Source organism: Stenotrophomonas sp. JC08, assembly GCF_052180205.1.
Taxonomy (GTDB): Bacteria; Pseudomonadota; Gammaproteobacteria; order Xanthomonadales; family Xanthomonadaceae; genus Stenotrophomonas.
Genome location: NZ_CP197473.1, coordinates 2376909 through 2434579 on the forward strand (window position 1 = coordinate 2376909; position 57671 = coordinate 2434579).

At 65.0% G+C, this 57671-nt stretch carries 51 protein-coding genes and 5 tRNA genes (2 of these 56 cut by a window edge); 17 read left to right on the forward strand and 39 right to left on the reverse strand.

All coding sequences use genetic code 11. The annotated features are described in order from the left end of the window. Positions 1–46, reverse strand: partial view of a hypothetical protein gene (locus ACSBPQ_RS10925; protein WP_442682177.1) — the 5' portion only. It extends 332 nt beyond the left edge of the window; the window shows 46 of its 378 coding nt (coding positions 1–46); it begins with the start codon at positions 44–46; its stop codon lies off the left edge, out of view. Positions 47–888: 842 nt separating this feature from the next. On the opposite strand from ACSBPQ_RS10925, the gene ACSBPQ_RS10930 reads away from it, so the two are divergent. From ACSBPQ_RS10930 to ACSBPQ_RS10940, 3 genes are all read left to right on the forward strand, one after another. After that, on the forward strand, positions 889–1296 hold the full coding sequence (locus ACSBPQ_RS10930) for a hypothetical protein (RefSeq protein ID WP_442682178.1): 408 nt from the start codon (positions 889–891) through the stop codon (positions 1294–1296). Beyond that, on the forward strand, positions 1293–1607 hold the full coding sequence (locus ACSBPQ_RS10935; protein WP_442682179.1) for a hypothetical protein: 315 nt from the start codon (positions 1293–1295) through the stop codon (positions 1605–1607). The genes ACSBPQ_RS10930 and ACSBPQ_RS10935 overlap by 4 nt, the downstream gene beginning before the upstream one ends. 75 nt (positions 1608–1682) lie before the next feature. Next, positions 1683–2918: an IS256-like element ISEc58 family transposase gene (locus tag ACSBPQ_RS10940; RefSeq protein WP_001137513.1), complete on the forward strand. Its 1236-nt coding sequence runs from the start codon at positions 1683–1685 to the stop codon at positions 2916–2918. Between the two features lie 24 nt (positions 2919–2942). Here the strand turns inward: ACSBPQ_RS10940 and ACSBPQ_RS10945 are convergent, their stop codons facing one another. The 4 genes from ACSBPQ_RS10945 to ACSBPQ_RS10960 all read right to left on the reverse strand — a co-directional run bounded on the left by ACSBPQ_RS10945 (position 2943) and on the right by ACSBPQ_RS10960 (position 8571). Next, a complete protein-coding gene (locus tag ACSBPQ_RS10945; protein WP_442682180.1) occupies positions 2943–4172 on the reverse strand; it encodes a UvrD-helicase domain-containing protein in 1230 nt (409 codons plus the stop codon). Positions 4173–4368: 196 nt separating this feature from the next. After that, positions 4369–6042: an ATP-dependent nuclease gene (locus ACSBPQ_RS10950; protein WP_442682181.1), complete on the reverse strand. Its 1674-nt coding sequence runs from the start codon at positions 6040–6042 to the stop codon at positions 4369–4371. Between the two features lie 224 nt (positions 6043–6266). After that, positions 6267–6749: a hypothetical protein gene (locus ACSBPQ_RS10955; RefSeq protein WP_442682182.1), complete on the reverse strand. Its 483-nt coding sequence runs from the start codon at positions 6747–6749 to the stop codon at positions 6267–6269. Then, positions 6655–8571, reverse strand: a complete 1917-nt coding sequence (locus ACSBPQ_RS10960; RefSeq protein ID WP_442682183.1) for an integrase family protein — start codon at positions 8569–8571, stop codon at positions 6655–6657. Before ACSBPQ_RS10960 ends, ACSBPQ_RS10955 begins: the two co-directional genes overlap by 95 nt. Positions 8572–8787: 216 nt before the next feature. Here ACSBPQ_RS10960 and mutS point away from each other — a divergent pair, with 216 nt between their 5' ends. The 3 genes from mutS to ACSBPQ_RS10975 all read left to right on the forward strand — a co-directional run bounded on the left by mutS (position 8788) and on the right by ACSBPQ_RS10975 (position 13991). Further along, positions 8788–11343, forward strand: a complete 2556-nt coding sequence (gene mutS / locus ACSBPQ_RS10965; protein ID WP_442682184.1) for a DNA mismatch repair protein MutS — start codon at positions 8788–8790, stop codon at positions 11341–11343. Between the two features lie 236 nt (positions 11344–11579). Then, positions 11580–13229 (forward strand): catalase, encoded by a 1650-nt coding sequence (locus ACSBPQ_RS10970; RefSeq protein WP_442682185.1) that lies wholly within the window; start codon positions 11580–11582, stop codon positions 13227–13229. 153 nt (positions 13230–13382) lie between these two features. Further along, on the forward strand, positions 13383–13991 hold the full coding sequence (locus tag ACSBPQ_RS10975; protein WP_442682186.1) for a DUF937 domain-containing protein: 609 nt from the start codon (positions 13383–13385) through the stop codon (positions 13989–13991). Between the two features lie 90 nt (positions 13992–14081). Here ACSBPQ_RS10975 and ACSBPQ_RS10980 read toward each other — a convergent pair whose 3' ends face one another. Continuing rightward, positions 14082–14468 (reverse strand): RNA-binding S4 domain-containing protein, encoded by a 387-nt coding sequence (locus ACSBPQ_RS10980; RefSeq protein ID WP_442682187.1) that lies wholly within the window; start codon positions 14466–14468, stop codon positions 14082–14084. Positions 14469–14596: 128 nt separating this feature from the next. On the opposite strand from ACSBPQ_RS10980, the gene ACSBPQ_RS10985 reads away from it, so the two are divergent. Next, on the forward strand, positions 14597–16075 hold the full coding sequence (locus ACSBPQ_RS10985; RefSeq protein ID WP_442682188.1) for an MATE family efflux transporter: 1479 nt from the start codon (positions 14597–14599) through the stop codon (positions 16073–16075). Positions 16076–16268: 193 nt separating this feature from the next. Here ACSBPQ_RS10985 and rplS read toward each other — a convergent pair whose 3' ends face one another. The 8 genes from rplS to ffh form a co-directional block, all read right to left on the reverse strand. After that, positions 16269–16676, reverse strand: a complete 408-nt coding sequence (rplS, locus tag ACSBPQ_RS10990; protein ID WP_442682189.1) for a 50S ribosomal protein L19 — start codon at positions 16674–16676, stop codon at positions 16269–16271. 140 nt (positions 16677–16816) lie between these two features. Then, positions 16817–17593 (reverse strand): tRNA (guanosine(37)-N1)-methyltransferase TrmD, encoded by a 777-nt coding sequence (trmD, locus tag ACSBPQ_RS10995; protein WP_442682190.1) that lies wholly within the window; start codon positions 17591–17593, stop codon positions 16817–16819. A gap of 4 nt (positions 17594–17597) precedes the next feature. Continuing rightward, positions 17598–18113 (reverse strand): ribosome maturation factor RimM, encoded by a 516-nt coding sequence (gene rimM, locus ACSBPQ_RS11000; protein ID WP_442682191.1) that lies wholly within the window; start codon positions 18111–18113, stop codon positions 17598–17600. A gap of 43 nt (positions 18114–18156) precedes the next feature. Then, positions 18157–18417 (reverse strand): 30S ribosomal protein S16, encoded by a 261-nt coding sequence (gene rpsP, locus ACSBPQ_RS11005; protein ID WP_442682192.1) that lies wholly within the window; start codon positions 18415–18417, stop codon positions 18157–18159. Between the two features lie 169 nt (positions 18418–18586). Further along, entirely contained in the window at positions 18587–19381 is a 795-nt protein-coding gene (locus tag ACSBPQ_RS11010) for an aminotransferase class IV (RefSeq protein WP_442682193.1), read from the reverse strand. After that, positions 19378–20448, reverse strand: coding sequence for an NAD(P)H-dependent flavin oxidoreductase (locus ACSBPQ_RS11015; protein ID WP_442682194.1), 1071 nt, complete (start codon positions 20446–20448; stop codon positions 19378–19380). The genes ACSBPQ_RS11010 and ACSBPQ_RS11015 overlap by 4 nt, the downstream gene beginning before the upstream one ends. Before the next feature lie 67 nt (positions 20449–20515). After that, entirely contained in the window at positions 20516–21796 is a 1281-nt protein-coding gene (locus tag ACSBPQ_RS11020) for a hypothetical protein (protein ID WP_442682195.1), read from the reverse strand. Positions 21797–21825: 29 nt separating this feature from the next. Continuing rightward, the gene (ffh, locus tag ACSBPQ_RS11025; RefSeq protein ID WP_442682196.1) at positions 21826–23205 is read right to left on the reverse strand and encodes a signal recognition particle protein; all 1380 of its coding nucleotides are present in this window, start codon (positions 23203–23205) and stop codon (positions 21826–21828) included. Between the two features lie 110 nt (positions 23206–23315). On the opposite strand from ffh, the gene ACSBPQ_RS11030 reads away from it, so the two are divergent. Continuing rightward, positions 23316–24107 (forward strand): cytochrome C assembly family protein, encoded by a 792-nt coding sequence (locus ACSBPQ_RS11030; protein ID WP_442682197.1) that lies wholly within the window; start codon positions 23316–23318, stop codon positions 24105–24107. Between the two features lie 66 nt (positions 24108–24173). Here the strand turns inward: ACSBPQ_RS11030 and radA are convergent, their stop codons facing one another. From radA to murJ, 11 genes are all read right to left on the reverse strand, one after another. After that, on the reverse strand, positions 24174–25568 hold the full coding sequence (gene radA / locus ACSBPQ_RS11035; protein WP_442682198.1) for a DNA repair protein RadA: 1395 nt from the start codon (positions 25566–25568) through the stop codon (positions 24174–24176). Positions 25569–25708: 140 nt separating this feature from the next. Next, positions 25709–26044: a cytochrome o ubiquinol oxidase subunit IV gene (gene cyoD, locus ACSBPQ_RS11040; RefSeq protein WP_442682199.1), complete on the reverse strand. Its 336-nt coding sequence runs from the start codon at positions 26042–26044 to the stop codon at positions 25709–25711. After that, a complete protein-coding gene (cyoC, locus tag ACSBPQ_RS11045; RefSeq protein ID WP_442682200.1) occupies positions 26044–26673 on the reverse strand; it encodes a cytochrome o ubiquinol oxidase subunit III in 630 nt (209 codons plus the stop codon). The genes cyoD and cyoC overlap by 1 nt, the downstream gene beginning before the upstream one ends. Beyond that, entirely contained in the window at positions 26670–28667 is a 1998-nt protein-coding gene (gene cyoB, locus ACSBPQ_RS11050) for a cytochrome o ubiquinol oxidase subunit I (protein WP_442682201.1), read from the reverse strand. The genes cyoC and cyoB overlap by 4 nt, the downstream gene beginning before the upstream one ends. Positions 28668–28669: 2 nt before the next feature. Next, on the reverse strand, positions 28670–29677 hold the full coding sequence (cyoA, locus tag ACSBPQ_RS11055; protein ID WP_442682202.1) for a ubiquinol oxidase subunit II: 1008 nt from the start codon (positions 29675–29677) through the stop codon (positions 28670–28672). 294 nt (positions 29678–29971) lie between these two features. Then, positions 29972–30047 (reverse strand) — tRNA-Thr (locus ACSBPQ_RS11060). Positions 30048–30082: 35 nt separating this feature from the next. Continuing rightward, entirely contained in the window at positions 30083–31033 is a 951-nt protein-coding gene (gene ispH, locus ACSBPQ_RS11065; RefSeq protein ID WP_442682203.1) for a 4-hydroxy-3-methylbut-2-enyl diphosphate reductase, read from the reverse strand. Positions 31034–31083: 50 nt separating this feature from the next. Continuing rightward, the gene (lspA, locus tag ACSBPQ_RS11070; protein ID WP_442682204.1) at positions 31084–31590 is read right to left on the reverse strand and encodes a signal peptidase II; all 507 of its coding nucleotides are present in this window, start codon (positions 31588–31590) and stop codon (positions 31084–31086) included. Positions 31591–31682: 92 nt separating this feature from the next. Beyond that, positions 31683–34514 (reverse strand): isoleucine--tRNA ligase, encoded by a 2832-nt coding sequence (gene ileS / locus ACSBPQ_RS11075; protein WP_442682205.1) that lies wholly within the window; start codon positions 34512–34514, stop codon positions 31683–31685. Beyond that, a complete protein-coding gene (locus tag ACSBPQ_RS11080; RefSeq protein WP_442682206.1) occupies positions 34511–35458 on the reverse strand; it encodes a bifunctional riboflavin kinase/FAD synthetase in 948 nt (315 codons plus the stop codon). Before ACSBPQ_RS11080 ends, ileS begins: the two co-directional genes overlap by 4 nt. Positions 35459–35536: 78 nt before the next feature. After that, positions 35537–37123 (reverse strand): murein biosynthesis integral membrane protein MurJ, encoded by a 1587-nt coding sequence (gene murJ, locus ACSBPQ_RS11085; protein WP_442682207.1) that lies wholly within the window; start codon positions 37121–37123, stop codon positions 35537–35539. A 143-nt stretch (positions 37124–37266) separates the two neighbouring features. Between murJ and rpsT the strand changes: the two genes are divergently transcribed. Continuing rightward, positions 37267–37536, forward strand: a complete 270-nt coding sequence (gene rpsT, locus ACSBPQ_RS11090) for a 30S ribosomal protein S20 (protein WP_442682208.1) — start codon at positions 37267–37269, stop codon at positions 37534–37536. Between the two features lie 206 nt (positions 37537–37742). Here rpsT and obgE read toward each other — a convergent pair whose 3' ends face one another. From obgE to rplU, 3 genes are all read right to left on the reverse strand, one after another. Then, positions 37743–38801, reverse strand: coding sequence for a GTPase ObgE (gene obgE, locus ACSBPQ_RS11095; RefSeq protein WP_442682209.1), 1059 nt, complete (start codon positions 38799–38801; stop codon positions 37743–37745). Positions 38802–38973: 172 nt separating this feature from the next. Next, positions 38974–39234 (reverse strand): 50S ribosomal protein L27, encoded by a 261-nt coding sequence (gene rpmA, locus ACSBPQ_RS11100; RefSeq protein ID WP_442682210.1) that lies wholly within the window; start codon positions 39232–39234, stop codon positions 38974–38976. Positions 39235–39253: 19 nt separating this feature from the next. Continuing rightward, entirely contained in the window at positions 39254–39562 is a 309-nt protein-coding gene (gene rplU / locus ACSBPQ_RS11105) for a 50S ribosomal protein L21 (RefSeq protein WP_442682211.1), read from the reverse strand. A gap of 281 nt (positions 39563–39843) precedes the next feature. Here rplU and uvrA point away from each other — a divergent pair, with 281 nt between their 5' ends. Continuing rightward, positions 39844–42801 (forward strand): excinuclease ABC subunit UvrA, encoded by a 2958-nt coding sequence (gene uvrA, locus ACSBPQ_RS11110; RefSeq protein WP_442682212.1) that lies wholly within the window; start codon positions 39844–39846, stop codon positions 42799–42801. Beyond that, entirely contained in the window at positions 42801–43208 is a 408-nt protein-coding gene (locus ACSBPQ_RS11115; RefSeq protein ID WP_442682213.1) for an acyl-CoA thioesterase, read from the forward strand. Before uvrA ends, ACSBPQ_RS11115 begins: the two co-directional genes overlap by 1 nt. Positions 43209–43512: 304 nt before the next feature. Here the strand turns inward: ACSBPQ_RS11115 and ACSBPQ_RS11120 are convergent, their stop codons facing one another. After that, complete coding sequence (locus tag ACSBPQ_RS11120; RefSeq protein ID WP_442682214.1) at positions 43513–43965, reverse strand: copper chaperone PCu(A)C; 453 nt, start codon at positions 43963–43965, stop codon at positions 43513–43515. 37 nt (positions 43966–44002) lie between these two features. Here ACSBPQ_RS11120 and ACSBPQ_RS11125 point away from each other — a divergent pair, with 37 nt between their 5' ends. The 4 genes from ACSBPQ_RS11125 (at position 44003) to ACSBPQ_RS11140 (ending at position 47548) form a co-directional block, all read left to right on the forward strand. Further along, positions 44003–44785: an enoyl-CoA hydratase/isomerase family protein gene (locus ACSBPQ_RS11125; protein ID WP_442682215.1), complete on the forward strand. Its 783-nt coding sequence runs from the start codon at positions 44003–44005 to the stop codon at positions 44783–44785. A 72-nt stretch (positions 44786–44857) separates the two neighbouring features. Further along, positions 44858–45754 (forward strand): acyl-CoA thioesterase II, encoded by an 897-nt coding sequence (gene tesB, locus ACSBPQ_RS11130; protein WP_442682216.1) that lies wholly within the window; start codon positions 44858–44860, stop codon positions 45752–45754. Positions 45755–45757: 3 nt separating this feature from the next. Further along, on the forward strand, positions 45758–46270 hold the full coding sequence (locus ACSBPQ_RS11135; protein WP_442682217.1) for a pathogenicity-like protein: 513 nt from the start codon (positions 45758–45760) through the stop codon (positions 46268–46270). A 63-nt stretch (positions 46271–46333) separates the two neighbouring features. Next, positions 46334–47548 (forward strand): RNA polymerase sigma factor, encoded by a 1215-nt coding sequence (locus ACSBPQ_RS11140; RefSeq protein ID WP_442682218.1) that lies wholly within the window; start codon positions 46334–46336, stop codon positions 47546–47548. A 67-nt stretch (positions 47549–47615) separates the two neighbouring features. Here ACSBPQ_RS11140 and ACSBPQ_RS11145 read toward each other — a convergent pair whose 3' ends face one another. Further along, complete coding sequence (locus tag ACSBPQ_RS11145; RefSeq protein ID WP_442682219.1) at positions 47616–48197, reverse strand: EF-hand domain-containing protein; 582 nt, start codon at positions 48195–48197, stop codon at positions 47616–47618. A 152-nt stretch (positions 48198–48349) separates the two neighbouring features. Between ACSBPQ_RS11145 and ACSBPQ_RS11150 the strand changes: the two genes are divergently transcribed. Beyond that, entirely contained in the window at positions 48350–49114 is a 765-nt protein-coding gene (locus ACSBPQ_RS11150) for an arginyltransferase (protein WP_442682220.1), read from the forward strand. Between the two features lie 514 nt (positions 49115–49628). Beyond that, positions 49629–50795 (forward strand): endonuclease/exonuclease/phosphatase family protein, encoded by a 1167-nt coding sequence (locus ACSBPQ_RS11155; RefSeq protein ID WP_442684571.1) that lies wholly within the window; start codon positions 49629–49631, stop codon positions 50793–50795. Between the two features lie 214 nt (positions 50796–51009). Here ACSBPQ_RS11155 and ACSBPQ_RS11160 read toward each other — a convergent pair. From ACSBPQ_RS11160 to tig, 9 genes are all read right to left on the reverse strand, one after another. After that, a tRNA-Asp gene (locus ACSBPQ_RS11160) sits at positions 51010–51086 on the reverse strand. 67 nt (positions 51087–51153) lie between these two features. Next, a tRNA-Asp gene (locus ACSBPQ_RS11165) sits at positions 51154–51230 on the reverse strand. Positions 51231–51308: 78 nt separating this feature from the next. Then, positions 51309–51385: transfer RNA gene (locus ACSBPQ_RS11170), tRNA-Asp, on the reverse strand. Between the two features lie 27 nt (positions 51386–51412). Next, positions 51413–51487: transfer RNA gene (locus tag ACSBPQ_RS11175), tRNA-Val, on the reverse strand. A 12-nt stretch (positions 51488–51499) separates the two neighbouring features. Continuing rightward, entirely contained in the window at positions 51500–51772 is a 273-nt protein-coding gene (locus ACSBPQ_RS11180) for an HU family DNA-binding protein (protein ID WP_054657149.1), read from the reverse strand. 208 nt (positions 51773–51980) lie between these two features. Next, on the reverse strand, positions 51981–54440 hold the full coding sequence (gene lon, locus ACSBPQ_RS11185) for an endopeptidase La (RefSeq protein ID WP_442682221.1): 2460 nt from the start codon (positions 54438–54440) through the stop codon (positions 51981–51983). A 176-nt stretch (positions 54441–54616) separates the two neighbouring features. After that, a complete protein-coding gene (gene clpX / locus ACSBPQ_RS11190; protein ID WP_442682222.1) occupies positions 54617–55909 on the reverse strand; it encodes an ATP-dependent Clp protease ATP-binding subunit ClpX in 1293 nt (430 codons plus the stop codon). A gap of 127 nt (positions 55910–56036) precedes the next feature. Next, positions 56037–56663 (reverse strand): ATP-dependent Clp endopeptidase proteolytic subunit ClpP, encoded by a 627-nt coding sequence (gene clpP / locus ACSBPQ_RS11195; protein WP_442682223.1) that lies wholly within the window; start codon positions 56661–56663, stop codon positions 56037–56039. A gap of 66 nt (positions 56664–56729) precedes the next feature. Further along, on the reverse strand, positions 56730–57671 hold the 3' portion of the coding sequence (gene tig / locus ACSBPQ_RS11200; protein WP_442682224.1) for a trigger factor. It continues 354 nt past the right edge of the window; the window shows 942 of its 1296 coding nt (coding positions 355–1296); its start codon lies beyond the right edge, outside the window — the gene reads right to left on this strand; it ends in the stop codon at positions 56730–56732.

Consider the following 57671-nt stretch of genomic DNA (forward strand, 5'->3'; position numbering starts at 1 on the left):
CTTTTTCGTCTTCGCCGCTGACGCGGAACTGGATCAGGGTGCTCATCTGGGGTGGGGGCGGGAGTGCTCCCATTCCAGTTTGCGGTGGGTTTTGAAAAGCGCAAGAGCGGGGGTGTTACGGGGGTAAGCCTTTGATTTTCAAGCCGGCGGCAGGCCACACGAAACACCGGAGGTGCATTCGTGTATTGCTGCTTGTCAGCAATGACCTAGTCATTGGCTTTTGCGGTTGACGGCTTCATCGTCAACCGTCGCGACGCCAGACAGCCCCATCGTCTGGCGTCGCCGCCAGCCTAGCTGCGCCTCCCCCTCCCCCCGCTGCGCCCGCCTTACCCAACTGGCCAGCGTTCCCTGCCAGGCCTACTCGCGATCAGCCAGTCGCCAACAGCTCAACAGGCGCCAGCCTAACGACTTGCCAAACACGCTCCCCGTCGCAGACTGGTTCCATCGACCCAGCACTCTGCGTCATGCCTCGCCACAAGCTCATCCCGCCAGCCGACGCTGCCAAGTTCGCCGCCGACATCGTCTCGCGCTTTCCGCAGGCCAAGCACATGACCGACGCAGACCGGCTTCGCTTGACCAACCATCTGTCGCGGTTCCTTTCCCGTTGCGCCGTCGTACATCCGCCAGCACAACCACAAGATCAGGACGGCCAGCCTGCACCCTGACAGGTAGCCGCCGATGCCGCCCTCGCTTTGCTCGGGCGGCATGTGCTGTCGCGACTGTCGTCGCGACGTTCGCCCCAGACCAAGCCGCCTGACGGCGGATGCTTTATCTGGCCGCTGCCGCGGCTGCACTCTGGCGCCTCGGCTTCCGCCGTCGGCGTTGCCCTTGCGCGATTGCGTGTTTCTTTCATGGTGTTGGTATCCCCATTGCTACCGGTGTAGCCACATGACAGAAGACAACTCGAACCAGCCCACGCTCGCTGCCGCCGCCAGTACTGCGATCGAAAGCCTAGACGGCACCGAGCAGCAGTTGAACCTGGAAAGGAAGACGACGAACAAGAAGAAGAAAGCAGCCCCCCGCCGACCGGCCCAGACCATCGACGACGCCATCATGGCGGGCGTTCCTCCCAGGAGACTGGATGAGCTGGTCAAGGCATGGTCCAGGTACAACACCCATCAGGCCCTAGTGAAGGCCAAGAGCGAAGAGAAAGCCTTGGTCGCCGCCGTGACTGAACGCCGTCGCAAGATCGCCGACGCGTTGCTGGCATGTGCCGACGAACATGGCATCACAATCACCGAAGCCAGGAAGATGCTCGAGGCGCTGGAGGCCGAACGTAGCGGGAGGTCCAAGTGAACGCGCAGGCTCCGACCGACCACGTCCTAGAGCAGATCCTGGACAAGGCCCGTGCCGCCCGTGACGGCCACTTCGATGTGCTGTCTACGGGCGAGAAGCTGACGGTGGCCTTGGTGCTCAATCAGCCCGAGCTACTGTCCAAGATGGGCTACACGATGGCCGAGGCCGTCGAGCGCGTCGGCCCCGAGTGGATGGCCAAGGTGCCAGAAGCGGCACGCGTACTGGAGCATGAGGTGGAGCTGGCCGCGGAAGCGGCGGCAATCGAACAAGCCCGGGAACGGAACCGCCGCGGGATGGATATCGGGTTATGACTAACGCGTCCGTCCCAGCGAGCGTGTCAGAAATTTTGTGTGAGAGGCATACCATGATGCTGCCAAGGAGCATGTATGCCACGCAAGAAGAAGACGCCGGTGGTCACGCCGGCCATTGATCTGCCGAAGGAATTTCTCGAGAAGCTGATCCCGGGTCCGATGGACGCGGCCGGGGTCGAAGCCGTGTTCCAGCAGCTGAAGAAGGCCGTGATCGAGCGGGCGCTGGGCGCGGAGCTCGGCCTGCACCTGGCCGACGCCGAGGGCGGGAGCGGCAACCACCGCAACGGCCGCAGCGGCAAGACGGTGCTGACCGACGAGGGTCCGCTGCGCATCGACGTGCCGCGCGACCGGACGGGTACGTTCGAGCCGCAGCTGATCCCCAAGCACGAGCGTCGCTTCGCCGGGTTCGACGATCGGATCGTCTCGATGTACGCCCGCGGCATGACGGTGCGTGAGATCCAGGGGCACCTGGCCGAGATGTACAGCGTCGAGGTGTCGCCGGAGTTCATCAGCAAGGTCACCGACGAGGTGATGGCCGAGGTCACCGCATGGCAGGCGCGGCCGCTGGAAGCGATGTATCCGGTGGTGTTCTTCGACGCGCTGCGGGTGAAGATCCGCGAGGACGGCGTGGTGCGCAACAAGGCGGTGTATCTGGCGCTGGGCGTGCTGGCCGACGGCACCCGCGACATCCTCGGGCTGTGGATCGAGAACACCGAGGGCGCGAAGTTCTGGATGAAGGTGTTCAACGACCTCAAGACGCGCGGCGTCAACGACATCCTGATCGGCGTGGCTGACGGCCTGAAGGGCTTCCCGGAGGCGCTGGAAGCGGTGTTCCCGGCGACCACGCTGCAGACCTGCATCGTGCACCTGATCCGCAACAGCCTGGACTATGCGGGCTGGAAGGACCGCAAGGCGCTGGCGGCGGCGATCAAGCCGATCTACACGGCCCCGACCGCCGAGGCCGCAGAGGCCGAGCTGGATGCGTTCGAGGCCGGCGACTGGGGCGAGCGCTTCCCGACGGTGGTCGCCGCCTGGCGCCGTGCCTGGACGCGCGTGGTGCCGTTCTTCGCGTTCCCGCCGGACGTGCGCCGGGTGATCTACACGACCAACGCAATCGAGAGCGTGCATGCGCGCCTGCGCAAGATCATCAAGACCCGCGGCCACTTCCCCAGCGACGAGGCCGCCACCAAGCTGATCTGGCTGGCGCTGCGGAACATCACCGCCGAGTGGAGCCGCGCGTCTCAGCACTGGAAAGCGGCGATGAACCAGTTCGCGATAATCTACGAAGACCGATTCACGCTGGCTCGCTGAAAGAGACTTCCGGACTAAACCGCCTCACACACAAAAAATCGGACACGCCCGTCCCAGCCAACGTTCGCGCGACAGAACTAGCATCCCTCGCGTCCCGCGCGTCAATGCGACATAGATGTGAGCGGGCTCTAGCTCTTCCATATCGAGTAGCACCGTGTAGTCAGCTTCAAGTCCCTTCAGAAGTAGCGTGCTACCGACAGCCCTCGCGTTGACCGGCCGGCCTTGGTGCCTTCGCCTTTCGCGTACCGAACCCATGGCCTGTGCAAGCGAGGGCTGTCGCCCTTCGGCAACGGAGGCAAAGCAGTCCACGAGCATGCGATGTACATCACGCCGGAAGACCCTTCGTCCCGGCTGAGTCGACCAGCTCCGCAGTGCCTGTCCAGCCTGACGCCAATCTGGCTGGGCCTCAAAGGCCAACGCAATTGTTTCATCTGACGTAGCCGGAGTACGTGCCCGGCCGCGTCGCAATGTTTCCAGACGCCGCTGGATCTCTCTGACAGAAATCCCCGTCATGACCGAGTGCGCTAACTCCAGCAGGTGGCCCAACCGCTCTGAGGGGGCAGCTCGATCAAGTTGGTTCACGCTCATGAACACAGCACGTAGATCAAGGTTCTCCACGACCTGAATACCTTCCCCATTCCGTGCCAGCTCAGCGTGCCGTTGGGGTTGTTGCGGATTGGCCATCACCAAGACACTGCCGTCGTTACGTTTCCAGTAGCTTGTTGCGTTCCGGATTATCTGACTGTCGTTGGCGTAGTTCCCGTTCAACTGTCGCCATTCGCAGCCAGCCGGGAGCTGTTGCAGATCTATACCGGTACCATCCCTCAGCTGCACCCTGGCCCGGGCTAGCCATTGACCTAGTTCGTTAGCACCAACCCGCTCCCACCTCCATGGATGGTCAAGCGTCTCAATCAAAGGGAAGGTCGGAACGACATCCTGGTCCCAGGAGATCACAGGGGCGTTCCTAAACCCGAAGACAGCCTGAAGAGGGTCTCCGAAAACGAACGTGGGAATCAGATCTGCCAGCTTGCACACAATCGCATGTTGAGTAGGCCCGCAGTCCTGATACTCATCCACGAACACGCGGCCATAGGTGGCCTGCAACACCCTGTTCAGGGCCCTGCTCTCAAGTAGACCCAAGCAAGCTGTGCGCACTGCCGGATAGAACACACCGGCATTAGAGGCGTCGGGCAGCTGCCCCGCCCGAAGTGGGAACTCCGAGACCCTGCGCACGCACCAGGCGTCGATCGACATCAGCGTGTAGCGGCTTGTCGGAACATTCGCCCCTTGGAGTCGCCGCCGCAGGGCTGCCACACCCGCCAAGGTGTGGGTAAGGATGAGAGTGCGTGGCCCCTGCCATTCTGCCGTCAGCCGTACGATTGCTTCTGTCTTCCCACAGCCAGCCGCAGCTTCAATCAGTCCCCGCGCCACACCCACCAGTTGTTCTGAATCAAGCGTCCTGGCCACTGCGCGTCCACCAATAGATCGCTTCTAAAGTTGCACGAAGCTCAGGTGTGGCCCGTTCGTAACCAGGCCCCACGACCTCCTGTCCGACTCGCTCTCCGAAGTCGATCCGCTTGAACCATCCTTGTGACTTCGAGGCTGCTGCAAGGGTAGCTCGAGCCACAGGGTTATCGCCTACTCGACATCCGGCAAGATTTAATACGCCGCCTGACGCATTACGCGTGCCCTGACTAAGGTGTCCTTCACCCCAAATCTCCTCTGCGATAGCCACCAGTGCGAGTACATCAGGCCATCCAAGTCCATTGAATAGTGCTTCTTCAGTCGCATGACCGGCACCCCAGGAGATAACCTTCACACCCTCCTGATCCACCGGCGCTCGCTCCTCGGCAGTAAGCGGCCGGTCGTCATCCATGAGCAGCGCCGTTCGATAGCCAAGCTTGGCGTACGCAGCGGCCCGGGGGGCTGCTTGAGGGATGCCATTTCCGTTGGAAATCGCAATACCGGCGAGCGCAAGCGGATCCTGCCCCTGACTGATCCAGTAGTAATCCAGCCCCCTTACAAGTCCGATCTCTGTTGGACCTTCGGCAACGATGATCGACGCGGCCAGGAAGGACTCGGCGTTCTGGCGGACAAGGGCCTGCGTGTCCATGCCCGTTTGGGTGTCGGCCACGTTGGTAATTTCATGCGTGCCCAAAATGGGATCGCAGTGTGCAATCGCAAGCTCGGTGGCGCGCAACTCACGCACCACGACTGGCGAATGCGTCGTCAAGAAGACCTGAGGCCCTCCATCGTCCCCCGCACCGAGCAGCCTGAGGAACCGGGCAATTCGGTGGGGTTCCAGACCGAACTCGGCTTCATCGACCAGCGCGATGCCTGCCGGAGCCATGCGGCTATGAAACAGCCCCGCCACCAGCAATCGCGAAGATCCTGTACCTAAGCGACGAAGGGGAACCCCTTGGTTGTCGTGCAACGCCAGCGAAGCATTCCAGCCGGGAATGCCAAATGCATCCAGCAGCACCTGCACGTCCTGGGCGGGCCGAATTCCGAGCTCCCTGGCTCGTTCATTCACCTGCGTGACGACCGCCTCGACCTCGGCATCAACCCCCTCCTCGTCGGCTGCCTGCTCCCTCAGTCCCCTGGCAGCTCGCGCCACCAACGACCGGACAGAGAACTGAGGCTCAGCCAAGCGCTGGAGGATGGACTGCCTAGCCCACCGCAGATGGGTGACAGGTGACTGGTCTAGAACGACCGGCGCAATCAGGGCTCGATGTGGCAGCGACAGGTCCCGAGGCTCTTGGCCAGCAGTCCGGTCGGAGAACAGTGACCAATACCCCTCCAAGTCCTCCCCTACTGCCAGCCGCAGGGTAAGCACATCCTCCAATAGCTCTCCTGGCTCGTCTTCCACCTCGCGCGTCAGCGGGTTCCAGCCTCGTAGATAGTCGCCATACCGATCAACATCCTTTAGTTCATCGGGCAGTTCACCCAACGTAACAAAGATCTCAAATCCTGCCGCCGGATCTAGACGAAAAAAGTCTGTGTCGTAGAAGACTTCGCGCCGAGTGGACGACATCGCCAAAGCGATGGCATCTAGAACGGTGCTCTTCCCAAAATCGCCTGAACCGAGAATGGCGTTCAGGCCCGGCCTCGGCATCCAGTCCATCCATTGGATACCGCGGAAACGTCGAATTGAAACTTTCCGTATCCGGCTCATGCGCGCCCCCTAGCCTAGCCTTCCCTTGCCTTCCCTAAACTTTCCCCGAGCGAGGCCAGCCCTCGCCTATGGACTCAATTACAGCCACCCCACAACGTTTCTGTAATCTACAGCCAGCACGCGTTGACGCGGAAACTTTCAGGAACCCCGCTTCCAGCCTGAAACTTCCTGAGCTACTCCTTGCTCGCCAACTGCCCCAACGCCTCCCGCCTACGCTGAGCCTCCAGCTGCCCTTCGGCCTCGTCAGCCAGCGCGCGCAAGGCATCCGCATACACCCGCGTCCACGCCTCCCGCTCATCCAAGTCGGCCCATGGCAGGGCGAACGCTTCGCCCAGCGTCAGCCCGTCCACCCGCTCGTCGGCGACCGCCGCCAGATAGACCACGTCCTCCACCGTGAGCAGATGACCTAGGATGTTGTCGTTCTCGTCCAGCGCCCAAGGCTGGGGTGCCAGCAGATCGGCCAGCGTGCCGAAGCGCAAGCCGGTTGCCCGGGCGAGCAGCCCTTCCAGCGCATCGGCGGCGGCCTGATGCCGGCGAAGATCGCCGGCATGGCGCAGGGCTTCAATGACCGCCTTGGCGCGCGCGTCGGCTTTCGCTCGCCGCTGAGCCAGCGTCTCCTTTGCGTCCTGCGGTGTGCGCTTTGCTGCGATGGCCAAGGGTTCGCCTCGACGGGAGGTTCAAGGGGGGATCTCGGATTTCGTCCAGCATGGGGCGGTCCGGGCCCTTGAGGATATTCCAGACGCGCGGGCTGGTGGCGATCATCGCCCCTTCAACCTTATCCATGGCTTCCTGTAGCGCCGGCCACTCCTGCTGGCTGTATCGCTCGGTGACCTTGGCCATTTTGCCGCCGTCGTCCTGGTCACTGTGGTGGTTGAGCAACTGGCTTACCACGTGGCCAGGGAGCAACTTGCCGGCGAACCGCCCCAGGGTACGACGCAAGTCATGCGGAGTCAGACCGATGTCGATGCCACGCTTGGGATCCAGTAGGCCAGCGTCCAGCCGGACGTTGTGCAAGATGGCCTTGCTATCGGTGTGGTGACCTTCCTTTGACTTCGGATTACGCGCGGGGAACACCCAGCGAGCCAGGTTGACCAGCTGCCACTCGATATGAGCCACCCGCTTCTTGTCGCCTTCGCGCTTGGCCTTGACCAGCTCCTTGGCCAGCGCGCGCTCTTTCATGTAGCTGTCGTCGAAACGCCACCGCAGGATCCGCTCGGCGAAGTACGCCACTGGCAGCAGCTGGATCTGCCCGTTCTTCGTGTCGTGGAAGAACACTTGGGAGCCGCGAAGGCCGGTAGTGGGGTTCTTGACGTTGGGCTTGGGCGCCAGCCACACCCAAGACACGATCTGCAGGCTCAACTCTTCGGGCGAGCAGCTCTCAAAGCGTCGCAGCTTGGCGCCCTCATTGCGTCGCGCACCCCACAGCAAGGTCAGCAGGACATAGTCCACGCCCACCGCATTGTGGCCGTTTTGCATGTCACGCCGCCCCACCAACGCCTTGAGAACCGTGGGCAGGGTCTGCTGGCCGGTCGCCGAGTCATCCGTACCCAACGGATTACGCACCCTGGCGTTTTCGTAGTGGGTCGCCAGCTCTCGGGAGGAACGGTAGCGCTCCTGCTCGCGCAGCACATCGAAGGGGTTGTAGCCCAAGGCGGGCGGGCGCCCCTGCTGGCTGGCCAGCTTGCGTTCGGCGGCAATGGCGCGTGTGACGGCACGTGCCGCATTGCCCATCGTCTGCTCGGTTGCTGAAAGCCCCGCCGCATACGCAAGCTCAATGTCCTTGCCGGTCAGACCCAGACGCACCCAGTCTTCCAGCCTGAGCGTCCACCACTTGCCCTGCTTGGCAATGAAGGTCTTGAGTTCAGGCTTCAACCGATTGGACTGCTGCATGCACGAGTGCCGCAGGGCATTCCAGGCGTTCAGGATGTCCTTGTCCGCCAACCCCGCAATGGCCTTTTTGGCGAGCCCGACCTCTTCGCGTTCAAGCCGCATGAGTGAGTCGCGCACGCCTTCCACGCCACCCTTTTTAGCCTTGCCACGGGCCAGCTTGTCCTCCAGGTGAGCCAGGTAGGCACGCAGCGCGTCGCCCACCGTTGTGCCTTTGGCCTGCTGTCGCTCTGTCTCGATACGGATCCGCTCGCGCGGATCCTCGCCGGTCTGCCGGATGTGATGACGCTGCGCGCCCGCCAGCTCATGCGCGCGGGCCAACGTCAGCTCTTGAACGGAACCCAAGGCCAGCCGCCGCCGGACGCCTTTGTGTTGCATCCGCAGTTCGTAGAACACGCCCGTGGGGCCGACATAGAAGCCGAAGCCCGCGGGCGCACCTGGGGTGTCGTCAACGAAGCGATAGGGCTCGCCCTTTTCGTTGGGCACAAAGACAACCTTGCCGCTCGCATCCAGTTCGGGACGCTCGGCCATGGTCAGGGAACGCAATTGAGCCTGAGTCAGGCGATACTTCTGTAAGGCGACTTTTGCCATGGTCCACACCTCTACGCGTGGCTAATGGATGGTCCAGGGGACCAAAGTCAGCGCCCCGCCCTTCGTTTGCGGTCCATTTATGGACCATCGGAGTCGCCTTGAAACGTATTTTAGCCCCTTTCTGAGCCAGTGATGCAAGATCCAAACAACCCACAACCCATTGATATCAAAGCATCCGGCAAGTTAGCCAAGGGCGCGCAGGAACATACCCCGCTCATGAAGCAGTTTTTTGCTGCCAAGTCCGATTACCCGGACCTGCTGCTGTTCTTCCGGATGGGCGATTTCTACGAGCTGTTCTATGACGATGCGCGCAAGGCCGCACGGCTGCTCGACATCACCCTGACCCAGCGCGGCAGCTCCGGCGGCGCGCCGATCCCGATGGCCGGGGTGCCGGTGCATTCCTTCGAGGGCTACCTGGCGCGGCTGGTGGCGCTGGGCGAATCGGTGGCGATCTGCGAGCAGATCGGCGATCCGGCGCTGGCCAAGGGGCTGGTCGAACGCAAGGTGGTGCGCGTGGTCACCCCCGGCACCGTTACCGACGAGGCGCTGCTGGACGAGCGCCGCGACACCCTGCTGATGGCCCTGTCGCGCGGCAAGGCCGGCTATGGGCTGGCCTGGGCCGATCTGGCCGGCGGCCGCTTCCTGGTCAACGAGGTCGACAGCGACGACGCGCTGGAAGCGGAACTGGCGCGGCTGGAGCCGGCCGAGCTGCTGGTCCCCGACGAGGAGAACTGGCCGGAGTTCCTGCGCCAGCGCAGCGGCGTGCGGCGTCGCGCGCCGTGGCTGTTCGATGCCGACAGCGGCCGTCGCCAGCTGCTGGCGTTCTTCAAGCTGCACGACCTTTCCGGCTTCGGCATCGACGACAAGCCGCGTGCCACCGCTGCCGCCGGCGCCCTGCTCGGCTATGTCGAGGAAACCCAGAAGCAACGCCTGCCGCACCTGACCTCGATCGCGATGGAAAACGCCGGCGAGGCGATCGCGATGAACGCCGCAACACGCCGCCATCTGGAGCTGGACACGCGCGTGGACGGCGACACCCGCAACACGCTGCTCGGCGTACTGGACAGCACCGTCTCGCCGATGGGCGGGCGCCTGCTGCGGCGCTGGCTGCACCGCCCGCTGCGCCTGCGCGAGGTGCTGCAGCAGCGTCACCATGCGGTGGCCACGCTGATCGATCGCGGCGCCGATGCCGACCTGCGTGAATCGTTCCGCGCCCTTGGCGATATCGAGCGCATCCTCACCCGCATGGCACTGCGCTCGGCGCGGCCGCGCGACTTCTCCACCCTGCGCGATGGCCTGGCGCTGCTGCCGGCCATCACCGCGCAGCTGCAGCCGCTGGATTCACCGCGCCTGCAGCAGCTGTATGCCGAGCTGGGTTCGCATGATGAAAGCGCGCAGCTGCTGGCCCGTGCGGTTGCCGAACAGCCACCGCTGAAGCTGTCCGATGGCGGCGTGATCGCCGAAGGCTTCGACGCCGAGCTGGACGAGCTGCGGCGCCTGTCGACCAATGCCGACCAGTTCCTGATCGACCTGGAAGCGCGTGAGCGTGAAGCCAGCGGCATTCCGACGCTGAAGGTCGGCTACAACCGTGTGCACGGCTACTACATCGAGATCAGCAAGGGCCAGGCCGACAAGGCGCCGGTGCATTACACGCGCCGGCAAACGCTTACCAATGCCGAGCGCTACATCACCGAGGAGCTGAAGAGCTTCGAGGACAAGGTGCTGTCGGCTCGCGAGCGCTCGCTGTCACGCGAGAAGCTGCTGTACGAAGGCCTGCTCGACAGCATCGCCACCCATCTGGAGCCGCTCAAGCGCTGTGCGGCCGCGCTCAGTGAGCTGGACGTGCTGGCCGGTTTCGCCGAACGTGCGCAGGCGCTGGACTGGGCCCGGCCGGAACTGCAGGAAGAACCCTGCCTGCGCATCGAACGTGGCCGTCATCCGGTGGTGGAGGCGGTGCGCGATACGCCGTTCGAACCGAATGATCTGGACCTGCATCCGGGCCGCCGCATGCTGGTCATCACCGGCCCGAACATGGGCGGCAAGTCCACCTACATGCGCCAGAACGCGTTGATCGTGCTGCTGGCGCATATCGGCAGCTTCGTGCCGGCCAGTCGTGCGCTGATCGGCCCGATCGACCGCATCCTGACCCGCATCGGCGCCGGCGACGATTTGGCCAAGGGCCAGTCCACATTCATGGTGGAAATGGCCGAGACCAGCTACATCCTGCATCACGCCACGGCCCACTCACTGGTGCTGATGGACGAGATCGGCCGCGGTACCTCGACCTACGACGGCCTGGCACTGGCCGATGCGGTGGCGCGTCATCTGGCCTACCAGAACCGCTGCTATACGCTGTTCGCCACCCACTATTTCGAGCTGACCGCCCTGGCCGATGAAAGCCACGAAGGCGGGCCCAGCGGCATCGCCAACGTGCATCTGGACGCGGTCGAGCACGGCGAGGCGCTGGTATTCATGCACGCGGTCAAGGACGGCCCGGCCAACCGCAGCTTCGGCCTGCAGGTGGCCGCACTGGCTGGCCTGCCCAAGGCCACGGTGGCGCAGGCGCGCCGGCGCCTGGCCGAGCTGGAGCAGCGCGGCGGCGACACCCAGAGCGCGGCCATGGCCCCACAGGCGCTGGATGCACCCCAGCAGTTCGGTTTGTTCGCCGCGCCGAGTTCGGCAGCCTTGGATGCACTGCAGGCGATGGATCCGGATGAGCTGACCCCGAAGCAGGCGCTGGAAGCCCTGTACCGGGTGAAGTCGCTGCTGTGACGCCAGAGCGCGATACCGTCAGGTGTCGCGCCCGTTCCCCTGCTCCTCCAGAGTCCGCGAATTCAGCAAAGACCGGTGCAATGGAATGCACAGCACCGATGAACAGGTGCTGTGCATCAAAAATCGCATGATCAATAGCTGAAACCTATTGGTACAAGTCGATCATTCGATTATCTATTTCATCGTTCTGTGGCTACAGTCGAAGCTGGATTCACCACCGCCAGCAGGAGCAAGCCATGAGCAACAACGACACCAAGCCGAGCTGTCCGTATCACAGCGCCCCGTCGCCCGAACAGGCCGCCCAGGCGCAACGCGACACCAGCACCACCCCGGCACAGAAACATGGCGATGCTCCGGCAACGCCGATGACCACCGCTTTCGGCGCGCCGGTGGTGGACAACCAGAACAGCAAGACCGCCGGCCCGCGTGGCCCGCTGCTGATGGAAGACGTGTGGCTGCTGGAGAAGCTGGCCAACCTCAACCGCGAGGTCATCCCCGAGCGCCGCATGCATGCCAAGGGCTCCGGCGCGTTCGGCACCTTTACCGTCACCCACGACATCAGCCAGTACACCCGCGCCAAGCTGTTCTCGGCAGTGGGCAAGCAGACCGAGATGTTCGCCCGCTTCACCACCGTGGCCGGCGAGCGCGGCGCGGCGGACGCCGAACGCGACATCCGCGGCTTCGCGCTGAAGTTCTACACCGAGGAAGGCAACTGGGACCTGGTCGGCAACAACACGCCGGTATTCTTCCTGCGTGACCCGCGCAAATTCGGCGACCTCAACAAGGCGGTCAAGCGTGATCCGCACACCAACCTGCGCAGTGCCCGCAACAACTGGGATTTCTGGACCCTGCTGCCGGAAGCGCTGATGCAGGTGACCGTGGTGATGAGCGATCGCGGCATCCCGCGCAGCTTCCGCCACATGAACGGCTTCGGCTCGCACACCTACAGCTTCATCAATGAAGGCGGCGAACGCTTCTGGGTGAAATTCCATTTCCTCACCCAGCAGGGCGTGCAGGCACTGACCGACGCGCAGGCCGAAGTGCTGGTCGGCAAGGACCGCGAAAGCCATGGCCGTGACCTGTTCCAGGCAATCGAGCGCGGCGAGTTCCCGAAGTGGAAACTGTTCGTGCAGGTGATGCCGGAGCTGGACGCGGAAACCTACCGCATCCATCCGTTCGACCTGACCAAGGTGTGGCCCAAGAGCGATTACCCGCTGATCGAAGTGGGCGAGTTCGAGCTCAACCGCAACCCGGACAACTGGTACATGGACGTGGAGCAGTCCGCGTTCGCACCGAGCAACCTGGTGCCGGGCATCGGCCCGTCGCCGGACAAGATGCTGCAGGCGCGCCTGTTCGCCTACTCCGACGCACAGCGCTACCGCCTGGGCGTGAACCACCACCAGATCCCGGTCAATGCCGCCCGCTGCCCGGTGTTCAGCAACCACCGCGATGGCGCCATGCGTGTGGACGGCAACTACGGTGGTCTGCCGCACTACGAGCCCAACAGCTACGGCCAGTGGCAGGAGCAGCCGGCCTACCGCGAGCCGGCGCTGAAGATCCGTGGCGATGCCGACTTCTGGAATTTCCGCGAAGACGACAACGACTACTTCAGCCAGCCCGGCGCGCTGTTCCGCAGCTACAACGCCGAGCAGAAGCAGCGCCTGTTCGAGAACACCGCCCGCGCCCTGGGTGATGCCCCGGACTTCATCAAGCAGCGCCACATCGACAACTGCAACAAGGCCGATCCGGCCTACGGTGCCGGCATCGTGGCGGCGCTGCAGAAGCTGGCCAGCGCAGCGGCCTCGGCCGATCCGTTCGCACCGCCGCCGCATCCGGGCCACGATTTCCCGACCGCCACCCCGGGCGCTGAGGACATCGAGCTGTAACCGGCAACGTTACTGGACGTTCGCACCGCAACACCGCCCGCCCTGTGCGGGCGGTGTCGTTGCCGCAGCCGGTCCACAATCGCACCGCCTGCCCACCCGGACCGCGCCGGCGGGTACCATGCCCGGCAGCCACCATCACAAGGACTGCAACCCATGAGCCTGACCGACGACCTCCTTTCCCAGTTGCAGGGCGCACCCCTGCAGCAGGTTTCCCAGCAGCTGGGCATCGATCCGCAGCAGGCTTCCGGCGCGATCGGTGCCGCACTGCCGCTGCTGATGGGCGCCCTGGGCAACAACGCCGCCCAACCGCAGGGCGCCGCGGCGCTGCTCGGTGCGCTGCAGAACAACCACAGCGGTCTGGACATCGGCAGCGTGCTCGGCTCGGTACTCGGCGGCGCGGGCAACAGCCCGGCGGCCAACGGCGCCGGCATCCTCGGCCATATCTTCGGTGGCAACCAGGGCCGTGCCGAAGCCGGGCTGGCGCAGGCCACCGGTCTGAGCCAGGGCAATTCAAGCCAGCTGCTGAAAATCCTCGCGCCGATCGTGATGGCCTTCATCGCCCAGCGCATGAGCGGTGGTGGCCAGGCCAGCGCCGGCGGACTGGCACAGCTGCTGGGCGAGGAGAAGCAGCAGGTGGCACAGGCCGGCGGCATCGGTGCGGGCCTGCTCGGCAAGGTGCTGGACCAGGACGGCGACGGCCAGTTCGGCGTCAGCGATCTGATCAAGCTCGGCAGCGGTTTGCTGGGCAGCGGCAAGCGCTGAGCCCCGGCTCCCGCATGACGGAAAACGCCACCCTCGCGGTGGCGTTTTTACTGGCGGCACGACGCCACCGGAGCAGCCATCCGCGTGCTCCTACAAGGCGTCGATATCGCCCAGTGCACGGATCAGGCGGCGTGCGCGCTTGTCCGGCTTGTGCTCCGGCGGCAGATAACCGTCGCGGGCGGCGGCACGTTGCAGGCGCAGCGCCTCGCGCGCGGTGCGTGAAGCGCCGGTTTCCTCGTACAGCGCCTGCGCCACCGGTGCCGGGCCACGACTGTCGCTGAGCCCCCGGACCGCGATCTCGAACACCTCCTCGCCGCGCTGCACCCGCAACGCATCGCCCACGCGCACCGCGCGCGAAGATTTCGGCCGCTGTCCGCCCACCTCGACCTTGCCGGTTTCCACCGCCTGTTTGGCGAGGCTGCGGGTCTTGAAAAAACGCGCCGCCCACAGCCATACATCAAGACGGATGCCTTCCATCGGTTGCGCATCCCGGTTCATCGTGTCGCCATTGCCTCCATGTTCCTCCTCGCACCCTGCAAACAATCCCCCGGCCGGCCTCACCTGCGAAATGCTAGTGTGCCCGTTCCAAAAGTCCTGCCGCGCCCATGCCGAAAACCGCCCCGTCCCGCTCGCTGACCGAAGGTCCGATCGGGCGCAATCTGCTGCTGTTCGCCCTGCCCATTCTCGCCGGCAACATCGCCCAGTCGCTGAACGGCTCGGTCAACGCGATCTGGGTCGGCAAGTTCCTCGGCGAGGCCGCGCTGACCGCCACGGCCAACGCCAACAACATCATGTTCTTCCTGATCGGCTCGGTGTTCGGCATCGGCATGGCCGCCACCATCCTGATCGGCCAGTCCATCGGCGCGCGCGACCTGCCGCAGGCGCGACGGGTGATGGGCACCAGCGCCACATTCTTCATCAGCCTGTCGGCGCTGATCGCGGTGCTGGGCTGGTTCCTGTCGCACCGGCTGCTGCTGGCGATGGGCACGCCGGCCGAATCGCTGCCGATGGCCGACGCGTATCTGAAAGTCATCTTTCTGGCGATGCCGCTGTTGTATGCCTTCGCCTTCATCAGCGCGGCACTGCGTGGTGCCGGCGATGCGCGTACGCCGTTCCGTTTCCTGCTGCTGGCGGTGGTGCTGGATATCGTCTTCAATCCGCTGCTGATCTTCGGCATCGGCCCGCTGCCGGAACTGGGCGTGGCCGGGGCGGCTTGGGCCACGCTGTTCTCGCAGGCGCTGGCACTGGGCGCGCTGCTGCTGTACCTGCGCAACAAACGGCACATGCTGTGGCTGGGGCGCAAGGACGCCAGCTTGCTGAAGATCGACCCGGCTATCCTCAAGGCACTGGTGCTCAAAGGTGTGCCGATGGGCCTGCAGATGATCGTCATCTCGCTGGCGATGATCATGATGATCAGCATGGTCAACGGCTACGGGGTGGAAACCGCCTCAGCCTATGGCGCGGCGCTGCAGTTGTGGACCTATGTGCAGATGCCGGCGATGGCGATCGGCGCCGCCTGCTCGACGATGGCCGCGCAGAACGTGGGCGCCGGCCTGTGGCCGCGGGTCGATGCCACCGCGCGCACCGGCGTGCTGTTCAACTTCCTGCTGACCGGGGCGCTGATCGCGCCGATCATCCTGTTCGATCGCAGCACGCTGGCACTGTTCCTGCCCGCAGCCAGCCAGTCGCTGGAAATCGGCCGGCACCTGAACCACATCGCGGTCTGGTCGTTCCTGTTTTTCGGCGTGAATTTCGTACTCGCCGGCGTGGTCCGCTCCACCGGCGCGGTAGTGCCGCCGCTGCTGATCCTGGCCATGGCGATGTGGGGCATCCGCGTGCCGTTCGCGCTGTGGCTGCAACCGGTGCTGGGCGCCGACGCGATCTGGTGGAGCTTCCCGGTCAGCGCACTGTGCTCGATGCTGATGATCATGGCCTATTACCGCTGGGGCGGCTGGCGCAAGGCGAAGATGCTGGTCACCCCGGAGACCGATCTGCTGGCCACGCCCGCCGAAATCGGCGCCGAGCCTCCCTCACCGGTCGCCGATCTGGATGCTTCAAGCGACAGCCGCTCACGCACAGGCTGACTTTTCACGGGCTTGCAGCGGCATTGGCACGTCGGGACTACTGCGGCCGTGCCGCTCTCGGGCGCCGGAACAGGTGACGACACGGATCGCCAGCCGCCCTGCCCATCCGCCGCACCATTTCACCGGTTCAGAAACGCAAACGGCCACCCGGAGGTGGCCGTTGCTGCAAACTGGCTGAGCCAGCCGGCGGGTATTACTCGGCAGCTTCGGCGGCCTGACGGGCGGCCTTGGCGCGGGCGTTGCCGGCCAGATCTTCCTTGATGCGCGCCTTCTTGCCTTCCAGGCCACGCAGGTAGTACAGCTTGCCGGCACGGACCTTGCCGCGACGCTTCACTTCGACCGATTCGATCAGGGCGCTGTGGTTCTGGAACACGCGCTCGACGCCGTAGCCGTGCGAGATCTTGCGCACGGTGAAGGAGGAGTTCAGGCCGGCATTCTTGGTGCCGATCACGACGCCTTCGTAGGCCTGCACGCGCTCGCGGTTGCCTTCCTTCACCTTCACATTCACCACAACGGTGTCGCCCTGGCCGAACTTCGGCAGCTCGCGGGTGATCTGGGCGGATTCGAATTCCGCGATGATGGACTTGTTCAGCTTGCTCATTGGATTACACCGATAGGTTTCGGGTGGGCGTGTCGATTCGACAGCTTGGATCTGATGCAGTCACCGGATTGCGCTGCACGTTTGTTGTTCTGGCTCCCACAACAACCGGCACGCGGCTGGCGGGAACTCGCAATTCTAACTTACTGTCCGTCCCCGGCGCCAGTGGGTGGCATTTCATCCTGCAGCGCCGCGCGGGCCTCGGCCAGCAGCTTGCGATCGGCCTTGCCCAGCCCCGCTTCATCCAGCAGGTCCGGGCGCCGCAATGCGGTGCGGATCAGCGACTGCTGCCGGCGCCAGCGGGCGATGGCGGCATGGTTTCCTGACCGCAGCACCTCCGGCACGTCCCCCAGCGCATGGCTGGATGGCTGGCTGTAATGCGGGCAATCCAGCAGGCCATCGCCTTCGAAACTGTCCTGCACCGCCGATTCGGCATCGTTCAGGGCGCCTTCCTGCAGGCGCGTCACCGCATCGATGATCACCGCCGCGCCCAGCTCACCACCGGACAGCACGTAGTCGCCGATGGAGATTTCCTCGTCGACTTCGTTGACCAGAAAACGCTCGTCCACGCCTTCATAACGCCCGCACAGCAGGATCATCCGCGGCAGCGCGGCCAGCTCCCGGACCTTGGCCTGGGTCAGCGGTCGCCCCTGCGGACTGAGGTAGATCAGTGGCGCCGGCTGCGGGTCGGCCGCGCGCGCGGCGGCCAGCGCGGCGCGCAGCGGCTCGATCAGCATCACCATGCCCGGCCCCCCGCCGAACGGACGGTCGTCCACCCGGCGGTAATTGCCTTCGGCATAGTCACGCGGGTTCCAGCCGTGCAGTTCCAGCAGGCCCCGCTCCTGCGCCCGCCCGACCACGCCCAGCGCGGCGGATTGGGCGAGGAATTCAGGGAACAGGCTGATGACATCGACGCGCACGGAATCAGAACTCCGGATCCCAGTCGACCACGATCAGGTTGGCGTCGAAATCGACCGATTTGATGAAATCGTCCATCACGAACGGAATCATCCGTTCGCGGTCACCGCGCACCACCAGCACATCGTTGGCACCGGTATCGAACAGGTGCGAGACCTGCCCCAGCCGGACACCTTCCACGGTCTGCACGTCCAGCCCTTCCAGGTCGACCCAGTAGTACTCGTCCGGCTTTGGCGGCGGCAGTGCGCTGCGGGCGACGTAGATCTCGGTACCGCGCATGGATTCGACCACGTTGCGGTCATCCACGCCGGGGAACACGGCCACCAGCGTCTTGCTCGCCTCGCGCCCGCGTACACCGGTGATTTCCGTTTCCTGGCCGGCAGGACTGCGCAGGATCCAGGGCTGGTAATTGAAAATGGCCAGCCGCGGCTCGGTCCAGGACTCGAGCTTCAGCTCACCGCGCACACCAAAAGCGCCGGTCACCCTGCCCAGCAGGATCCGGCGCTCGGAATCTTTCTTCATGTCGGAAACCAGTCGGGCCGCGCTTGCACGCGGCCCGTCAGGATCAGGCCGCTGCGGCCTGTGCCTTGGTCGCTTCCTTGTACAGGTTGCGGACCTTGTCGCTCATCTGGGCGCCATTGGCGACCCACTTGTCGACAGCGACGATGTCCAGCACGATGCGCTGCTCGCCACCCTGGGCCACCGGGTTGTAGTAACCGACGCGTTCGATGTTGCGGCCGTCGCGGGCGCTGCGGACGTCGGTGACGATGATGTGGTAGAACGGACGCTTCTTGGCGCCGCCGCGGGTCAGTCGAATCTTGACCATGGTGGTTTTCCTTTGTAGCCCAGTCGCCAGGATGGCGCGGTAAGCCGGCGATTATAGCGACGCACCTGCCGCATTCCAACCCTGCCCCTGCCATCCAGACTGAATGGGCCTTCTGCAGGGGCGGCCAGCGCGCCAACGCCGGCTTCATCGAAACTCCCGGCACCGCTGCCTAAAGCAGTACCCACGGCACCTCGGCCAGCGCCTGCTGCAACACCTCCAGCAACCGGCCCGACTGCTCGAACCCCTGCTCCCCGATCCGCGCCAGTGGCCACACGCCGGTGGCATTGCAGGCGACCGCACCGGTAAATGCGCCGATTTCCTCCAGCATCACCGCACGGCAGGCCTGGGGCTGGCTCCTCGTCTCCAGCCCAGCCATCAACAGCTGTTCAGCCGTGCCGCGCAGCGCGGCCGCCCGGGGCCACAACACCTCGCGGCTATCCCAGAACGCAAGATTCCAGGTCGTGCCTTCGCAGACCCTGCCGGAGCTGTCGATGAACAGCGCATCGTCGAATCCCGCCCGCATCGCCTGCCGGCGCTGATGGAACAGCTCGAACGTACCCACATGTTTGAGGTGCGGCGAGGCGCGCTCATGCCACACCGGCAACACCGAGCGCGCCTTGGGTGGCATCACAACCGGCGCGGAAATCGCGATCAACACATCCACCGGCACGGCACGCAGCGGCTGGCGGAAATCAAAAAGCCGTGAGAACACGGTGATGCGCACCGAGGCATCGCACACCCCGCATTGCGCCAGCGCATCCTTCAACCAACGCAGCACCTGTTCGCTGTCCAGCTCCGCATCGAACAGCTCCCGCGTGCCCGTTTGCAACCGCTGCACGTGCAACGCCCAGCCCTGCACGGCACCACTGCGCACCTGCAACGAGGTGAAATGCCCATAGTTGACCAGTGCACCGGCAAGCAGCGATGCATCGGCGGGCTGGCCATTGCAGAACAGGCCAGTCACAGCAACGCCTGTGCCTGCGCCCACATCGAACGCATGATGTCAGCCGCCGGCGCGTGGCGCGCCATCCATGCCGATTGCCCGGCCCAGGCCTGCATTGCATCGATCCGGTTGTCCGTGTTCGCTTGCGCCCGCATTGCGGCAGTCAAGCCGCGCTGCACCGGATAGGGCTGCGACGGTGGCGCATCGGTGGCTGCGGCCGCACGCACATAAGCGGTAGCGAGCGCACGTCCAAGCCGGCCACTGAAAGCACGGGTAGCCTGCGTACCTTCCGGCTCGGCCGCCGCCAACGCCTGACGCCATGCCCCGGGAATGCTGGATTCCTCCGCCGCAAGGAAGGCCGTGCCCACCTGTACCGCGCTGGCGCCCAGCATCAATGCCGCGGCCACGCCACGACCGTCACCGATGCCGCCGGCGGCGATCACCGGCACCTCGAGCCGGTCGGCCAGGCGCGGCAGCAGGGCGAACAGGCCGCTCATCTGCGCCTCGGCACACCCGGCCTCGAATGCGCCGCGATGGCCGCCGGCCTCCATGCCCTGCGCGACCACCGCGTCGGCGCCGGCCGCCTGCGCCTGCAGCGCCTCGTCCAGCGTGGTGGCGCAGGCGAACCAGGCGATGCCGGCGGCCTTCAGACGTCGCGCCTGCGCCGCGGAAAACACGCCCATGATGGTCGAGGCCACCGCCGGCCGCGCCGCGACCAGGGCATCGAACTGCGCGTCGAAATCGGCCGGTCCGGCATCGCCGGCGCTGGCCGGTACCGGCGGCCCCCAGCGCTCGAGGAAGGCGCGGGTCGCCGCTTCCGCCACGGCGTCGCGCGCCGGTGCCGGGTCGGGCACCCAGACGTTGACCTGGGCCGGGCCGTCCGACTGCCGGCGGAAGTCGTCCATCCACTGCCCGATCTGTTCCGGCGTGGACAGTACCGCGCCCATCGCGCCCATGCCGCCGGCATTGGCCACGGCCGCGGACAGGGCCACCGGGCAGGCGCCGGCCATCGGCGCCTGCAGGATGGGAAGCGCGATGCCGAAACGCTGGCAGAAATGGTCCGCGCGTTGCCGGATGTCCGGGGTCATGGCGCACTCCAATCGGGAGCCGTCATCATCGCCGAGCCGTCCTGTGGCGCCAATGCCGGCAGGCAGCTCACGCCAGGTCCCGCGGCACGGGCATCGGCATCCGGTACCAGTCCTCGACCCGGCCTTCGCGCAGGTCGAAGTCGCGCACGGCCTGCGGACGCTGCAGGAAGGCGCCCCACAGCCGCAGGTCGACGAAATCCGTGGCCGGGCGGCCGCGCCACTCCGGCGGACCGTGCAGTTCCAGCTCCAGGCAGTGGAAGCCATCGGCGCCACAGGTGAACGCATGGCGGCCGTCCACCACGCCGCCGTCGTACAGGTGCGGCCCGCGCACGAAGCCGTACAGGCGCAGCGCGCCGTCGGTGAAGCCGACCGCGCCGTCGTCGCGCGGCAGGCGGCGGTCGAATGCGTCGGCCTGCCACGCCTGCTCCAGCACCAGCACGTCGCCCCGGCTCAGCTGCAGGTACCAGCGGTGCAGGTGCCGGTACTGCGCCAGCCAGTCGCTGGAAGGATCGCCTGTACCCGCCACGTCCCATGCATCAGCATCGCCGGCGAACAGCAGGCACGCGCCGCGGGGCACCTCGCGGACCGTGCACGACGGCAGGCGCGCATGCGTCTGCAGCGGGCGCTCGCCTTCGATCCGCGCCACCACGCCGCCATCGGCGTCGCGCTCATAGCGGCAGCTCGCACCGTGCGCCGGCTCCAGCGACAGCGAGAGCGCATCCGGCGCGGCTACCGCCAGCCAGACGCCGATGCTGCCGGCGGCCGCGGACGCGTCCGACGCGTCCTGGCCGATGCCCAGCGAATGCACGCCGGTACGCTCGATGGCGATACGGGTCTCGTCCACGCCGCCCACGTCGAACCAGCGCCGTGCGCCCTGTTCCGGCGCGCACAGGTCGCAGGGCCAGTGCGTCGGCGCACGACCCTCGTCCGGCGTGTCGGGATGGAAGCGCAGCAGCAGCACGTCGCCTGCGCGCAGGAACATCTCGTGCGTGGCGCAGATGTCCGCGCGCGGGTAGCGCTCGTTGTGGAACGGCGCCAGATCGACGACATGGCGGCGCCATTCGCGCCCGGCCGGAGCCGACGCCGGCATCGCGATGGCGCCCGGCACCGGGCCATGCAGGGGCGCCAATGTGGCGCTCGTGGTGATGGAGGACTCGTGCTCCACCTGCGCCGCGGCCGAGCTGGTACGGCGCCGCCGGAACAGGGCATCGACCAGCCCTGCGGCCAGCACCAGCGCGACCCACAGCACCAGCGTGGCCGGTAGCACGGCCCAGCCCGACGCCAGCCGCAGGGCCAGCACCAGCGCCAGGCCCAGGAGGACGGCATGCTGGCCCGGCGACCAGGACACGGCTTGGTTTCCCCGGTCGCTCGAAGGGCTCAGCGGAACGGCAGGCCGCCCTTGCCGCCCATGGCGCCGAGCATGCCCTTCATGTTGCGCATCATGCCCTTCATGCCGCCACCGGCAAGCTTGCCCATCATCTTTTCCATCTGCATGTACTGCTTCATCAGCTTGTTGACGTCGGCCGGCTGGGTGCCGGAGCCGCGCGCGATGCGGGCACGGCGCGAACCGTTCAAAAGGCCCGGATTGCGCCGTTCCTTCTTGGTCATCGAGTTGATGATGGCGATCATGCGCGGCACTTCCTTGCTCTGGCTGACCTGCGCCTTGAGGTGCTCGGGGATCTGCCCCAGGCCCGGCAGCTTGTCCATCAGGCCGCCGATGCCGCCCATGTTCTGCATCTGCTCGAGCTGGTCGCGCATGTCGTTGAGGTCGAACTTCTTGCCCTTGGCGACCTTCTCGGCCAGCTTCTGCGCCTTGTCCTTGTCGACCTGCTGCTCGACCTGCTCGACCAGCGACAGCACGTCGCCCATGTCGAGGATGCGGCTGGCCACGCGCTCGGGATGGAACACGTCCAGGCCGTCGACCTTCTCGCCGGTACCGGTGAACTTGATCGGCTTGCCGGTGATATGGCGCACGCTCAGCGCGGCACCGCCGCGGGCGTCGCCGTCGGTCTTGGTCAGCACCACACCGGTCAACGGCAGTGCCTCGCCAAACGCCTTGGCGGTGTTGGCCGCGTCCTGGCCGGTCATCGCATCGACCACGAACAGCGTTTCGGCCGGATTGACCGCCGCGTGCAGGGCCTTGATCTCGGCCATCATCGCCTCGTCGATGGCCAGGCGACCGGCGGTATCGACGATCAGCACATCGGCGAACGACTTGCGTGCGTCGTCGATGGCGGCGCGGACGATGTCCACCGGCTTCTGCTCCGGCGCCGACGGGAAGAACAGCACGCCGACCTGTTCGGCCAGCGTCTTGAGCTGCTCGATCGCGGCCGGACGGTAGACGTCGGCCGACACCACCATCACCTTCTTCTTGCGCTTTTCCTTCAGGTGCTTGGCCAGCTTGCCGACCGTGGTGGTCTTGCCCGCGCCCTGCAGGCCCGCCATCAGGATGATGGCCGGTGCCGGCACGTTGAGGTTAAGGTCCGTGGCCTGCGAGCCCATCACCGCGGTCAGCTCGTCGCGCACGACCTTGATCAGCGCCTGGCCCGGGGTCAGCGACTTGAGCACTTCCTGGCCGACCGCACGCACCTTGATCCGTTCGATCAGCGCCTGCACCACCGGCAACGCGACATCGGCCTCCAGCAGCGCGATGCGCACCTCGCGGGTGGCCTCGCGGATGTTGTCCTCGGTCAGGCGGCCGCGCCCACGCAGGCGCTCGATGGTGCCGGAAAGGCGCTGGGTCAGTGACTCGAACATGCGATGCAACCTGCGGGAATCGTGAAAACAGAGGCGCCAAGTATAGCGATCCACCGTCATTGCCGCCGGTCCGCATCGCCAGCAACAGGCCCGTATGCGAAACTGCTGCGATGACAATTGTTCTCATCGCCGTCCTGCTCTACCTGCTTGCCACCGGCCTGCTCATCCGCGGCCTGTCCGCCGGCCACAACGTGACGCCGCGCGCCTGGCTGCTGCCGGCCATCGGCGCCGGACTCCTGCACGCCGGTTATCACGCCAGCGTGGCGCTGGGCACTCCCGGTGGCCCGGACATGCACTTCTTCGCCGCGCTGTCGCTGGTCGGTCTGGGCATGGCGCTGCTGACCACACTGGTCGGCGCGCGCGGCCGCTGGGCGGCACTGGGCGTGGTGGCATTCCCGCTGGCGGCGGTGTTGCTGGTGCTCTATCACGGCCATGGCCATGAGCCGGCGAAACTGCTGGGCTGGCGCTTGGCCTCGCACGCATGGCTGGCGCTGCTGGCCTACGCCACGCTGAGTATCGCCGCGCTGCTGGCGATGATGCTGTGGCTGCAGGAGCGCGCCCTGCGGCTGCGCGATTTCCGCCCGTGGCTGCGCGCCCTGCCGCCGATGGCCGATCTGGAAATGCTGCTGTTCCGCACCATCACCGTCGGCTTCAGCCTGCTGACCCTGACTCTGGTCACCGGCGTGCTGTTTGTCGACAACCTGTTCGCGCAGAAGCTGGTGCACAAGACCGTGCTCAGCATCCTGTCGTGGCTGGTCTTCGGCACCCTGCTGATCGGCCGTCACCGTTACGGCTGGCGCGGCAGCAAGGCCGTGCACTGGACACTGAGCGCGATGGCGCTGCTGCTGCTGGCGTTTTTCGGCAGCCAGTTCGTCATCGAGCTGGTATTGCAGCGCCACTGAACCGGACGGCGTCCATCCACAAGCGTGACGGCACGGCGGCAGCTGCGGGGAAGGCTTGCGGCCCGGTTACTCCAGTGCCGCTTCCAGCGCCTGTGACAAGCGCTCCACCGCGATCACTTCAATGCCCTTCACTGCACCGGCCTTGGGTGCATTGGCACGCGGCACGATCGCCCGCTTGAAGCCATGCGTGGCCGCCTCACGCAACCGGTCCTCGCCGTTGGGCACCGGGCGGATCTCGCCGGACAGGCCCACCTCGCCAAAGGCGATGGTCTTCTCCGCCAACGGCCGGTCCTGCAGCGAGGACAACACCGCCAGCAGCACCGGCAGATCGACCGCGGTTTCCTGTACGCGGATGCCACCGACCACGTTGACGAACACGTCCTGGTCGCCAACCAGCACGCCACCATGCCGGTGCAATACCGCCAGCAGCATAGCCAGCCGGTTCTGCTCCAGTCCGACCGCGACCCGGCGCGGGTTGGACAACGGCGAGGAATCCACCAGCGCCTGCACTTCCACCAGCAGCGGACGGGTGCCTTCGCGGGTGACCATCACGCAGCTGCCCGGCTGCCGCGTGCTGCCGCCTGAAAGAAAGATCGCCGACGGGTTGGACACTTCCTTCAGGCCCTTCTCGCCCATCGCGAACACGCCCAGTTCGTTGACCGCGCCAAAGCGGTTCTTGAACGCGCGCAGCACGCGAAAGCGGCTGCCGCTCTCGCCCTCGAAATACAGCACCGCATCGACCATGTGCTCGAGCACGCGCGGGCCGGCAATGCCGCCCTCCTTGGTGACATGGCCGACCAGGAACACCGCGGTGCCGGTCTCCTTGGCAAAACGCACCAGTCGCGCCGCGCTCTCGCGCACCTGGCTGACCGATCCCGGCGCCGCGGTCAGCGACTCGGTCCACAGCGTCTGCACCGAGTCGGCAACGATCAGTTTCGGCCGCGCCGACGCCGCGTGCCGCAGGATGTGCTCGACGCCGGTTTCGGCCAGCGCATTGACGCCCTCCAGTGGCAGCTCCAGCCGCACCGCGCGACCGGCGACCTGGGCCAGCGATTCCTCACCGGTGACATAGAGCACCGGCAGCGTGCCGGCCATCTTCGCCACCGCCTGCAGCAGCAGCGTGGACTTGCCGATGCCCGGATCACCACCGACCAGCACCACCGCGCCTTCGACCAGTCCCCCGCCCAGCACCCGGTCGAACTCGCCGATGCCGGTGGACACGCGCAGATGGTCGCTGTGCTGCACATCCTTCAGCGCGGTGATCTTCGGCGCTTCGACCTTGCCGGCCCAGCCACTGCGCCGGGCGGCCGGCGACTTGGCCGCGGCCGCACTTTCCAGCACGATTTCGCTGAGCACGTTCCAGACACCACACTCGGTGCACTGGCCCTGCCACTTGCTGTATTCGGCACCGCACTCGCCACAGACATAGGCTGTGCGGGCTTTGCCGGCGGTCTTGGCCATCGATCTTCCTGATATATCGCTGCGGGATGCCGCGCAGGATAGCCGAGCACCGTCGCAACGGTTGCGACCCCGCGCCCGCGCCTGGAAAAGCGAAGGCCGCCTTGCGGCGGCCTTCGTACAACGATTGCAGCCGGGGCTGCTTACATCATGTGGTAGTTCATGTTCCACATCACCCACAGCGAACCGCCGATGATGATGCCGATCACCAACAAGGTGAACATGCCGGCATTGACGTTCCAGCGCGCCGCCGAGGAGCGGTCCAGGTGCAGGAAGAACACCAGGTGCACCAGCAGCTGCAGGATGCCGGCCACCACCACCACCGCACCGGTGGCGAAGCTGGACAGGCTGCCGTCCATCACCACCCAGAACGGGATAACGGTGAGGATCGCCGCCAGCACGAAGCCGGTCAGGTAGGACTTGACGCTGCCGTGGTTCTCGCCACCGGCGCTTTGTGCATGATTGTCATGTGCGGACATCAGATCGCTCCCGACAGATAGACGACAGAAAACACGCCGATCCAGACCAGATCCAGGAAGTGCCAGAACAGGCTCAGGCACGCCATGCGGGTCTTGTTGCGCGGGGTCAGGCCATCACGCTTGAGCTGGATGAACATCACCAGCAGCCACAGCATGCCGGCGCTGACGTGCAGGCCGTGGGTGCCGACCAGCGCGAAGAACGCCGACAGGAAGGCGCTGGTATCCGGGCCATGGCCGCCATGGATCAGGTGATTGAACTCCCAGATTTCCATGACCATGAAGCCGCCACCCAGCAGCCAGGTGATGGCCAGCCAGAAGAACATCTGCCCCTGCTTCGCCTGGTGCAGGGCGATCATGCCCAGCCCGAAGGTTAGCGAGGACACCAGCAGCAGCGCGGTTTCCCATGCGACGAAGGACAGGTCGAACAGGTCCTTGGCCGAGGCGCCGCCGTTGGTGGCACCGGCCAGCACTATGTAGGTCACGAACAGTGTGGCGAAGATGAGCAGGTCGCTCATCAGGTACACCCAGAAACCGAAAACGGTGTTCTCGCCGGTGTCGTGATGCTCGTGGTCATGGCCGGCTGCATGCGCAGCCTGGCCATGGGTCAACGTGTGGGCGTTCGTGCTCATGCCTTCACCTCGCTCTTCACCAGCCCCTGGGCAACCAGGTGCTTGCGATGTTCATTCTCGATACGCTCGACTTCAGCGCCCGGCACCCAGTAATCCACGTCCTTGTCGAAGGAGCGGTAGATGAAGGTGCCGATCATGCCGGCCAGGCCGATGAGGGCGAATACCCACATGTGCCACACCATCGCAAAGCCCAACAGCAGGCTGAACGCGCCGATGACGACACCGGTACCGGTGTTCTTGGGCATGTGGATGTCGCTGTACTTGGCCGGACGCTGCCACGCTTCACCGCGCTGCTTGCGATACCAGAACCCGTCCAGCTCCTCGCCCTTGGGCAGCACCGCGAAGTTGTAGAACTGCACCGGGGAAGTGGTTTCCCACTCCTGGGTACGGGCATCCCACGGATCGCCGGTGAGATCGACATTCTTCTTGCGATCGCGGATGGACACGGCGAACTGGATCACCTGGCACAGGATGCCCAGGGCGATGATCGCTGCACCGACGGCGGCAACGATGAACATCGGCTGGTAGTCCATGTTCGGGTAGCTCTGCATGCGGCGGGTAGCGCCCATGAAGCCCAGCGCGTACAGCGGCATGAAGGCCACGTAGAAACCGATGAACCAGCACCAGAACGCGCGCTTGCCCCAAGTTTCATCCAGCTTGAAGCCGAACATCTTCGGGAACCAGTAGGTGATGCCGGCGAACATGCCGAACACCACCGCACCGATGATGACGTTGTGGAAGTGCGCCACCAGGAACAGCGAGTTGTGCACCACGAAGTCGATGGCCGGAATCGCCAGCATCACGCCGGTCATGCCGCCGATGACGAAGGTGATCATGAAGCCGATCGTCCACAGCACCGGCGAGGTGAAGTGCACGCGACCGCGGTACATGGTGAACAGCCAGTTGAACACCTTCACGCCGGTCGGGATCGAAATGATCATCGTCGTGATGCCGAAGAAGGCATTGACGTTGGCACCCGAGCCCATGGTGAAGAAGTGGTGCAGCCACACCAGGAACGACAGCACGCCGATGGCGCAGGTCGCATAGACCATGCCCTTGTAGCCGAACAGGGTCTTGCGCGAGAAGGTGGCGATCACCTCGGAGAACACACCGAATGCCGGCAGCACCAGGATGTAGACCTCCGGGTGGCCCCAGATCCAGATCAGGTTGATGTACAGCATGGCGTTGCCGCCACCGTCATTGGTAAAGAAGTGCATGCCCAGGTAACGGTCCAGGGTCAGCAGCACCAGGGTGATGGTCAGCACCGGGAAGGCGGCGATGATCAGCAGGTTGGTCACCAGCGCGGTCCAGGTGAACACCGGCATCTTCATCAGCGGCATACCCGGGGTACGCATCTTGAGGATGGTGATGAAGAAGTTGATGCCGCTCAGCGTGGTACCCAGACCCGAGACCTGCAGGGCCCAGATGTAATAGTCCATGCCCACGCTTTGACTGTATTCCAGCCCTGACAGGGGCGGGAACGCCAGCCAGCCGGTCGCCGCGAACTCGCCCACCCACAGCGAGATCATGATCAGCGCGACGCCCGACATGAACAGCCAGAAGCTCAGCGAGTTCAGGAACGGGAAGGCGACGTCACGCGCGCCGATCTGCAGCGGCACCACCAGGTTCATCAGGCCGGTGATCAGCGGCATGGCCACAAAGAAGATCATGATCACACCATGCGCGGTGAAAATCTGATCGAAGTGGTGCGGCGGCAGATAGCCTTCCGCCCCGCCGGCGGCAACCGCCTGCTGGGCACGCATCATGATCGCGTCGGCGAAGCCGCGCAGCAGCATCACGAATGCCACGATCAGGTACATCGCGCCGATCTTCTTGTGGTCCACCGAGGTGAACCACTCCTTCCACAGATAACCCCACAGCTTGAACTTGGTGATCGCGGCCACGACAGCAAGCCCGGCGATACCCGCTCCAACCAGCGAGGCCAGCACGATGGGATCGTGCGGCAGTGAATCAAGAGAGAGTTTTCCCAACATCGTCATTCTCCCGAGGTGCCGTGGGCGGCAGACGCAGCCCCGGCCTCATCGTTTGCATTGTGGCCGGCGTGCCCGTCGGCCTCGGCCGCAGCAGGCGTCGCGGCGTCATGGCCGGCGTGGCCATTGCCGTCGTGCTGCATGCCGTAATGGTGGTTGTCACCGGCATGGCGGGCCATGATCGTGGCGAACAGACCCGGCTCGGTGCTGCCGTAATAGGTCACCGGATACCAGTCGTGGTTCTTCTCGGCACCCAGCTCGGCGAACGCCTTCTGGTCCAGCACCTTGGCATCGCCGCGCACCTTGGCCAACCAGGCCTGGTACTCGTCGTTGCTCACGGCGTGGGCAGTGAAGTACATCTTGTTGAAGCCGGCACCGCTGTAATGCGAGGAACGGCCCGGGTACTCGCCCTTCTCATCGGCGATCAGGTGCAGCTTGGTCTCCATGCCCGCCATCGAGTAGATCATGCTGCCCAGGTGCGGAATGAAGAATGCGTTCATCACCGTATCGGCGGTGAGCTTGAAGTTCAGCGGCGTATCCACCGGGAACGTCAGCTCGTTGACCACGGCGATGTTCTCTTCGGGATAGACGAACAGCCACTTCCAGTCCAGCGAGATCGCCTCGATCACCACCGGCTTGTTGTCCGAGACCAACGGCTTGTACGGATCCAGTGCATGCGAGGAACGCCAGGTCAGCACCGCCAGCACCAGGATGATCATGCACGGGATCGACCACACCACCACTTCGATAGCGGTGGAATGCGACCATTCCGGTTCGTACCGGGCCTTGGTGTTGGTTGCGCGGTACTTCCACGCGAACACCAGCGTCATCACGATCACCGGAATCACCACCAGCAGCATCAGCACCGTGCAGGTGATCAGCAGTGTGAGTTCATCCCGGGCGATCTGGCCCTTGGGGTCAAACAGGGCCCAGTCACAGCCCGTCATCATGACGGCCATCGCGACAAGGAGGCCCGGGCGCAACATGCGCCCAAGAGATTTCAACGGAATCATCGGTCGATCCAATTGCGGGGGGATGCCTGACCTGGCACCCCTGCGCACGCTTGCGTGCTTGCGCGATCGACTTGCCCGGGGATTGCCCACCGGGGAACACGTGCATAGGACTGCCAGACTTCAGCGCGGCAATTCTAGGCTTTCACGCACTACTTAAGAAGGCCATTGACAATGATTTCGCGCAAAAAGCCCGCTCATGCATGTGCGACATGTTGTCGCACCACATTGCCGGACAATGGAAACGACGCCACTGAAAACAGAAAAGCCGACTGCAAGCAGTCGGCTTTTCTGTACTGGTGCCGGAAATAGGAATCGAACCTACGACCTACGCATTACGAATGCGCCGCTCTACCAACTGAGCTATTCCGGCGAGGCGCGAATTCTAAGTGAAGCGACGAGCTGCGGTCAATCGACCAGCCGCAGGCGCAGCTCCTTGGGCAGCGCGAACACCATCGACTCGGGCTCGCCATCCAGCTCCCGCACGCCGCTAGCACCAAGCTCACGCAGGCGCGCGATGACGCCATCCACCAGCACCTGTGGCGCCGAGGCGCCGGCGGTCAGGCCGATGCGCTGCTTGCCCGCCACCCAGTGCGGGTCGATCTCATGGGCGCCGTCGATCAGGTACGACTCCACGCCTTCGCGGCGCGCCAGCTCGCTCAGGCGGTTGGAGTTGGAGCTGTTGGGCGAACCGACCACCAGCACCAGGTCGCACTGCGCGGCCAGTTCACGTACCGCGTCCTGCCGGTTCTGCGTGGCATAGCAGATGTCGTCGTTCTTCGGCCCCTGGATGGCGGGAAAATGCTGGCGCAGGGCCTCGATCACCGCACGGGTGTCATCCACCGACAGCGTGGTCTGGGTGGTGTAGGCGAAGTTCTCCGGCTGGCTGACCTGCAGCGCCGCGACATCTTCCACGCTTTCCACCAGATAGATATGGCCGGTTCCGTTTTCCCGGCTCCACTGCCCCATGGTGCCCTCAACTTCCGGATGCCCCTCGTGGCCGATCAGCACCACGTCACGACCGGCACGGCAGTGCCGGGCCACTTCCAGATGCACCTTGGTGACCAGCGGACAGGTGGCATCGAACACCTTCAGGCCACGGCGCTCGGCCTCCTCACGCACCGCCTTGGAAACGCCATGGGCACTGAAGATCACCGTATTGTCGTCGGGCACTTCATCCAGCTCTTCGACAAAGATCGCGCCGCGCGCCTTCAGGTCATCGACCACGAAACGGTTGTGCACCACTTCATGGCGCACGTAGATCGGCGCACCCAGCGCTTCAATCGCACGCTTGACGATCTCGATGGCACGGTCGACACCGGCACAGAAACCACGGGGATTGGCGAGCAGTACGTCCATCTTCAGATACTCCGGCCGGCGATGGCCGGTTTCGGTGGAACAGGGGGAAATTATCCGGCTTTTGCAGCGGACTTGCCGTCAAACAGGCCCGATACGGCAATGCCGATGGCACCGCCCACGATCGCCGCGTCGGCGACATTGAACGACGGCCAGTAGTAGCTGCCGGCGTACCACTGGATGAAGTCGATCACATGCCCGTGGATCTGCCGGTCGATCACGTTGCCGATGGCACCGCCGATCACCAGCGCATAGGGCAGCGCGCTGCGCCAGTTGGCGCGCGGCGTGCGCGACAGCCAGAACACCATCAACCCGCTGATCACCACCGCCAGCCCGGTGAAGAACCACAACTGCCAGCCACCGGCATCACTGAGAAAGCTGAACGCGGCACCGGTGTTGTAGGTGCGGTACCAGTTCCAGAAACCGTCGATCACCGGCACCGCGGTGTACTCGGGCAGGCTGGACAACACCCACGCCTTGCTCCACTGGTCCAGGCCGATGATGACAACCGAAAGCAGCAGCCAGATCAGGGCATTGGGTTTGACGGCATTTGTTTGCATGCAATGTCTCTATGCGGGGATCAAGGAGCGGGAACAGCGGCAGCGGTTGTCCTTTCCCGCTCCTCGCTCCTCTTCACCGGTTTCTCGCCTCATCAGAACCAGCGACGGTCTTCGCCGCCGCCATCGATATTGCTGACACAACGCCCGCACAGTTCCGGATGCGCCTCGACCGAGCCGACATCGGCGCGGTAATGCCAGCAGCGCACGCACTTGGCCTTGTCGGTCGGCTGGGCGCTGACAAACACCTCGTCGGTGGTCGCCGGACGCACGCTCACATCGCCACTGATGAACAGGAAGCGCAGCTCGTCGGCCAGCGGCTGCCAGCGCGCGGCCTGCTCCTCGTTCGCGGCGACGGTGATTTCCGCCTCCAGCGCGGCACCGATGGCGCCATTGGCACGCATCGGCTCGAGCACCTTGGCCACCTGCTCGCGCAGGGCCAGCAACTGGTCGAAATCGGCCGCGGTCAGCTGGGCATCGGACGGCATCGGCGCCAGGCCGTCATACCAGGTGGTGAACAACACGTTGTCCACCCGCTTGCCCGGCAGATAGCCCCACAGTTCGTCGGCGGTGAAGGTCAGGATCGGCGCCACCCAGCGCACGAACGCCTCGGCGATACGGTACATCGCACTCTGCGCCGAACGACGCCCGCGCGAGTCTTCCTGCATCGTGTACAGGCGGTCCTTGGTCACGTCCAGGTACAGCGAGCCCAGGTCGACGCTGCAGAAATTCAGCAGCAGCTGCACGATCTCGGCCATGTTGTAGTTGGCGTAGGCGACCTTGATCTTCTCCTGCAGCTCGAAGGCGCGATGCACGATCCAGCGATCCAGCGCCACCATGTCCTCCAGCGGACGCAGGTGCTGATCCGGATCGAAGCCGTCCAGGTTGCCGAGCAGGAAGCGCGCGGTGTTGCGCAGGCGGCGGTAGGCGTCGGCGTTGCGCTTGAGGATCTCCTGCGACAGCGACATCTCGTTGCTGTAATCGGCCGAAGCGATCCACAGGCGCAGGATGTCCGCACCCAGCGTCTTCATGATGTCCTGCGGCTCGATGCCGTTGCCCAGCGACTTGGACATCTTGCGGCCGTGCTCGTCCACGGTGAAACCGTGGGTCAGGCACTGCTTGTACGGCGCGTGCTTGTCGATCGCCACGCCGGTCAGCAGCGATGACTGGAACCAGCCGCGGTGCTGGTCCGAGCCTTCCAGGTACAGGTCGGCCGGCTTGCCAAAGCCGCGCGCCAGCAACACGCCTTCGTGGGTGACGCCGGAGTCGAACCAGACATCGAGGATGTCGGTGACCTTTTCGTACTGCGCGGCGTCATCACCCAGCAGTTCGGCCGCGTCCAGCGAATACCAGACATCGATGCCCTCGGCCTGCACGCGATCGGCCACCTGCTGCATCAGCTCGACCGTGCGCGGATGCGGCTCGCCGGTTTCACGATGGGTGAACAGCGCGATCGGCACGCCCCAGGTGCGCTGGCGGCTGATGCACCAGTCCGGGCGGCCATCGACCATGCTGCTGATGCGCGCCTTGCCCCAGCCCGGGAACCAGCCCACGTTGTCGATGGCGGCCATCGCGTCGTTGCGCAGGTTGGCCTTGTCCATCGAGATGAACCACTGCGGGGTGGCACGGAAGACCACCGGCGTCTTGTGGCGCCAGCAATGCGGGTAACTGTGCTGGATCTCGAAGAAGGCCAGCAATGCACCGTTCTCGCGCAGCACCTCGACGATCAGCGGCTGTGCCTTCCACAGGTGCTGGCCGGCCAGCTCAACGTCACCGGCAGCCGGCGTCGACGGCAGGTAGACGCCACGCCCATCGACCGGATTGATCTGGCCGGCGTTGTACTTGTCCATCACCCCGTACTGCTGGCTGACCGCGAAGTCCTCCTGGCCGTGGCCGGGCGCGGTATGCACCGCACCGGTGCCGTCGGCATCGGAGACGTGCTCGCCGTTGAGCAGCGGTAGATCGCGGTTGGCGTAGAACGGATGCGCCAACAGCTGGTTTTCCAGCGCCGAACCCTTGGCATGGCCGTGCACGATCACCTCGCCCACACCGTAGCGCGACAGCGAACGCTCGGCCAATGCCGAGGCCAGCACCAGCCAGCGCGGCTGGCCGTTGTGGGCCGGGCCTTCGACCAGCGCGTACTCGATATCCGCGCCCAGCGACACCGCCAGCGAAGCCGGCAGCGTCCACGGGGTGGTGGTCCAGATCGGCACCGCCACTTCCACACCGGCCGGCAGCTCGACACCGAAGCTGGCGGCCAATGCCTTGGCATCACGCGCGGCGTAGGCCACATCGATGGCCGGCGAGGTCTTGTCCTGGTATTCGATCTCCGCCTCGGCCAAGGCCGAACCGCAATCGAAGCACCAGTGCACGGGCTTGGCGCCGCGTACCAGGTGGCCGTTGGCGACAATCTTGGACAGCGCGCGGATTTCACTGGCCTCGAAGTCGAAGCTCAGCGTCTTGTACGGGTTGTCCCAGTCGCCGATCACACCCAGGCGCTTGAAATCAGCGCGCTGCAGGTTGATCTGTTCTTCGGCGTACTCGCGGCACTTCTGGCGGAACTGCCCGGCATCGAGCTTGACGCCGACCTTGCCCCACTTCTTCTCGACCGCGATCTCGATCGGCAGGCCATGGCAATCCCAGCCCGGCACGTAGGGCGCATCGAAGCCGTCCAGATAGCGCGACTTGACGATGATGTCCTTGAGGATCTTGTTGACCGCGTGGCCCAGATGGATCTGGCCGTTGGCGTACGGCGGGCCATCGTGCAGCACGAACAGCGGCCGGCCCTTGGCATTCTCGCGCAGCTGCGCGTAGATGCCCTGCTCTTCCCAACGCGCCAGGATGCCCGGCTCGCGCTTGGGCAGGTCGCCACGCATCGGGAAGTCCGTTGCCGGCAGATGGAGGGTGGCTTTGTAATCCTGGCTCACGCGGTGGCTCGCAGTCGTTGTTCGTTGAGGATATGACGGGCTTGGTGCGCGTCGCGGTGCATCTGTTCGGTCAACGCCGGCAGATCGTTGAATTTCTCTTCGTCACGCAGCTTGGCGACGAATTCGACTTCGATATGGCGGCCGTACAGGTCGCCACTGAAGTCGAACAGGTGGGCCTCCAGCAGCGGCTCCACGCCCTCGACCGTCGGCCGCGTGCCGAAGCTCGATACCGACGGCCATGGCTGCTCGAACACACCATGCACCCAGGTGGCGTAGATACCTGAAAGTGCGGGCGTTTTCGGGAAACGCAAGTTGGCGGTAGGAAAGCCCAGGGTGCGCCCCAGCTGCCGCCCGCGCACGACCCGGCCGCCGATCGCATACGGCCGCCCGAGCAGATCGCTGGCACGGGCGAAGTCGCCGGCCACCAGCAGCTCGCGGATGCGGGTGCTGGAGATGCGCTCGCCGTTCAGGTGCACCGGCTCGATCTCGCCGGCAACAAAGCCCAGCTCGGCACCCATCGCCTGCAGCAACGCGATATCGCCGCCACGGCGGTTGCCGAAATGGAACTTCGGGCCGATCCAGACCTCGCGCACGCCCAGCCGGCGCACCAGCATGTCGCGCACGAAATCCTCGGCGGTGATCGCCGCCATCTTCGCGTCGAAGCGCAGCAGACCGACACTGTCCACGCCCAGCGCACGCAGCGTGGCGACCTTGTCGCGGGCCAGCATCAGCCGCGGCGGCGGATTCTCCCTGGCGAAGAACTCACGCGGCAGCGGCTCGAAGCCCAGCGCCACAGCGGGCACGCCCAGTGCTCTGGCACGGGCGACCGCGTGGCGCACCAGCGCCCGATGGCCCAGGTGCAGGCCGTCGAAGGCACCGATGCAGACCACGCTTCCCTGCGGGGCAAGCACCCCGCCTTCGACGTCTCTAAAAAGCCTGCTCATTCCATCCGGATCCGGCCGTGCGGGCCGGTTCTGTCATGTGTAGCCGGGAAGTATAGCGGTGCCGGCCATGCTGCCGGCTTACTGCCCACGCAGTTCACGGGGCCGATAACCGGCCAGCAGCAGGCCGGCGGCATACACCGCCCCCCCGCTTCCGACCAGCACCGCCAGCCGCCAGCCGCGCTCCCACCATGCCCAGGCCGTCCAGTCGCCCCAGAACGTCCGCAACATCGCCACCGCGGCCAGCATCAGCGTGCTGGCAACCAGCAGCTGCACCAGGAAACGCCCCCAGCCCGGCTGCGGCTGGTAGACGCGGGCCCGGCGCAGGTACCAGCCCAGCTGCAGCGCATTGGCCCAGCCCGCCACGGCAATGGCCAGCGCCAGCAGCGCATGCGCGCCTTCGACCTTCTTCAACGCCTCAATCCAGCGGCCATCGGCCTGGGCCAGCGCCGCCTGACCGACCGGACTGAACTGGAGCAGCAGCACGAAAAACACCAGCGTGCAGAGGATGTTGATCGCGATCGACGCCAACGCGGCCTTCACCGGGGTACGGGTGTCCTGCCGGGAATAGAACGCCGGCGCCAGCACCTTCACCAACAGGAACGCCGGCACCGCCAGCGACTGCGCCATCAGGCTCAAGCTGCTCATGCGCATGTCCCGCTCGGAAAACTCCCCGTACTGGAACAGCGTCGCCAGCAGCGGTTGCGCGCACAGCACCAGCCCCAGGCAGGCCGGGATACCGATCAGCAGGCACAGCCGGAAGCCCCAGTCCAAGCCTTTCGAATAGCCGGCCGGATCGGCATCGGCATGGCGGCTGGACAGGTGCGGCAGGATCACCGTGCCGATGGCGACCCCGAACATGCCCAGCGGGAACTCCAGCAAACGGTCGCTGTAATACAGCCAGGTCACGCTGCCGCCCATCAACAGCGACGCGGCCAGCGTGTTGAACAGCAGGTTGACCTGCGCCACCGAGGAACCGAACAACGTCGGCACCATCAGCGTCATGATCTTGCGTACGCCGGTATGGGCGAAGTCCAGCCGGGGCCGCGGCAGCAGTCCCAGCCGCGCCAGCGACGGCAGCTGGAAGCCCAGCTGCAGCACACCGGCGACCAGCACGCCCCAGGCCAGCGCCAGCACCGGCTCATAACCCCAGGCCTGCAATTGCGGCGCCAGCAGCAGCGCGGCGGCGATCATCGACAGGTTCAGCAGGATCGGCGACAGCGCCGGGATGGCGAAGCGCTGGTAGCTGTTCAGCACCCCGCCGACCAGCGATGCCAGCGAGATGAACAGGGCATACGGAAAGGTGATCTGCAGCATCAGCGTGGCCAGCCGCGCCTGCTCGCCGCCCGCCTCGAACCCCGGCGCGAACACCCGCATCACCCACGGCGCCAACAGGATGGCCAGCCCGGTCACCACCAGCAGCACCGCCGCCAGCGCCCCGGCAACCCGGTCTACCAGCGCCTTGACCGCCGCCTGGTCGCCCTTGGCCTTGTACTCGGCCAGCACCGGCACGAACGCCATCGAGAACGAGCCCTCGGCGGAAAGCCGGCGCATGAAATTGGGAATCCTGAACGCGATGACGAACGCATCCATCGCCGCACTGGCACCAAAGACCTGTGCATAAATCTGGTCACGCACCAGGCCACTGATGCGTGAAAGAAAGGTCATTGCGCTGAATACTGCTGTGGATCTGAGCAAGCGGCCGCTCACTGGACTCCCCTCTTGACAACCCGGCTTGACGTTCGCCCGGGTCGCCATCATACTTGCGTGCTTGCTGTTCCCACCACACCGATTTTCAGGAAACCACCACTGTGGCCAATATCAAGTCCGCCAAGAAGCGCGCCAAGCAGACCGTTGTGCGCAACGCGCGTAATACGGCTCAGCGTTCGATGCTGCGCACCGCCGTCAAGAAGGTGATCAAGGCTCTGGACGCCAACGACGCCGCCGGCGCCGAGGCAGCCTTCGCCGTCGCCCAGCCGATCCTCGACCGTTTCAGCGCCCGTGGCCTGATCCACAAGAACAAGGCTGCGCGCCACAAGAGCCGCATCAACGCCCGCATCAAGGCCCTCAAGGCCGCCTGATCCGCGCGACATCCAGGAGCCGCAAGGCTCCCGGCATAAAAAGCCCGGCCCGCGCCGGGTTTTTTGTTGCCTGCAATCCCGGAGGGCAGACCAGATGAAGGACGACAGGAAGCGCCCACACCGGTCATGAACAGGCTCTGCCACCTATGAAAACGCCGCTTTCCCGGCAGGGAAAACGGCGCCTTTACCGATAAGGGCAGGGAAACTCAGCCGCCCTGCGCTTCGCGCTCCTCGGCCTCCAGCAGCTTCTGCCGGTCGAAGAACGCCATGATGTCCTTCATGATCGGCCAGGTGCCTTCACGCCCCAGCGCCGACACCAGATACCACGGCCCGGTCCAGCCCAGCTCCGCGATCACCTGTTCGGCAGCCGCACGCGCCTCGTCCTCGAACATCAGGTCGGCCTTGTTCAGCACCAGCCAGCGCGGCTTTTCCAGCAGTTCCGGGTCATGCTTGCCCAGCTCACGCTCGATCGCACGCACCTGCTCGACCGGCGAAACGCCATCGACACCGCCCTCCATCGGGGAGATATCGACCAGATGCAGCAGCAGGCGGGTGCGCTGCAGGTGGCGCAGGAACTGCGCACCCAGGCCGGCGCCATCGGCCGCACCCTCGATCAGGCCGGGGATGTCGGCGATCACGAAACTGCGGTAATTCTCGACCTTGACCACGCCCAGGTTCGGGTACAGCGTGGTGAACGGGTAATCGGCCACCTTCGGTGTCGCCGCCGACACCGCACGGATCAGGGTGCTCTTGCCGGCGTTGGGAAAGCCCAGCAGGCCGACATCGGCCAGCAGCTTCAACTCCAGCTTGAGCAGGCGCTCCTCGCCCTCCTCGCCCGGCAGCGCCTGTCGCGGCGAGCGGTTGGTGGAGCTCTTGAAATGCATGTTGCCCAGGCCGCCCTTCCCGCCCTTGGCCACCAGCAGGCGGTCACCATGCCGGGTCAGGTCACCGATCACCTCATCGGTGTCGACATTCATCACCACCGTCCCTATCGGCACAGTGATCGTCAGGTCCTCGCCGCCCTTACCGTACATCTGCCGGCCCATGCCGTTCTCGCCGCGCTGCGCCCGGAAGATGCGGTCATGGCGGAAATCGACCAGGGTGTTCAGGTTTTCGTCGGCGCGGATCCACACGCTGCCACCGTCGCCGCCGTCACCACCGTCCGGGCCACCCAGGGGGATGAATTTCTCGCGGCGAAAGCCGACACAGCCATTGCCGCCGTTGCCAGCGATGACCTGGATCTCCGCTTCGTCTACAAGTTTCATGATTCTGGTTGCCTGTTGATGGCGGCAGGCGCATTGCCCGACCGCGGATTCTAACGGCCCCGGCCATCCCGGGGAAAACAGCACGATACGGATTCACAGCAACGAAAAACCCCGCCGAAGCGGGGCTTTCGTCAGCTGCCCACACTGGACGTGGGCGCCTGCGTGTGCGGAATCAGGCTTCCGCAACCACGCTGACGGTGCGACGCTTCTTGGCGCCCTTCACCGAGAACTCGACCTTGCCGTCGACCAGCGCAAACAGCGTGTGGTCACGACCCAGGCCCACGCCTGCACCCGGGTGGAACTGGGTGCCGCGCTGACGCACGATGATGTTGCCCGCTTCGATGGCCTGGCCACCGAAGATCTTGACGCCGAGATATTTCGGGTTGGAGTCGCGACCGTTGCGCGAGGAGCCTACGCCCTTTTTATGTGCCATGACGGATTCTCCTTAGCAATTAGCCGGCGATGCCGGTGATTTCGATTTCGGTGTAGTACTGACGGTGACCCTGACGCTTCATGTGGTGCTTGCGGCGACGGAACTTGATGATGCGGATCTTGTCGGCGCGGCCGTGGGCCACAACCTTGGCAGTCACCGAAGTGCCCTTCAGCGCGTCACCCAGCTTGATGCCATCGGCATCGCCCAGCATCAGGATATTGTCGAACTTGATCTCGCTGCCTGCTTCGGCCTCGAGCTTTTCAACGCGCAGGGTTTCACCCTGTGCGACGCGGTACTGCTTACCGCCAGTTACCAGAACTGCATACATGACCAGACTTCCTCTGTAGTTATTGTGGTCGCCGTGCCTGCCATCGAGGGCAGACAGGAGCGGAATTTTACGGGGTAGACAAAGTTCGGGTCAAGTCAAGCCCTACTGCCGCCGTTCATCCTGCCGCCGATGAACGGCGCGCACCGCCCCCATCGCCCGTGGATTGCGAAATCGCGCAATTGCCCCCAAATCACAAGCTCGCTAGGCTGATCGACTGCCGTCAGCGGCGCCCCTATACCCCCAGCTTCCGGCCTCCGGCAGCGATCCCAAACGGATTACCCATGGCGATGGATTTCATCCGCATCCGCGGTGCGCGGACGCACAACCTCAAGAACATCGACCTCGACCTGCCGCGCGACAAGCTGATCGTGATCACCGGCCTGTCCGGCTCGGGCAAGTCCTCGCTGGCGTTCGACACGATCTACGCCGAAGGCCAGCGCCGCTATGTCGAGTCGCTGTCAGCCTATGCGCGGCAGTTCCTGAGCGTGATGGAAAAGCCCGATCTGGACCACATCGAAGGGCTGTCGCCGGCGATTTCGATCGAGCAGAAGTCCACCAGTCACAACCCGCGCTCGACCGTGGGCACCATCACCGAGATCTACGATTACCTGCGCCTGCTCTACGCCCGCGTGGGCAGCCCGCGCTGCCCCGAGCACCACTATCCGCTGGAGGCGCAGACCGTCAGCCAGATGGTCGACCAGGTGCTGGCGCTGGATGCGGAGCAGCGCTACATGCTGCTGGCGCCGGTGATCCGCGACCGCAAGGGCGAGCACGTGCAGGTGTTCGACCAGCTGCGCGCGCAGGGCTTCGTGCGCGTGCGCGTGGATGGACAGCTGTATGAAATCGATGAAGTGCCGGCACTGGGACTGCGCCAGAAACACACCATCGAGGCGGTGATCGACCGCTTCCGCCCGCGCGAGGACATCAAGCAGCGGCTGGCCGAAAGTTTCGAAACCGCGCTCAAGCTCGGCGACGGCATGGCCTCGGTGCAGAGCCTGGATGCGGCCGACACCGAGCCGCAGCTGTTCTCCTCCAAGTATTCCTGCCCGGTCTGCGACTACGCACTGCCGGAACTGGAACCACGCCTGTTCTCGTTCAACTCGCCGGTCGGCGCCTGCCCGGGCTGCGACGGTCTGGGCATGGCCGAGTTCTTCGATCCTTCGCGTGTGGTCGTGCATCCAGAGCTGTCGCTGGCCGCCGGTGCGGTGCGCGGCTGGGATCGCCGCAATGCCTATTACTTCCAGCTGATCGCCTCGCTGGCCAAGCACTACGCATTCGACGTCGATGCGCCGTGGCAGTCGCTGCCCGAGGCCGTGCGCCATGCGGTGCTGTACGGCAGCGGCGAGGAGCAGATCACCTTCACCTATTTCACCGAGGCCGGTGGGCGCAGCCAGCGCAAGCATCGCTTCGAGGGCATCATCCCCAACCTCGAGCGCCGCTACAGGGAAACCGAGTCGGCGGCGGTGCGCGAGGAGCTGGCCAAGTTCATCAGCGAACGTGCCTGCCCCGAGTGCGAGGGCGCGCGCCTGAACAAGGCGGCCCGCAATGTGTTCGTCGCCGAGCGGCCGCTGCCGGAAATCGCGGTGATGCCGATCGATGAAGCCAAGCGCTTCTTCAGCGAGCTGAGCCTGCCCGGCTGGCGCGGCGAGATCGCCACCAAGATCGTCAAGGAAATCGGCGAGCGGCTCGGCTTCCTGGTCGATGTCGGCCTCGATTACCTGACGCTGGAGCGCAAGGCCGACACCCTGTCCGGCGGCGAGGCGCAGCGCATCCGCCTGGCCTCGCAGATCGGCGCCGGTCTGGTCGGGGTGATGTATGTGCTCGATGAGCCGTCCATCGGCCTGCACCAGCGCGACAACGAGCGCCTGCTCGCCACCCTCACCCGCCTGCGGGATCTGGGCAACACGGTGATCGTGGTCGAGCATGACGAGGACGCGATCCGGCTGGCCGACCATGTGCTGGACATCGGCCCCGGTGCCGGCGTGCACGGCGGCGAGATCGTCGGCCAGGGCACGCTGCAGGACATCCTCGATGCGCCACGCTCGCTGACCGGCCAGTACCTGTCGGGCAAGCGCGCCATCGAGATCCCCGCACGTCGGCACAAGCCCAACCCGAAGATGACGCTGCACCTACGCGGCGCCACCGGCAACAACCTGAAGAATGTCGATCTGGATATTCCCTCGGGCCTGCTGACCTGTGTCACCGGCGTGTCCGGCTCGGGCAAATCGACGCTGATCAACGACACGCTGTTTTCGCTGGCCGCCAACGAGATCAACGGCGCTTCGCATCCGATCGCGCCGTACCGCCAGGTGGAAGGGCTGGATCTGTTCGACAAGGTGGTGGACATCAACCAGTCACCGATCGGCCGCACCCCGCGCTCGAACCCGGCCACTTACACCGGCCTGTTCACACCGCTGCGCGAACTGTACGCGCAGGTGCCCGAGGCCCGTGCACGCGGCTACTCGCCGGGTCGCTTCAGCTTCAACGTGCGCGGTGGCCGCTGCGAGGCCTGCCAGGGCGATGGCCTGATCAAGGTCGAAATGCACTTCCTGCCGGACGTGTACGTGCCCTGCGATGTCTGCCACGGCAAACGCTACAACCGCGAGACGCTGGAAATCCTCTACAAGGGTTTCAACATCAACGACGTGCTGGAAATGACGGTCGAAGATGCATTGCAGCTGTTCGAGCCGGTGCCGAGCATCGCGCGCAAGCTGGAAACGCTGATCGACGTTGGCCTGAGCTACATCAAGCTGGGGCAGAGCGCGACCACGCTGTCCGGCGGTGAGGCGCAGCGTGTGAAGCTGTCCAAGGAACTGTCACGCCGCGACACCGGCCGTACTCTCTACATCCTCGACGAGCCGACCACCGGCCTGCACTTCCACGACATCGAGGCGCTGCTGGGCGTGCTGCACAAGCTGCGCGACGAGGGCAACACGGTGGTGGTGATCGAGCACAACCTGGACGTGATCAAGACCGCCGACTGGATCGTCGATCTCGGTCCGGAAGGCGGCCACCGTGGCGGCACCATCCTGGTCACCGGCACGCCGGAAGATGTGGCGGCGCATCCGGACTCCTACACCGGGCAGTTCCTTGCACGGATGCTGCCCTCCACCAGCGCGCGCCCGGAGCAACCCGCAGCCGTGGCCAACAAGCCCGATGCGCGTCCGCCACGCAAGGAAAAACCGGCCAGAAAAACCACCGCCAAAAAAGCGGCCACGTCCAAGCAAGAGACCGAGTGATGAGCACTGAACCCAAACAACTGGCCCGCGTTCCGATCAGCGTGCGCTGGCGTGACATGGACGCGATGGGCCACGTCAACAACGCCAAATACGTGTCGTATCTGGAAGAAGCGCGGGTGCGCTGGATGCTGGGCGTGGAGGGTGTGTCGATGAACGACCGCATCGCGCCGGTGGTGGCCGCCACCAACCTCAACTACCGGCTACCGATCATGTGGCCCAACGACATCGTGGTGGAGCTGTTCGTCGAGCGGCTGGGCACCAGCAGCGTGACCATCGGCCACCGCATTGTGGACCAGCAGGACAGCAGCAGGCTGTACTCGGACGGCAACGTGGTGGTGGTGTGGATGGATACGCAGACCGGCAGGAGCGCGCCGCTACCGGAGGCAATACGCACGGCATCGAGCTGATCGCGTCATCGCCTGCACACGATGGAGAAAGCCGCCCGATGGGCGGCTTTCCTGTTGCCGCATGATGCCGCCGGCGTGGGCGGGCACCAGGATCAGGCCAGCGGTTTCCCGACCATCATCACTTCATGCGGTCTTCGGGAAATCCACCGGCACCTGCAGCGCCACGTTGATGTAGCGGGTGAACAGGTTGAGCGCAACATCCGCCTCATCGACCTGCGCACGCTGCTCATCACCTTCAACGCGAACGCCAGCGCCGCAGCGGTACGCGCCCCGGAATCACAACCGGTTGACGCGGCCGCAATCGCTACGGCCGCGGCGGCGGCTCACGCCGTACCTGCAATGTGCCATCCACCTTGCTGCCATCGGCCAGACTCAGCCGCAGCGGCAGCTGCGCGCCCTCCTGCAATACCACTTCCGGACGCATCAGCATCAGGTGCAGTCCGCCGGGCTGCAGCTGCACCGAGGTCCCCGCAGCGACCGGCAGGCGCGTGATTTCACGCATGCGGCTGACACCTTCCACCAGCGTGGTCTGGTGCAGCGACACCTCCTCGAACGCACGGCTGCCCGCGCCCACCACCACCACCTCGTCGCGGCAATCGTTGCGGATGCGCGCATAACCGGCCGTCATCGGCATCGGCCCGGGCGGCAACCGCACCCAGCCGTTGTTGATCGTCACGCAGGCCGGCGCGGCCGCAGCCGGCAATGCGGTGGATGCCCCCAGCGCCAACAATACGCACACGAATGGTTTGGTTATCATCGGGACCATCATTTGCCGCCCTACGGGAAAACACAGCATGACCACGCTCATCGAAGTGATCAACCATGGCCCGATCCGCGAGCTGCGGCTGGCGCGCCCGCCGGTGAACGCGCTGGATACCGGATTGTGCCGTGCCCTGATCGAGGCGATGGCCCAGGCCAGCGCCGACGATGTGCAAGGCGTGGTGCTGTCCGGCAGCGAGCGTATTTTCACCGGCGGCATGGACGTGCCCTACCTGCTCGGCCATGGTGACGACCGGCAGAAGCTGATGGACAGCTGGCAGGCGTTCTTCGGTGCCGCCCGCGCACTGGCGGAAAGTCGCACCCCGGTGGTGGCGGCATTGACCGGGCACTCGCCGGCCGGCGGCTGCGTGCTGGCCTTGTGCTGCGACTATCGGGTGATGGCGCGCAGCGCCGATCCGGCCAAGCCGCATGTGATCGGGCTGAACGAGGTGCAGGTCGGGCTGGTCGCCCCGGAAGGAATCCAGCGGTTGATGCGCCGGGTGATCGGCCCCCATCGCGCCGGTGTGTTGCTGGCTGGCGGGCAACTGGTCAGCGCCGAGCGTGCGCTGGAGATCGGCCTGGTCGACGAACTGGCCGATGACGCCGCCCAGGTGGTGGCCCGGGCCATCGGCTGGCTGCAGACGCAGCTGGCAATGCCACGCCAGCCGATGCTGCAGACGCGCGCCATCGCCCGCGCCGACCTGCACGAGGCGATGCAGCCGGAGCACATCCAGCTCGAGCGCTTCGTCGATGCCTGGTTCTCGGCCGATACCCAGGCGGCGCTGCAGGCGCTGGCGGCCCGCCTCGGCAAACGCTGAACCGGGCCGCCGCGGGCGGTGGCGGACTGCCGCCCGCTATAATCGCGACCTGTCGAAATGAAGGTCGCTGTCTTGTCCGCCAACGCCGAACCCGTGGTATCCGAACTGATTGAGCTGCTGTCGCTGGAGCGGCTGGAGACCAACCTGTTCCGTGGCCAGAGCCGCGATATCGGCACCAAGTACGTGTTCGGCGGGCAGGTGCTGGGGCAGGCGCTGGCCGCCGCCCAGGCCACGGTCGACAACGGCCGCCACGTGCATTCGCTGCATGCCTATTTCCTGCGTGCCGGCAATATCGACCACCCCATCGTCTACGACGTGGATCGCACCCGCGATGGCGGCAGTTTTTCGGTGCGCCGGGTCACCGCGATCCAGCACGGCAAGGTGATCTTCTTCTGCGCGGCCTCGTTCCAGCAGGCCGAGTGCGGCGCCGAGCACCAGCTCAAGATGCCGGAAGTGCCGCAGCCGGAAGACCTCGAACCCAACCGCCCGCTGCCGGCCGAGGTACTGGAGCAGCTGCCGGTGAAGGTACAGCGCTGGCTGTCGCGCGGCGGCCCGTTCGAGTTCCGCCACGTGTACCCGCGTGATGAGCTGCACCCGGCCAAGTGTCCGCCGTATCACCAGGTGTGGCTGCGCCTGACCGAACCGGTCGGCGATGCCCCGGAGCTGCACCAGGCGCTGCTGGCCTACGCCTCGGACTTCCACCTGCTGGGCACGGCCACTTTCCCGCACGGCATCAGCTACTACCAGCCGCACGTGCAGATGGCCTCGCTCGACCACGCGATCTGGTTCCATCGCCCGTTCCGCGTCGATGACTGGCTGCTGTATTCGCTGGACAGCCCCAGCGCGCAGGACGCACGCGGGCTGGCGCGCGGCCAGTTCTTCACCCGCGACGGTGTGCTGGTGGCCAGCACCGCGCAGGAAGGCCTGATCCGGGTGATGCCGGACAGCCCCAGCAGCGGCGGAGAATGAGCCATGCGCAGGATCTTCAGCAGCCAGCGGGTCGAAAACGTCGAAGGCGTGGCGCAGATGCTGCGCGATGCCGGTATCGAGGTGCGCGTCACCAATGGCCGTTCCTACCACGGCAGGCGCCGCGGCCAGTTCAGCTATCTGGACAAGACCGACCCTGCCAAGCTGCCGGCGGTGTGGGTGGTGTTCGCCGATGACCAGCCACGCGCGCGCGAAATCCTGCGCGATGCGCGGCTGCTGGATACCACCCGGCGTGACCATCCCACGGCCGAGTACGCCTTCGCCGACACCCCGGCACCGGCAGGCGGCAAAAGCCGCAGCTGGGCATGGCGTATCCGCTTCATCCTGATCGCGGTCATTGCCGGGGTGATGCTGCTGATGGTGTTGCGCCAGCGCAGCGCACCGGAACCGGCCGCCAGCGTGCCCGCACCCCAATCGCAACCAGCCATGCCGGCCCAGGACGATGCCGACGAGGTCCGCGTACGCATCCAGCCCAGCGCCCCGGCCCCCGGCAACTAGGCTGCGGTCACATCCACCGGTGGCTCCCGTCATGTATTGCAACACTGTCCACGGGAGCCGCCGATGACCGCCACACAGCTGGAAGCCACCTTGCAGCGTGAGCTGCCTGCCGCCCGCAACGGCTGCACGCAATCCTATGGCCGCATCGTGGCGCTCTGCCAGAACACGGTGACGGCCATCGCGCTGGCCATCACCCGCGATGTGCAGGCCAGCGAGGACATCGCCCAGGAAGCGTTCCTCAAGGCCTGGCAGCGGCTCAGCCAGCTCAACAACACCACCAGCTTCCTGCCATGGCTGCGGCAGATCACCCGCAATCTCGCCCGCGACTGGCTGCACGCCAACCGCAACCGTCCGCTCAGCGGCGAAGCCGCCGAGATAGCCATCGGCATGGCCGCCGATCCTTCGCCCAACGGCTCCGATGCGCTGATGCAGGTGGAAGAGGAACTGGCGGCGGCGGAGATCATTTCCGCGCTGCCCGAGGACAGCCGCGAAACCCTGCTGCTGTTCTATCGCGAAGGCCAGAGCTCGCAGCAGGTGGCCCAGCTGCTGGGTTTGAGCGATGCCGCCGTGCGCAAACGCCTGTCGCGCGCCCGTGCCAGCGTGCGCGAGGAAATGCTCAAGCGCTTCGGCGAGTTCGCCCGCAGCAGCGCACCCGGTGCCGCTTTCGCGGCCGTGGTCAGCTCGGCGGTGATGCTGGCCGCTCCCGGCACCGCCAGCGCGGTCATCCTTTCGACCTCGATCGGGGTGGCTGGTGGCAGCGCCGGCAAAGCCGGCCTGGCGGGACTGGGCACCAACAGTGCGCTTGGCGGCACGGCCGCAGGCGGGTTGGGCGCGGTCCTGAACACGGTGTTTCCGAATCCTTTCGACCTGTGGGTGGTGCTGGGCAGCATGCTGTTCGGCACGCTGGCGGCATTCTTTTCCAGCCTTTACCTGCTGCACTACGCGCAGACACCGGCAGAACGCAGCCAGCTACGCCGCTTCATGCGGCTGCATACCCTCACCGCCGTCCTGTTCTGCATCAGCGCCCTGGCCGGCGTGGCCTTGCGAGTGGGCACCACCGCCGGCCTGCTTCTGCTGGCACTGGGCATGACCGCGCTGAACTACCAGTATCTGGTCACCCTGCCCCGCATCATGGCGCCGATGCTGGCCCGCGATGCTGCACGCCATGGCCGCAGCGGCCCCAGCTGGATCTATCGCAGCCTGTTCGGGCGCGGCGCGGTCGCCAGCGCCTCGGTGCTGGTCGTGGCAGCCGTGGCATCGGCCCTGCTGCGCCAATGAGTACCGGATAGCAGAACACCCCCGCGGTTGCCAGCGGGGGTGGTGTCGATCAGCCTCTGTGCAGAACTTACTTCGCCGTCGGCGCCTGCGGCGGCATCGGCCCACGCGGGCCTTGGTGGCCGCGATGACCGTCCTTGCGTGCAGCCTCCAGTTCGGCCGGGCTCAGCTTGCCATCCTTGTCGGTGTCGGCCTTGGCGAACCATTCGGCACGGCGCTGTTCGGCACGGGCCTGGCGATCGGCCTGGTCGATGAAACCGTCCTTGTTCACATCCATCCGCTCGAAGAACGCCTGATGCTCGGCCGTGCTTATGCGACCATCACCATTGGCATCCATCCTGCGCATGAAGCCATCTTCCTGATGGCCGCGGTGATGACCGTGCCTGCCGTGATGACCATCGCCACCACGCGCATGTCGACGCGGCATTTCCTCACGTGACAGCTTTCCATCCTTGTTCTTGTCCAGCTCATCGAAACGCTGCGCCAGATACGGATGCGCGGCGGCCTCCTGACGATCAACCATGCCATCGCCATTGGCATCCATGCGCGGTGCCGCAGGCTTGGACGGCGTCGGGCTGGCGGCGACGGCAAGGCCGGTGACAGATGTTGCCAGCAGCATGGCCAGCAGGAGAAGGGGCTTGCGTCGGGTCATGGTCGGACTCCCTTGGGGTGGTGGAACGGACGCGACAGTGCGTCCTCGTCACTGTCAACGCGCGGTGACCGTCCTCGTTGACCCGGCAACCGGCTGTATTCATCACGCAGACAGGCGCAGGTTTTGCGACCCGGCGCGGCTATGCTGTGTCGATGGCACTGCAAGGCAACCCGAACGAAGAGCTGCGCCTTTTCCAGACAGGAGAGCACCCCTGCGGCTACTGGCCGGACCGTCAGGCCCGCGATCTGGTACTCGACCCGCAGGATGACCGGCTCGGGGCGCTGTATCCGATGGCGCTGGGCTGGGGCTTCCGCCGCTCCGGCGATCTGGTCTACCGCCCGCACTGCGCGCAGTGTCGCGCCTGTGTCCCGGTACGTATTCCGGTCGCGCGTTTCAGTCCCGACCGCAGCCAGCGGCGCTGCCTGGCCCGCAATGCCGATCTGGAATGCCGCGTGCTGCCCGCCGAACGCAACGAGGAGCACTTCGCGCTGTACCAGCGTTACCTTGACCGGCGCCACGCCAACGGCGGCATGGACAAACAGGGCCCGCACGAATTTGACCGGTTCCTGATCGGCAGCTGGCCGCACAGCCGCTTTCTGGAAGTCCGCACGGCCAGAAGCGCCGACACACCGGGACGTCTGCTGGCGGTAGCGGTCACCGACGTCACCGACACCGCGCTGTCAGCCGTGTACACCTTCTTCGACCCGGAACAACAGCACCGCAGCCTCGGCACCTACGCCATCCTGCAGCAGATTGCCTGGGCACAGCGCCAATCCCTGCCGCACCTGTATCTCGGCTACTGGATCGAGGGTCATCAGAAGATGGACTACAAGCGCCGCTATCGCCCCCTCGAAGCCTATGACGGCCGCCGCTGGCAATTGATGGAAGACACCGGGAAGCCACGCTCGCGGCAATGAGCGTCCACTCCCGATCGCATCATCGAGGCATCCACACCCGATGGGCGCGCAACTCCTTCGGCCATCGGCGTACAACGTGAGGCCAGATCTCACCACTACGACGGCATCATTTCCGAGCTCCTGCGAACCGGCTGAAACCCGGCCGCCACCGATACGCCCTTCCGACTGCTGATGCCCTCCGCGCCGGCACCGGCAGTGCCGAGTGCGCCCCGCCTCCGGAAAAGATCCACACCCGCATCATTGGCAAGGTGACCCGCGCGCAACATGAGCGGATAAAGCAGAGGAGCGAGCAGTCGAAACCGGCAGGCCATGCATCACCGGCAACGTCGAGCGTGCCGATCCGTGCGAGGCCCAACGGAGCAGCCCGCGACCAGCTTGGGCGTGACGGGCTGCAGACTCTGGATCCAGCGCCCGCACCGCGGCCCTCCGCTCTGCGAAATGCCGTCACTTCCCGCCATCGTCACCAAGGCATGAGAAAATCGGCGGCATGCGTATTCCAACTTTCCTGCTCCCGATGACCCTGCTGCTGGCTGCCTGCTCCTCGACAACGGCCATCGACGACGCCATCCCCGCCCAGTTGCGACTGGCCACCTACAACACCTCGCTTTATTCCGACGAATCAGGCGGCCTGATCCGCACACTGGAAGGCGACAGCAGCCACGCGCGCAAGATCGCCGCCGTGCTGCAGCAGGTGCGCCCGGACCTGGTGCTGCTCAACGAATTCGATTACGACGCCGGCCACCGTGCCGCCGACCTGTTCCAGCAGCGCTATCTGGCCGTGGCCCAGCCCGGCGGCGGTGAGCCGCTGCACTATCCCTACCGCTATCTGGCTCCGGTCAACACCGGCGTGCAGAGCGGTCTGGATCTGGACAACAACGGCGAGATTGGTGGCAGCGGCCGCAACCGCGGCAATGATGCCTGGGGTTACGGCCTGCACCCGGGCCAGTACGGCATGCTGGTGTTATCCCGGTATCCCATCGATGAAAGCGCCGTACGCACCTTCCAGCTGCTGAAATGGAGTGCGCTGCCCGGCGCGCAACGACCGGTCGATCCGGACATGGGCACGTCATTCTGGAACGATGCCACCTGGTCACAGTTGCGGCTGTCGTCCAAATCGCACTGGGATGTACCGGTCAGGACACCGCTGGGCACCGTGCACATGCTGGCCTCGCACCCGACGCCCCCGGTGTTCGACGGCAAGGAAAAACGCAATGCCGCCCGCAACCACGACGAATTGCGACTGTGGAAGGAATACCTTGATGGCGGCGACAAGCCGTGGCTGTGCGATGACCAGGGACGCTGCGGCGGACTGGGCAGGGACGCGCGCTTCGTGATCCTTGGCGACCTCAACAACGACCCGGTCGATGGCGATGGTCGCCATGACGCCATCCTTGAACTGCTCGAACATCCGCGGGTACTGCGCTTTCCCACCCCACGCAGCGAGGGAGCCGAGGAAACCGGCGCCGTCTATGCGGAAAAAGGCATCATCCGCCGCGGCGCGGCACAGCACGCCACCGGTGATTTCGGCCCACGCTCGGGCACCATGCGGCTGGATTACGTCCTGCCCTCGACCGGCTTCGGCCACCTCGGCAGCGGCGTGTTCTGGCCGGCCAATGACAGTCCCGAGGCGAAGATCGCCGATGGCAGCGACCACCACCTGGTATGGGTCGACGTCCACTGAGCCAACGCGTGCATCAACGCGTGCACCCGGTTTGAATGGCCCATGCATTGACCGCCCTGCGTGGCGGTCAATTGCTTCAGTGCTGCAGTGTTTCTTTCGCGCCCGCCACCACGCCATGTACGGATGCGATACAACCCTCGCCTGATACGCGCCATCGGCTTGCACGCCGGCCAAAGAAAAAGCCTCCGGCTTGCACCGGAGGCTTTCATACAACTGGCGGAGCGGACGGGACTCGAACCCGCGACCTCCGGCGTGACAGGCCAGCATTCTAACCAGCTGAACTACCGCTCCACGTTTAACTCTTTCTGCTTTGCAGGTTTCCCTGCAAAACAAGCATTCCGCAGAATGCCAGAATAAATGGCGGAGCGGACGGGACTCGAACCCGCGACCTCCGGCGTGACAGGCCAGCATTCTAACCAGCTGAACTACCGCTCCGCATTTAACCTGTTTGTTTTCCAAGTCCGTGGACTTCAGAAAACAAGACCTCCGATTTCTCAGAGGCCTGTATTGAAGTGGCGGAGCGGACGGGACTCGAACCCGCGACCTCCGGCGTGACAGGCCAGCATTCTAACCAGCTGAACTACCGCTCCACTTTCAAACTCGTTACCCGTGATGCCTGGTGGGTGCTGAGGGGATCGAACCCCCGACCCTCTCCGTGTAAAGGAGACGCTCTACCGCTGAGCTAAGCACCCTGGGTGAGCCGCTTAGTTTACAGCGTCTTTCAGTGCTTTGCCAGCCTTGAAAGCCGGATTCTTCGAAGCGGCGATCTTGATGGTGTCACCCGTCTTCGGATTGCGACCGGTGCGCTCGGCGCGCTCGCGAACCTGGAACGTACCAAAGCCGACGAGAGTCACGGCATCGCCCTTCTTCAGCGCCTTGGTGATCTCGGCGATGACGGCATCCACTGCACGGCCGGCTTCAGCCTTGGACAGGTCGGCAGCAGCGGCAACGCCATCAATCAATTCGGTCTTGTTCATGTAGGTAAAACTCCCTTTGCGGCACTGCCGCGGAATAGTTGGGTGGGTTGCCGCATGCATGGCTCGCAACGGCAACCGCAAAAATCTTTGAAACACGTCGCCTGCGTTTTTACAGGTACGTGAGTCGCACTTTTATACCAGCCGCCCCTTTCCCGCGCAAGTTGAAAAGCCAATAACGACGCGGGTTTCAAGGCTTTTTACGACACACTCAATGCTTGACGCGCGGCGCCGGAGATGCCTTGGCCTTGCCTTTCACCGTCATCCGCTGCGCGCTCTTGCGGGCCTTCTTGGGCACCAGCGGCGACTCCAGTGCGATGTCCAGCACCTCGTCGATCCACTTCACCGGAATGATGTCCAGATCACGCGTGACGTTAGCCGGAATGTCCGCCAGGTCCTTGCGGTTTTCTTCAGGGATGACGACGGTGCGGATGCCGCCACGCAATGCGGCCAGCAACTTCTCCTTCAAACCGCCAATCGCGGTAACACGCCCGCGCAAGGTGATTTCACCAGTCATCGCCACTTCCGCCTTGACCGGCACCTTGGTCAGGGTGGACACCAGCGAGGTCACCATCGCGATGCCGGCACTGGGGCCATCCTTCGGCGTGGCGCCATCGGGCACATGCAGGTGCACGTCGTGCTTCTGCAGGAAATCCACATCGATGCCCAGCGCTTCGGCGCGCGCGCGCACCACCGACAGGGCTGCCGTGGCCGACTCCTTCATCACGTTGCCGAGCTGGCCGGTCAACGTCACCGCCCCCTTGCCGGGGATCAGCGTGGACTCGACCTGCAACAGCTCGCCGCCCACTTCGGTCCAGGCCAGACCGGTCACCAGGCCGACTTCATTCTGCTCTTCGGCCCGGCCGAAATCGTAGCGCCGCACGCCCAGATACTTGTCCAGGTTCTTCGCATCCACCACGACCAGCGCCTTGGGCTTCCTGGCCGACTTGCGTGCCGCAGTCTTCTTGACCGGCTGCGGACCGGCCAATGCCAGCTCCTTGACCACCTTGCGGCAGATCTTGGCCACTTCACGCTCAAGATTGCGGACGCCGGATTCACGCGTGTAGTAGCGCACGATGTCGCGGATCGCATCTTCCTCGATCGCCAGCTCTTCCGGCTTCAGGCCATTGGCCTTGAGCTGCTTCGGCGCCAGGTAACGGGTGGCGATGTTGAGCTTTTCATCCTCGGTGTAACCCGGGATGCGGATCACTTCCATGCGGTCCAGCAGCGGGCCGGGGATGTTGAGCGAATTGGAGGTCGCCACGAACATCACCTCGGACAGGTCCAGATCGACCTCGAGGTAGTGGTCGTTGAACGCGTTGTTCTGCTCGGGATCGAGCACTTCCAGCAGCGCCGAGGACGGGTCGCCGCGGAAGTCCATCGACATCTTGTCGATCTCATCCAGCACGAACAGCGGATTCTTGCTGCCGACCTTGTTGAGGTTCTGCACGATGCGGCCCGGCATCGAACCGACATAGGTGCGGCGATGGCCACGGATCTCGGCTTCGTCACGCACGCCACCGAGGCTCATGCGCACGAACTTGCGGTTGGTGGCCTTGGCGATGGATTGGCCCAGCGAGGTCTTGCCGACACCCGGCGGCCCGACCAGGCACAGGATCGGCCCCTTCATCTGCTTCACCCGCGACTGCACCGCGAGGTATTCGAGGATGCGCTCCTTGACCTTGTCCAGGCCGTAATGATCGGCATCCAGCGTGTCCTGCGCGGCCTTCAGGTCCTTGCGCACCTTGGTGCGCTTCTTCCACGGCACGCCCAGCAGCCACTCCAGATAGTTGCGCACCACCGCGGCTTCAGCCGACATGGGCGACATCTGCTTGAGCTTGTTGAGTTCGTTCTTGGCCTTGGCCTCGACCGCCTTGGGCATGCCGGCCTCGGCAATCTTGCGGGCCAGCTCTTCCAGTTCGCCCGGGGCGTCGTCCAGATCGCCCAGCTCCTTCTGGATGGCCTTCATCTGTTCGTTGAGGTAGTACTCGCGCTGGCTCTTTTCCATCTGCGACTTCACCCGGCCGCGGATGCGCTTTTCCAGCTGCTGCACATCGATCTCGCCATCGACCAGGCCGACCAGCATTTCCAGGCGCTCACCGACCTGCAGGGTTTCCAGCAGTTTCTGCTTGTCGGCCAGGCGCACGCCGATGTGTGCGGCGATGGTGTCGGCCAGCCGCGCCGGCTCCTCGATGCCGGCCAACGTCTGCAACAGCTCTGGCGGCAGCTTGCGGTTGGTCTTGACGTACTGTTCAAACAGCGACATCAGCGAACGGGCAATCGCCTCGATCTCGCGTGGCTCGCGGCTGTCATCCGAGTCGACCTCCACGCCCTGGCCCTGCAGCGCACCCTCATGCTCGTAGACCTTGTTCACATTCACGCGCGACAGGCCTTCGACCAGCACCTTGATGGTGCCGTCGGGCAGTTTCAGCAGCTGCAGCACCTGCGCCAGCGTGCCGACGCTGTACAGGTCGGCGGCTGCGGGGTCATCGGTTTCCGCCGATTTCTGCGCCACCAGCAGGATGCGCTTATCCGCCTCCATCGCGCGCTCCAGCGCCTGCATGGATTTGTCGCGCCCCACGAACAGGGGGATGACCATGTGCGGGAACACCACCACGTCGCGCAGTGGCAGGACCGGCAGGTCGAGGACTTCGAGTTGGGACTGGGCCATGAGGGGGGCTCCGCGTGAATCCATGGGAACAGCCCGTCGCAACAGGCTGCTGGAAGGCCGAAATAAAAAGCCGATGGCCCCGTTATGGGGCCATCGGCAGGGTGTTGCAAGAGGCGGATCGTCTACAGACTGAACCGGCAGGCAAAGCCGGAAACCATGCGTTCCGCTGACGGCACTCAGTCGCCGGAAGCGGCCTTGGCCGGTGCCACCGTCTCAGGCACCTCGTAGATCACATAGGGTGCCGACCGGTTCTCGATGACCGATTCATCCACCACCACCTTGCTGACGTTTTCTTCCGACGGCAGGTCGTACATGGTGTCCAGCAGCACCGACTCGACGATGGTGCGCAGGCCGCGGGCACCGGTCTTGCGCTTGATCGCCTTCTTGGCGATCGCCGCCAAGGCGTCGGGACGGAACTCCAGCTCGACGTTCTCCATCTCGAACAGCTTCTTGAACTGTTTGGTGATGGCGTTCTTCGGCTCGGTCAGGATCTTGATCAGCGCCGGCTCGTCCAGCTCTTCCAGCGTCGCGACCACCGGCAGGCGGCCGACAAACTCCGGAATCAGGCCGAACTTGATCAGATCTTCCGGCTCGACCTCGGCCAGCACCTTGCCGATCTCCTGCTTGCGCTCGGCACTCTTGACCTTGGCACCGAAGCCGATGCTGCTGGTTTCCGAGGAACGCTGCTGGATCACCTTGTCCAGGCCGGCGAACGCACCGCCACAGATGAACAGGATGTTCTTGGTGTCCACCTGCAGGAATTCCTGCTGCGGATGCTTGCGACCGCCCTGCGGCGGCACGCTAGCCACGGTGCCTTCGATCAGCTTCAGCAGCGCCTGCTGCACGCCTTCGCCGGACACGTCACGGGTGATCGACGGGTTCTCGCTCTTGCGCGAGATCTTGTCGATCTCGTCGATGTAGACGATGCCCTGCTGCGCCTTCTCGACGTCGTAGTCGCACTTCTGCAGCAGCTTCTGGATGATGTTTTCCACGTCCTCGCCGACATAGCCGGCTTCGGTCAACGTGGTCGCATCGGCCATGGTGAACGGCACGTTGAGCAGCCGCGCCAACGTTTCGGCCAGCAGCGTCTTGCCCGAGCCGGTCGGGCCGACCAGCAGGATGTTGGACTTGGACAGCTCGACGTCGTCGTTCTTCTGACGGCTCTCGATGCGCTTGTAATGGTTGTAGACGGCCACCGCCAGCGTGCGCTTGGCGCGGGTCTGGCCGATCACATACTGGTCCAGGACCTCGAGGATCTCCTTCGGCTTGGGCAGCGAGCTGCGTGCCGACTGGGCTTTTTCCTCGAGCTCCTCACGGATGATGTCGTTGCACAGCTCCACGCATTCATCGCAGATGAACACGCTCGGGCCCGCGATCAGCTTGCGTACTTCATGCTGACTCTTGCCGCAGAACGAGCAGTAGAGAATCTTGCTGCTGTCCCCGGAACGACCTTGCCGGTCTTCGCTCATACTTCGCTTACCCAGTTGCTCTCCCCCATGAACAGGGGATTCGAATTCGAGAATAGCACAGGGCCGGATGGACACCAGTCCAACTCCGACCCTGTGGAATAGCCGTATTTTCCGGCGTTTTTGACCATCAAGACGCCTGGATCGACTCGTCCGGACGGCGCTCCAGCACCTGGTCGACCAGGCCGTAGGCCACCGAGTCTGCCGCGCTCTTGAAGTTGTCGCGCTCGGTATCGCGGGCGATGGTCTCCAGCGACTGCCCGGTGTGCTTGGACAGCACTTCGTTCAGACGCGCGCGCAGAGTGAGGATTTCCCGGGCGTGGATGTCGATATCCGTGGCCTGGCCCTGGAAGCCACCCAGCGGCTGATGGATCATCACCCGCGAATTGGGCAGCGCGAAACGCTTGCCCGGCGCGCCGGCCGCCAGCAGCAACGCACCCATCGACGCGGCCTGGCCGACACAGATGGTGCTCACGTCCGGCTTGATGTATTGCATGGTGTCGTAGATCGCCATGCCGGCGGTGACCACGCCACCGGGCGAATTGATGTAGATGCTGATGTCCTTTTCCGGATTTTCCGCTTCCAGGAACAGCAGCTGCGCCACCACCAGATTCGCCATGTGGTCGTCAATCGGACCGACCAGGAAAATCAGGCGCTCTTTGAGCAGGCGCGAATAGATGTCATAGGCGCGCTCGCCACGGGCGGTCTGCTCGACCACCATCGGAACCATGTTCAATGCTTTGGCTCGGTTATCCATTACGTGAGGCACCTGTCTTGAGAGAAACGCCCCGCGCCAGTGACGCGGGGATCGAACAACCCGCCGTTACGGGCGGATGGCTTCCTGGAACGACAGCGTCTGCTCGGTGTGCTGGGCACGCTCGGCGATCCAGTCGATGACCTGCTCTTCCATCACGCGGTTCTGCAGGCCAGCCATAAGCTGGGGATCATTGCGGTACATCTCAATGACCTGCTCCGGTTCTTCGTAGGTGGAGGCGATCAGGCGCATGGTTTCGTTCAGGCGCTTGGGCTCCAGGCGCAGCTCGTTCTTGCGGGCAACCTCGCCGACCAGCAGGCCGACCAGCACGCGCTTGGAAGCGGCGTCCTTGAAGCCTTCATGGGCATCGGCCGGGACTTCACCCGGATTGCCGCCCTGGCGACGGATCGTCTCGATCTGCTGCGCCAGCATCGCACGGGCTTCATTCTCGACCAGGCGCGGCGGCAGCTCGACCGACGAATAGGCGGCGATCAGCTGCTCGCCCACTTCACGGCGCAGGCGGTTCATCAGCGCGCCCTTGAGCTCGCGCTCCAGGTTGGAACGGATATCGGCGCGGAACTGCTCCGGATCGCCGTTCTTCACGCCAAAGCTCTTGATGAACGCGGCATCGACTTCCGGCACGTCCTGCTCGGACACCTCAACCGCCTTGACGGTGACCTTGGCCGACTTGCCCGCCAGTGCCGGCACGCGCCAGTCGGCCGGGAAATCGACGTCCAGCGTCTTTTCCTCGCCCTTGGCCAGGCCGACCAGGCCCTTTTCGATGGGCTCGAACATCATGCCCTGGCCGATGATGATGGTGCCCTTTTCGGCCCCTTCGGCTGGCAGGCGCTCGTCACCGACCTGCGACCAGGTCTCCAGGCCGACCAGATCTCCTTCCTGCGCACCACGCGCAACCGGCTTCCAGCTGCGGCGCTGGGCGCGCAGGTTCTCGATCATCTGGTCGATGTCGGCATCGCTGATCTCGGCGCTGTGGCGCACCACACTGAGCTT

Coding starts and splice junctions, on each gene's coding strand:
- ACSBPQ_RS10930 (WP_442682178.1), top strand. CDS start 889: ATGACAGAAGACAACTCGAACCAGCCCACGCTCGCTGCCGCCGCCAGT.
- ACSBPQ_RS10940 (WP_001137513.1), top strand. CDS start 1,683: ATGCCACGCAAGAAGAAGACGCCGGTGGTCACGCCGGCCATTGATCTG.
- ACSBPQ_RS10945 (WP_442682180.1), bottom strand. CDS start 4,172: ATGTCGATCGACGCCTGGTGCGTGCGCAGGGTCTCGGAGTTCCCACTT.
- ACSBPQ_RS10950 (WP_442682181.1), bottom strand. CDS start 6,042: ATGGACTGGATGCCGAGGCCGGGCCTGAACGCCATTCTCGGTTCAGGC.
- ACSBPQ_RS10960 (WP_442682183.1), bottom strand. CDS start 8,571: ATGGCAAAAGTCGCCTTACAGAAGTATCGCCTGACTCAGGCTCAATTG.
- mutS (WP_442682184.1), top strand. CDS start 8,788: ATGAAGCAGTTTTTTGCTGCCAAGTCCGATTACCCGGACCTGCTGCTG.
- ACSBPQ_RS10970 (WP_442682185.1), top strand. CDS start 11,580: ATGAGCAACAACGACACCAAGCCGAGCTGTCCGTATCACAGCGCCCCG.
- ACSBPQ_RS10975 (WP_442682186.1), top strand. CDS start 13,383: ATGAGCCTGACCGACGACCTCCTTTCCCAGTTGCAGGGCGCACCCCTG.
- ACSBPQ_RS10980 (WP_442682187.1), bottom strand. CDS start 14,468: ATGGAAGGCATCCGTCTTGATGTATGGCTGTGGGCGGCGCGTTTTTTC.
- ACSBPQ_RS10985 (WP_442682188.1), top strand. CDS start 14,597: ATGCCGAAAACCGCCCCGTCCCGCTCGCTGACCGAAGGTCCGATCGGG.
- rplS (WP_442682189.1), bottom strand. CDS start 16,676: ATGAGCAAGCTGAACAAGTCCATCATCGCGGAATTCGAATCCGCCCAG.
- rimM (WP_442682191.1), bottom strand. CDS start 18,113: ATGAAGAAAGATTCCGAGCGCCGGATCCTGCTGGGCAGGGTGACCGGC.
- rpsP (WP_442682192.1), bottom strand. CDS start 18,417: ATGGTCAAGATTCGACTGACCCGCGGCGGCGCCAAGAAGCGTCCGTTC.
- ACSBPQ_RS11015 (WP_442682194.1), bottom strand. CDS start 20,448: ATGACCCCGGACATCCGGCAACGCGCGGACCATTTCTGCCAGCGTTTC.
- ffh (WP_442682196.1), bottom strand. CDS start 23,205: ATGTTCGAGTCACTGACCCAGCGCCTTTCCGGCACCATCGAGCGCCTG.
- ACSBPQ_RS11030 (WP_442682197.1), top strand. CDS start 23,316: ATGACAATTGTTCTCATCGCCGTCCTGCTCTACCTGCTTGCCACCGGC.
- radA (WP_442682198.1), bottom strand. CDS start 25,568: ATGGCCAAGACCGCCGGCAAAGCCCGCACAGCCTATGTCTGTGGCGAG.
- cyoD (WP_442682199.1), bottom strand. CDS start 26,044: ATGTCCGCACATGACAATCATGCACAAAGCGCCGGTGGCGAGAACCAC.
- cyoC (WP_442682200.1), bottom strand. CDS start 26,673: ATGAGCACGAACGCCCACACGTTGACCCATGGCCAGGCTGCGCATGCA.
- cyoB (WP_442682201.1), bottom strand. CDS start 28,667: ATGTTGGGAAAACTCTCTCTTGATTCACTGCCGCACGATCCCATCGTG.
- cyoA (WP_442682202.1), bottom strand. CDS start 29,677: ATGATTCCGTTGAAATCTCTTGGGCGCATGTTGCGCCCGGGCCTCCTT.
- ispH (WP_442682203.1), bottom strand. CDS start 31,033: ATGGACGTACTGCTCGCCAATCCCCGTGGTTTCTGTGCCGGTGTCGAC.
- lspA (WP_442682204.1), bottom strand. CDS start 31,590: ATGCAAACAAATGCCGTCAAACCCAATGCCCTGATCTGGCTGCTGCTT.
- ACSBPQ_RS11080 (WP_442682206.1), bottom strand. CDS start 35,458: ATGAGCAGGCTTTTTAGAGACGTCGAAGGCGGGGTGCTTGCCCCGCAG.
- murJ (WP_442682207.1), bottom strand. CDS start 37,123: ATGACCTTTCTTTCACGCATCAGTGGCCTGGTGCGTGACCAGATTTAT.
- obgE (WP_442682209.1), bottom strand. CDS start 38,801: ATGAAACTTGTAGACGAAGCGGAGATCCAGGTCATCGCTGGCAACGGC.
- rpmA (WP_442682210.1), bottom strand. CDS start 39,234: ATGGCACATAAAAAGGGCGTAGGCTCCTCGCGCAACGGTCGCGACTCC.
- rplU (WP_442682211.1), bottom strand. CDS start 39,562: ATGTATGCAGTTCTGGTAACTGGCGGTAAGCAGTACCGCGTCGCACAG.
- uvrA (WP_442682212.1), top strand. CDS start 39,844: ATGGCGATGGATTTCATCCGCATCCGCGGTGCGCGGACGCACAACCTC.
- ACSBPQ_RS11115 (WP_442682213.1), top strand. CDS start 42,801: ATGAGCACTGAACCCAAACAACTGGCCCGCGTTCCGATCAGCGTGCGC.
- ACSBPQ_RS11120 (WP_442682214.1), bottom strand. CDS start 43,965: ATGATAACCAAACCATTCGTGTGCGTATTGTTGGCGCTGGGGGCATCC.
- ACSBPQ_RS11125 (WP_442682215.1), top strand. CDS start 44,003: ATGACCACGCTCATCGAAGTGATCAACCATGGCCCGATCCGCGAGCTG.
- ACSBPQ_RS11135 (WP_442682217.1), top strand. CDS start 45,758: ATGCGCAGGATCTTCAGCAGCCAGCGGGTCGAAAACGTCGAAGGCGTG.
- ACSBPQ_RS11140 (WP_442682218.1), top strand. CDS start 46,334: ATGACCGCCACACAGCTGGAAGCCACCTTGCAGCGTGAGCTGCCTGCC.
- ACSBPQ_RS11145 (WP_442682219.1), bottom strand. CDS start 48,197: ATGACCCGACGCAAGCCCCTTCTCCTGCTGGCCATGCTGCTGGCAACA.
- ACSBPQ_RS11150 (WP_442682220.1), top strand. CDS start 48,350: ATGGCACTGCAAGGCAACCCGAACGAAGAGCTGCGCCTTTTCCAGACA.
- ACSBPQ_RS11155 (WP_442684571.1), top strand. CDS start 49,629: ATGACCCTGCTGCTGGCTGCCTGCTCCTCGACAACGGCCATCGACGAC.
- ACSBPQ_RS11180 (WP_054657149.1), bottom strand. CDS start 51,772: ATGAACAAGACCGAATTGATTGATGGCGTTGCCGCTGCTGCCGACCTG.
- lon (WP_442682221.1), bottom strand. CDS start 54,440: ATGGCCCAGTCCCAACTCGAAGTCCTCGACCTGCCGGTCCTGCCACTG.
- clpX (WP_442682222.1), bottom strand. CDS start 55,909: ATGAGCGAAGACCGGCAAGGTCGTTCCGGGGACAGCAGCAAGATTCTC.
- clpP (WP_442682223.1), bottom strand. CDS start 56,663: ATGGATAACCGAGCCAAAGCATTGAACATGGTTCCGATGGTGGTCGAG.